This window comes from Acinetobacter sp. 12966 (assembly GCF_031196995.1).
Lineage (GTDB): Bacteria > Pseudomonadota > Gammaproteobacteria > Pseudomonadales > Moraxellaceae > Acinetobacter > Acinetobacter geminorum.
In genome coordinates, this window is sequence record NZ_JAVIMC010000136.1 from 114,023 (window position 1) to 171,693 (window position 57,671).

58 protein-coding genes, 2 tRNA genes and 2 pseudogenes (2 of these 62 running past the window's edge) are annotated in these 57,671 nt (G+C 37.1%); 41 read left to right on the forward strand and 21 right to left on the reverse strand.

The window, feature by feature from the left end:
* The 4 genes from RFW85_RS19420 to RFW85_RS19435 all read left to right on the forward strand — a co-directional run.
* Position 1 (forward strand) — tRNA-Leu (locus tag RFW85_RS19420); it begins 84 nt to the left of the window's first position.
* Positions 2-68: 67 nt separating this feature from the next.
* A tRNA-Trp gene (locus tag RFW85_RS19425) sits at positions 69-142 on the forward strand.
* A 436-nt stretch (positions 143-578) separates the two neighbouring features.
* Entirely contained in the window at positions 579-788 is a 210-nt protein-coding gene (locus RFW85_RS19430; RefSeq protein WP_086265869.1) for a cold-shock protein, read from the forward strand.
* 275 nt (positions 789-1,063) lie between these two features.
* Positions 1,064-1,534, forward strand: a complete 471-nt coding sequence (locus RFW85_RS19435) for an AnBLUF65 family BLUF photoreceptors (protein WP_170248620.1) — start codon at positions 1,064-1,066, stop codon at positions 1,532-1,534.
* Here RFW85_RS19435 and RFW85_RS19440 read toward each other — a convergent pair whose 3' ends face one another.
* Together RFW85_RS19440 and RFW85_RS19445 are read right to left on the reverse strand one after the other, a co-directional pair.
* A complete protein-coding gene (locus RFW85_RS19440) occupies positions 1,535-1,858 on the reverse strand; it encodes a hypothetical protein (protein WP_005073518.1) in 324 nt (107 codons plus the stop codon).
* Positions 1,859-2,563: 705 nt separating this feature from the next.
* A complete protein-coding gene (locus RFW85_RS19445; protein ID WP_170248619.1) occupies positions 2,564-3,715 on the reverse strand; it encodes an alpha/beta fold hydrolase in 1,152 nt (383 codons plus the stop codon).
* Between the two features lie 357 nt (positions 3,716-4,072).
* On the opposite strand from RFW85_RS19445, the gene gltS reads away from it, so the two are divergent.
* Both gltS and RFW85_RS19455 read left to right on the forward strand, forming a co-directional pair.
* The gene (gene gltS, locus RFW85_RS19450) at positions 4,073-5,308 is read left to right on the forward strand and encodes a sodium/glutamate symporter (RefSeq protein WP_170248618.1); all 1,236 of its coding nucleotides are present in this window, start codon (positions 4,073-4,075) and stop codon (positions 5,306-5,308) included.
* A gap of 194 nt (positions 5,309-5,502) precedes the next feature.
* The gene (locus RFW85_RS19455; protein WP_170248617.1) at positions 5,503-7,338 is read left to right on the forward strand and encodes a monovalent cation:proton antiporter-2 (CPA2) family protein; all 1,836 of its coding nucleotides are present in this window, start codon (positions 5,503-5,505) and stop codon (positions 7,336-7,338) included.
* A 148-nt stretch (positions 7,339-7,486) separates the two neighbouring features.
* Here RFW85_RS19455 and RFW85_RS19460 read toward each other — a convergent pair whose 3' ends face one another.
* The 3 genes from RFW85_RS19460 to RFW85_RS19470 form a co-directional block, all read right to left on the reverse strand.
* Positions 7,487-8,320, reverse strand: coding sequence for an SDR family oxidoreductase (locus tag RFW85_RS19460; protein WP_170248616.1), 834 nt, complete (start codon positions 8,318-8,320; stop codon positions 7,487-7,489).
* Between the two features lie 31 nt (positions 8,321-8,351).
* Positions 8,352-8,753, reverse strand: a complete 402-nt coding sequence (locus RFW85_RS19465) for a DoxX-like family protein (protein ID WP_170248615.1) — start codon at positions 8,751-8,753, stop codon at positions 8,352-8,354.
* Positions 8,754-8,950: 197 nt separating this feature from the next.
* A complete protein-coding gene (locus RFW85_RS19470) occupies positions 8,951-9,589 on the reverse strand; it encodes a TetR/AcrR family transcriptional regulator (protein ID WP_017480795.1) in 639 nt (212 codons plus the stop codon).
* Between the two features lie 583 nt (positions 9,590-10,172).
* Here RFW85_RS19470 and csuAB point away from each other — a divergent pair.
* From csuAB to csuE, 6 genes are all read left to right on the forward strand, one after another.
* Entirely contained in the window at positions 10,173-10,709 is a 537-nt protein-coding gene (csuAB, locus tag RFW85_RS19475; protein ID WP_002049140.1) for a Csu fimbrial major subunit CsuAB, read from the forward strand.
* Positions 10,710-10,782: 73 nt separating this feature from the next.
* Positions 10,783-11,331, forward strand: coding sequence for a spore coat protein U domain-containing protein (locus RFW85_RS19480; protein ID WP_171545321.1), 549 nt, complete (start codon positions 10,783-10,785; stop codon positions 11,329-11,331).
* Positions 11,332-11,335: 4 nt separating this feature from the next.
* Positions 11,336-11,854 (forward strand): spore coat U domain-containing protein, encoded by a 519-nt coding sequence (locus RFW85_RS19485; protein ID WP_309171804.1) that lies wholly within the window; start codon positions 11,336-11,338, stop codon positions 11,852-11,854.
* On the forward strand, positions 11,848-12,681 hold the full coding sequence (gene csuC, locus RFW85_RS19490) for a Csu fimbrial biogenesis chaperone CsuC (RefSeq protein WP_170249620.1): 834 nt from the start codon (positions 11,848-11,850) through the stop codon (positions 12,679-12,681). Before RFW85_RS19485 ends, csuC begins: the two co-directional genes overlap by 7 nt.
* The gene (csuD, locus tag RFW85_RS19495; protein ID WP_170249619.1) at positions 12,678-15,176 is read left to right on the forward strand and encodes a Csu fimbrial usher CsuD; all 2,499 of its coding nucleotides are present in this window, start codon (positions 12,678-12,680) and stop codon (positions 15,174-15,176) included. The genes csuC and csuD overlap by 4 nt, the downstream gene beginning before the upstream one ends.
* Positions 15,173-16,192, forward strand: coding sequence for a Csu fimbrial tip adhesin CsuE (gene csuE, locus RFW85_RS19500; RefSeq protein WP_170249618.1), 1,020 nt, complete (start codon positions 15,173-15,175; stop codon positions 16,190-16,192). Before csuD ends, csuE begins: the two co-directional genes overlap by 4 nt.
* A gap of 88 nt (positions 16,193-16,280) precedes the next feature.
* On the opposite strand, the gene RFW85_RS19505 is transcribed toward csuE, so the two are convergent.
* Entirely contained in the window at positions 16,281-16,514 is a 234-nt protein-coding gene (locus tag RFW85_RS19505) for a hypothetical protein (protein ID WP_005803604.1), read from the reverse strand.
* Between the two features lie 412 nt (positions 16,515-16,926).
* On the opposite strand from RFW85_RS19505, the gene RFW85_RS19510 reads away from it, so the two are divergent.
* From RFW85_RS19510 to RFW85_RS19560, 11 genes and pseudogenes are all read left to right on the forward strand, one after another.
* On the forward strand, positions 16,927-18,018 hold the full coding sequence (locus RFW85_RS19510; protein ID WP_170249617.1) for a DUF6670 family protein: 1,092 nt from the start codon (positions 16,927-16,929) through the stop codon (positions 18,016-18,018).
* Between the two features lie 677 nt (positions 18,019-18,695).
* Positions 18,696-19,250: a TetR/AcrR family transcriptional regulator gene (locus RFW85_RS19515; RefSeq protein WP_170249616.1), complete on the forward strand. Its 555-nt coding sequence runs from the start codon at positions 18,696-18,698 to the stop codon at positions 19,248-19,250.
* A 25-nt stretch (positions 19,251-19,275) separates the two neighbouring features.
* Positions 19,276-19,716: pseudogene (locus RFW85_RS19520) on the forward strand (DMT family transporter); the annotation flags it as partial.
* Between the two features lie 78 nt (positions 19,717-19,794).
* Positions 19,795-20,862: a bifunctional DNA-binding transcriptional regulator/O6-methylguanine-DNA methyltransferase Ada gene (gene ada / locus RFW85_RS19525; RefSeq protein ID WP_309171805.1), complete on the forward strand. Its 1,068-nt coding sequence runs from the start codon at positions 19,795-19,797 to the stop codon at positions 20,860-20,862.
* 121 nt (positions 20,863-20,983) lie between these two features.
* Positions 20,984-21,748 carry an SDR family oxidoreductase gene (locus tag RFW85_RS19530; RefSeq protein ID WP_108011128.1) on the forward strand — a complete coding sequence of 255 codons (765 nt, stop codon included), beginning with the start codon at positions 20,984-20,986 and terminating at the stop codon, positions 21,746-21,748.
* 77 nt (positions 21,749-21,825) lie between these two features.
* Positions 21,826-22,758: an IS5 family transposase gene (locus RFW85_RS19535; RefSeq protein WP_170249614.1), complete on the forward strand. Its 933-nt coding sequence runs from the start codon at positions 21,826-21,828 to the stop codon at positions 22,756-22,758.
* A 137-nt stretch (positions 22,759-22,895) separates the two neighbouring features.
* Positions 22,896-23,198 carry a LysR substrate-binding domain-containing protein gene (locus RFW85_RS19540; protein ID WP_309171809.1) on the forward strand — a complete coding sequence of 101 codons (303 nt, stop codon included), beginning with the start codon at positions 22,896-22,898 and terminating at the stop codon, positions 23,196-23,198.
* A gap of 121 nt (positions 23,199-23,319) precedes the next feature.
* Positions 23,320-23,928 carry a paraquat-inducible protein A gene (locus tag RFW85_RS19545; protein WP_005068380.1) on the forward strand — a complete coding sequence of 203 codons (609 nt, stop codon included), beginning with the start codon at positions 23,320-23,322 and terminating at the stop codon, positions 23,926-23,928.
* Positions 23,925-24,734, forward strand: coding sequence for a paraquat-inducible protein A (locus RFW85_RS19550; RefSeq protein WP_032005373.1), 810 nt, complete (start codon positions 23,925-23,927; stop codon positions 24,732-24,734). The genes RFW85_RS19545 and RFW85_RS19550 overlap by 4 nt, the downstream gene beginning before the upstream one ends.
* A 7-nt stretch (positions 24,735-24,741) precedes the next feature.
* Complete coding sequence (locus RFW85_RS19555; RefSeq protein ID WP_170249613.1) at positions 24,742-26,409, forward strand: intermembrane transport protein PqiB; 1,668 nt, start codon at positions 24,742-24,744, stop codon at positions 26,407-26,409.
* Positions 26,399-27,106 (forward strand): membrane integrity-associated transporter subunit PqiC, encoded by a 708-nt coding sequence (locus tag RFW85_RS19560; protein ID WP_025465951.1) that lies wholly within the window; start codon positions 26,399-26,401, stop codon positions 27,104-27,106. Before RFW85_RS19555 ends, RFW85_RS19560 begins: the two co-directional genes overlap by 11 nt.
* A 105-nt stretch (positions 27,107-27,211) precedes the next feature.
* Here the strand turns inward: RFW85_RS19560 and RFW85_RS19565 are convergent, their stop codons facing one another.
* Positions 27,212-27,667 carry an Rrf2 family transcriptional regulator gene (locus RFW85_RS19565; protein ID WP_170249612.1) on the reverse strand — a complete coding sequence of 152 codons (456 nt, stop codon included), beginning with the start codon at positions 27,665-27,667 and terminating at the stop codon, positions 27,212-27,214.
* A 105-nt stretch (positions 27,668-27,772) separates the two neighbouring features.
* Here RFW85_RS19565 and RFW85_RS19570 point away from each other — a divergent pair, with 105 nt between their 5' ends.
* Complete coding sequence (locus RFW85_RS19570; RefSeq protein WP_170249611.1) at positions 27,773-28,678, forward strand: NAD(P)/FAD-dependent oxidoreductase; 906 nt, start codon at positions 27,773-27,775, stop codon at positions 28,676-28,678.
* A gap of 16 nt (positions 28,679-28,694) precedes the next feature.
* Positions 28,695-28,901: pseudogene (locus RFW85_RS19575) on the forward strand (hypothetical protein); the annotation flags it as partial.
* Positions 28,902-28,961: 60 nt separating this feature from the next.
* Here the strand turns inward: RFW85_RS19575 and uraH are convergent.
* Complete coding sequence (gene uraH, locus RFW85_RS19580) at positions 28,962-29,363, reverse strand: hydroxyisourate hydrolase (protein ID WP_000167346.1); 402 nt, start codon at positions 29,361-29,363, stop codon at positions 28,962-28,964.
* 10 nt (positions 29,364-29,373) lie between these two features.
* Positions 29,374-29,841 (reverse strand): heme-binding protein, encoded by a 468-nt coding sequence (locus tag RFW85_RS19585; protein WP_014207181.1) that lies wholly within the window; start codon positions 29,839-29,841, stop codon positions 29,374-29,376.
* Positions 29,842-29,966: 125 nt separating this feature from the next.
* On the opposite strand from RFW85_RS19585, the gene RFW85_RS19590 reads away from it, so the two are divergent.
* The 10 genes from RFW85_RS19590 (at position 29,967) to RFW85_RS19635 (ending at position 40,282) form a co-directional block, all read left to right on the forward strand.
* Complete coding sequence (locus RFW85_RS19590; protein WP_005123675.1) at positions 29,967-30,638, forward strand: heavy metal response regulator transcription factor; 672 nt, start codon at positions 29,967-29,969, stop codon at positions 30,636-30,638.
* Positions 30,635-32,038, forward strand: coding sequence for a heavy metal sensor histidine kinase (locus RFW85_RS19595; protein ID WP_170249610.1), 1,404 nt, complete (start codon positions 30,635-30,637; stop codon positions 32,036-32,038). Before RFW85_RS19590 ends, RFW85_RS19595 begins: the two co-directional genes overlap by 4 nt.
* Before the next feature lie 96 nt (positions 32,039-32,134).
* Positions 32,135-32,698 carry a lipocalin family protein gene (locus RFW85_RS19600; RefSeq protein WP_309171806.1) on the forward strand — a complete coding sequence of 188 codons (564 nt, stop codon included), beginning with the start codon at positions 32,135-32,137 and terminating at the stop codon, positions 32,696-32,698.
* A gap of 119 nt (positions 32,699-32,817) precedes the next feature.
* The gene (locus RFW85_RS19605; RefSeq protein ID WP_170249609.1) at positions 32,818-33,789 is read left to right on the forward strand and encodes an acyl-CoA desaturase; all 972 of its coding nucleotides are present in this window, start codon (positions 32,818-32,820) and stop codon (positions 33,787-33,789) included.
* Positions 33,786-35,048, forward strand: coding sequence for an NAD(P)/FAD-dependent oxidoreductase (locus RFW85_RS19610; RefSeq protein WP_170249608.1), 1,263 nt, complete (start codon positions 33,786-33,788; stop codon positions 35,046-35,048). Before RFW85_RS19605 ends, RFW85_RS19610 begins: the two co-directional genes overlap by 4 nt.
* A gap of 21 nt (positions 35,049-35,069) precedes the next feature.
* Positions 35,070-35,861 carry a DUF1365 domain-containing protein gene (locus RFW85_RS19615; RefSeq protein ID WP_170249607.1) on the forward strand — a complete coding sequence of 264 codons (792 nt, stop codon included), beginning with the start codon at positions 35,070-35,072 and terminating at the stop codon, positions 35,859-35,861.
* Complete coding sequence (locus RFW85_RS19620; protein WP_170249606.1) at positions 35,858-37,057, forward strand: cyclopropane-fatty-acyl-phospholipid synthase family protein; 1,200 nt, start codon at positions 35,858-35,860, stop codon at positions 37,055-37,057. The genes RFW85_RS19615 and RFW85_RS19620 overlap by 4 nt, the downstream gene beginning before the upstream one ends.
* 29 nt (positions 37,058-37,086) lie before the next feature.
* Positions 37,087-37,866, forward strand: a complete 780-nt coding sequence (locus RFW85_RS19625; protein ID WP_170249605.1) for a DUF1295 domain-containing protein — start codon at positions 37,087-37,089, stop codon at positions 37,864-37,866.
* Between the two features lie 8 nt (positions 37,867-37,874).
* Entirely contained in the window at positions 37,875-38,921 is a 1,047-nt protein-coding gene (locus RFW85_RS19630) for a cyclopropane-fatty-acyl-phospholipid synthase family protein (protein WP_170249604.1), read from the forward strand.
* Positions 38,922-38,953: 32 nt separating this feature from the next.
* The gene (locus tag RFW85_RS19635; protein ID WP_170249603.1) at positions 38,954-40,282 is read left to right on the forward strand and encodes a HAMP domain-containing sensor histidine kinase; all 1,329 of its coding nucleotides are present in this window, start codon (positions 38,954-38,956) and stop codon (positions 40,280-40,282) included.
* On the opposite strand, the gene RFW85_RS19640 is transcribed toward RFW85_RS19635, so the two are convergent.
* The 4 genes from RFW85_RS19640 to RFW85_RS19655 all read right to left on the reverse strand — a co-directional run bounded on the left by RFW85_RS19640 (position 40,270) and on the right by RFW85_RS19655 (position 42,684).
* The gene (locus RFW85_RS19640) at positions 40,270-40,974 is read right to left on the reverse strand and encodes a response regulator transcription factor (protein WP_170249602.1); all 705 of its coding nucleotides are present in this window, start codon (positions 40,972-40,974) and stop codon (positions 40,270-40,272) included. The genes RFW85_RS19635 and RFW85_RS19640 overlap by 13 nt on opposite strands.
* Before the next feature lie 17 nt (positions 40,975-40,991).
* The gene (locus RFW85_RS19645) at positions 40,992-41,486 is read right to left on the reverse strand and encodes a chalcone isomerase family protein (protein WP_170249601.1); all 495 of its coding nucleotides are present in this window, start codon (positions 41,484-41,486) and stop codon (positions 40,992-40,994) included.
* Positions 41,453-42,025 carry a nuclear transport factor 2 family protein gene (locus RFW85_RS19650; RefSeq protein ID WP_216076594.1) on the reverse strand — a complete coding sequence of 191 codons (573 nt, stop codon included), beginning with the start codon at positions 42,023-42,025 and terminating at the stop codon, positions 41,453-41,455. Before RFW85_RS19650 ends, RFW85_RS19645 begins: the two co-directional genes overlap by 34 nt.
* Positions 42,026-42,189: 164 nt before the next feature.
* Positions 42,190-42,684, reverse strand: a complete 495-nt coding sequence (locus RFW85_RS19655) for a GNAT family N-acetyltransferase (protein ID WP_170249600.1) — start codon at positions 42,682-42,684, stop codon at positions 42,190-42,192.
* A gap of 137 nt (positions 42,685-42,821) precedes the next feature.
* Between RFW85_RS19655 and RFW85_RS19660 the strand changes: the two genes are divergently transcribed.
* The 4 genes from RFW85_RS19660 (at position 42,822) to RFW85_RS19675 (ending at position 46,782) form a co-directional block, all read left to right on the forward strand.
* Positions 42,822-43,511 (forward strand): aspartate/glutamate racemase family protein, encoded by a 690-nt coding sequence (locus RFW85_RS19660; RefSeq protein ID WP_170249599.1) that lies wholly within the window; start codon positions 42,822-42,824, stop codon positions 43,509-43,511.
* A 67-nt stretch (positions 43,512-43,578) separates the two neighbouring features.
* Entirely contained in the window at positions 43,579-43,989 is a 411-nt protein-coding gene (locus RFW85_RS19665) for a PH domain-containing protein (RefSeq protein WP_170249598.1), read from the forward strand.
* Between the two features lie 69 nt (positions 43,990-44,058).
* Entirely contained in the window at positions 44,059-45,408 is a 1,350-nt protein-coding gene (locus RFW85_RS19670; protein ID WP_170249597.1) for a sorbosone dehydrogenase family protein, read from the forward strand.
* Positions 45,409-45,630: 222 nt separating this feature from the next.
* Positions 45,631-46,782 carry a sterol desaturase family protein gene (locus RFW85_RS19675; protein ID WP_170249596.1) on the forward strand — a complete coding sequence of 384 codons (1,152 nt, stop codon included), beginning with the start codon at positions 45,631-45,633 and terminating at the stop codon, positions 46,780-46,782.
* 39 nt (positions 46,783-46,821) lie between these two features.
* Here RFW85_RS19675 and RFW85_RS19680 read toward each other — a convergent pair whose 3' ends face one another.
* The gene (locus tag RFW85_RS19680; protein ID WP_216076593.1) at positions 46,822-48,024 is read right to left on the reverse strand and encodes an MFS transporter; all 1,203 of its coding nucleotides are present in this window, start codon (positions 48,022-48,024) and stop codon (positions 46,822-46,824) included.
* 137 nt (positions 48,025-48,161) lie between these two features.
* On the opposite strand from RFW85_RS19680, the gene RFW85_RS19685 reads away from it, so the two are divergent.
* Complete coding sequence (locus RFW85_RS19685; protein ID WP_170249595.1) at positions 48,162-48,734, forward strand: TetR/AcrR family transcriptional regulator; 573 nt, start codon at positions 48,162-48,164, stop codon at positions 48,732-48,734.
* A gap of 449 nt (positions 48,735-49,183) precedes the next feature.
* On the forward strand, positions 49,184-50,482 hold the full coding sequence (locus tag RFW85_RS19690; RefSeq protein WP_170249594.1) for a dicarboxylate/amino acid:cation symporter: 1,299 nt from the start codon (positions 49,184-49,186) through the stop codon (positions 50,480-50,482).
* 166 nt (positions 50,483-50,648) lie between these two features.
* On the opposite strand, the gene RFW85_RS19695 is transcribed toward RFW85_RS19690, so the two are convergent.
* The 7 genes from RFW85_RS19695 to purH all read right to left on the reverse strand — a co-directional run.
* A complete protein-coding gene (locus RFW85_RS19695) occupies positions 50,649-50,852 on the reverse strand; it encodes a hypothetical protein (protein ID WP_002119766.1) in 204 nt (67 codons plus the stop codon).
* Positions 50,853-51,210: 358 nt separating this feature from the next.
* Positions 51,211-51,942 carry a hydroxyacylglutathione hydrolase gene (gene gloB / locus RFW85_RS19700; protein WP_170249593.1) on the reverse strand — a complete coding sequence of 244 codons (732 nt, stop codon included), beginning with the start codon at positions 51,940-51,942 and terminating at the stop codon, positions 51,211-51,213.
* Between the two features lie 151 nt (positions 51,943-52,093).
* Complete coding sequence (locus RFW85_RS19705) at positions 52,094-52,789, reverse strand: methionine ABC transporter permease (RefSeq protein WP_170249592.1); 696 nt, start codon at positions 52,787-52,789, stop codon at positions 52,094-52,096.
* Positions 52,786-53,811, reverse strand: coding sequence for a methionine ABC transporter ATP-binding protein (locus tag RFW85_RS19710; RefSeq protein ID WP_002119636.1), 1,026 nt, complete (start codon positions 53,809-53,811; stop codon positions 52,786-52,788). The genes RFW85_RS19705 and RFW85_RS19710 overlap by 4 nt, the downstream gene beginning before the upstream one ends.
* A gap of 75 nt (positions 53,812-53,886) precedes the next feature.
* Positions 53,887-54,759, reverse strand: a complete 873-nt coding sequence (locus tag RFW85_RS19715) for a MetQ/NlpA family ABC transporter substrate-binding protein (protein WP_170249591.1) — start codon at positions 54,757-54,759, stop codon at positions 53,887-53,889.
* 470 nt (positions 54,760-55,229) lie between these two features.
* Positions 55,230-56,516, reverse strand: coding sequence for a phosphoribosylamine--glycine ligase (purD, locus tag RFW85_RS19720; RefSeq protein WP_170249590.1), 1,287 nt, complete (start codon positions 56,514-56,516; stop codon positions 55,230-55,232).
* 123 nt (positions 56,517-56,639) lie between these two features.
* Positions 56,640-57,671, reverse strand: the 3' portion of a protein-coding gene (purH, locus tag RFW85_RS19725) for a bifunctional phosphoribosylaminoimidazolecarboxamide formyltransferase/IMP cyclohydrolase (RefSeq protein ID WP_025465553.1). 543 nt of this gene lie beyond the right edge of the window; 1,032 of the gene's 1,575 nt are visible here — the last part of the coding sequence; the start codon falls outside the window, past its right edge; the stop codon is at positions 56,640-56,642.

Here is a 57,671-nt window from a genome sequence, read left to right on the forward strand (position 1 = left end):
ATTGAAAAAAGCAAGACGATGATCTTGCTTTTTTTATGATTAAATCTTGAGTGTTTAATCATGAATATAGAGGATTGATGTAATGGTAGCATGACGGTCTCCAAAACCGTTCGTCAAGGTTCGAGTCCTTGATCCTCTGCCATAAAATAAGGCTCCTAATCAGGAGTTTTTTATTATCTATATTTTTAAAATAACTTTTCATTCGCACTCAAGCAATTTTCTAAATGATATTTTTATATCTGTTGCTTCTCAATTCAATGTTTTTATCACATCATAGATTGTTTTTTAATTAAGCAATGTACTGAATTTCTTAATCTTTTTTAAGCTATTGTTTTATATTTATTTAACTTAAGTTTTGGAAATTATTTATATAAAAGCCTTGAATACAATTTTATTTCATGTATGATGCTGTTAACTAGAAAAAAGACTTGTTAGTAAATCTTCTTTTAAGTATCGTAGTTTTAGTCATAATCCTTCGTTTTTTAAGATATTAAGCTCAATTTGTTATTCTTTTTTCAAAGTTATGATAGGGTCATTATTTAATGATTCTAAAATATTAGAAATCAGTAGGATATATCATGTCTAATACAGTAAGTGGTACAGTAAAGTGGTTTAACGAAACTAAAGGTTTCGGTTTCATTCAACAAGACAACGGTCCAGATGTGTTTGCTCACTTCAAAGAAATCACAGGTTCTGGTTTCAAAACTTTGCATGAAGGTCAACGCGTAACATTTACCGTTACTCAAGGGCAAAAAGGCCCAAATGCTGTAAATATTATTCCACAATAATATAACAGCAAGTAAAAAAGCACTTTTTAGTGCTTTTTTTATTTTAGCTTTTAAAGAAGTTTATTGTTATTTTAGAGCATTAAAAGCCCTCAATAGGAGGGCTTTTTATTTTCTTGTGAATATAAATCATTAGTTATTAAGCTCTTATAGTTAATAATCGAACGTATTTTTAAAATAAACTTTAGAATATGTGTGAAATATAAATTATTAGTAATAGAGATATGGTAGATTAAAAATCTTTAAATAAAGAAATTTTATATTTCACGGAATTGCTAATGAACGTTCGTCTGTGTTATGCCAGTCAACGAAATGAAAAAAATGAAGATTTGTTGCAAGATTTACGTGATATTTTGACAGAAGCACGAGATTTCAATGATTTGAATCAGATCTGTGGGGTGCTCTATTATGCCGATAATGCTTTCTTTCAATGCTTGGAAGGTGAGCGGGAGGTGGTTGAACGATTATTTGAAAAAATTGCAAATGATGAAAGACACCACAATGTTAAATGGTTGTGTACATATTCCATTGAACAAAACTCGTTTCAACGATGGTCAATGAAATATGTACAACGTAATACAAATATCGAATCTTTCTTTCTAAAAATGGGAGAAAGTACTTTTAATCCTATTCGTCTTGATGAACAAAATTTAAAAGCTTTCATTAATGAATTAGTCATTGCCGAACAAACTAAAATTAACACAGTTAAGAAAGTGGGTATGGTGAATCGTGGGGTGAAACCGTTTTAGCTATTTGGCTATCACGCCAATATGGATGGTCTTGAGTTTAGGTAATATTTTAGTCATGACTAAATATACAATAACTGAACTTGCGAGCATCCATATCACTTCTAAGCTTTGACTAATGACAAACATAGCCCAATAAAAAAAGCTAAATAGGGCGAGACAGAGTCCACTACCTTTAAAATACCAAGTAATAAATATTCCAAACAGTGCAGAAGAGAGAAGAAGATTAATCGTCTCGTTCATTCCTATGTAATTAAAGAAAATAATCAGTAAGCATAAAGCTAACATTGATAGTAAATATACAAATATATTTTTTGCAATAAACATTTTCTATACCCTATCTGATCATTAAAAAAGTATTTTTCCTCTGTTTCCAGAGGAAAAATAGTACATATTAATTTTTGAGATTCTTTTTCTATTATTAAGAGTTTTTATATTAATAAAGATGACTTTATCATTTTCTCTAGATCTCTTTATTAATATTCAGCTTTCTATTTAATAGTAAAGAGTGCTTATATGTATTGAAATTAATTATAAGAAAAACAATCATTTGAGTTGTGGGTTTTGGCTTACATAATTGCGAGAAATTGCTTACATTTGTATAAATAATGATCAAATTTTACAAAATTAAATTTATAAAAAAAATGTTTAACAATAACTTAAGTAACTATATTGTTTAAATAAGCTTTACATAAATAACAAAAAGTAACATCAACTTTAAGAGGTACTTTTCTTAAAATTTATAAATATTAATAAGAGAAAATTGATCTATTTAAAAAATTTTAACATTTGATAAAATATTGTTTTATTAAGTTGTATTTCTAATAAATAAAATTTATGTGTTGAAGGATTTTAATGTGATTAATAGTGAGGAGATTATATTTATATTTTTGAGTTATCTAGTAATGAGCTGCTTTTGAATTATGAGAAAAAACTACTGTAATATAAATGAAACTAGAATATCAGACTTATAAAATTTGAATTATGGCCAGCATAGAACTGGCTACACTGGCTTTACTGCTTTTGAATTAATTATTCTGAACGAGTAGCTAACCAAGTACTCACTTCGGGCCAGACCGTAGTGGGGGCTTGACTACCAGAAACTACGCCCATATGACCACCCGGTACCACCTTAAATGTTTTGTCTTGGCTACTAATTAAATCCATGAGCGGTTTGACAGCATCAGCTGTGACAATAATATCTGTGTTGCCACCAACAGCTAACACAGAGCATTTAATGTCTTTTAGATAGGCGGTAAGTTCACCAAATTTAACTACACCTTTAGACAGTTCATTATCAATCCAGAAACGGAGAATAATGTCGCGCATGACACCGCCCGGATAGGCCAACATATTATCGATAAATGAGCTTGAGGTTGCATGATCGACAATAAACTCTCGGTTATCTAGATTTTTAAAAAGTTCCCAATATGTTTTCAAATTTCCAATCGGATCCGTTAATTTAAAGCCAAGCGTGTTTTGCCAGCCATGAATATGAAATGCTTCACTTGGTACATGATGGCGAATACGAAACGGCGTATGTTTGCGAACCCATTTGGCAGGTTTGGTAAGACTACCGTATAGTTTCCCCATATAACCTGCTTTGTGTGTGTCGATAGGGGAAGCGAGAATAATTAGATTTTTAATATCTTTATCTTTAAACAATGCGGTATAGCAGAGCGAAAGTGCGCCGCCTAAACTCCAACCATGCAAAGAAAGCTGTTGCTGACCACTGTGTAGGCGAACTTGCTTTAACATCTCTGGCATGAAAACTTTAATATAAGTACCGAAGTTGTATTTTGCTTGGTGTCGGGTTGGTACGCCCCAGTCAATTAAGTAAACATCAAACCCTTGGGCTAAAAAGAAACGTACAAAACTACGAGTAGGGAACAAATCGTAAATGAGCATGTTCACTGCTAGCGGTGGAACAATAACTAAAGGTACGCGGTGTTTAGGAGTAGAGGTATCAGTCTCATTTTTATAATGGCGTAAGGTAATGATTTCATGCTTATGAATCATATCAAATGGTGTTTTTCCTGACAAAGCTATTTGAGGCCCTCTGAAAAAGAGATCTGATGCATTGATCAGCATGTGAGGTATTTTTTGACCAGCACGTGTCTGAAGAGATTTTGTAATAGATTGTAGCTGTGGAACGTTCTGACGAACTTTAAGCAATAAACTCATTGAATATAAAACCTATAAAGATGTTGCCCAGAACAGTAAAGAGCTGGTCTTTGAAAGATATTAAAGAGAATGAGGGGGAAGTTCAGTGACCCAAAAGACAGGATTTTCTGTTTAAGATATCAAGGTGGGGTTATTTTTAATTAAGAGTGTATTTACATAAATATATGATATTAAAATAAAAATTCATGTCTAGTCAAAATTATACATTAAATACTCGAATTTAAATTATTCTTAATAATGGTTAAAAAATATTGGTAGAGTATTTTTGTAAAGTTTGTTTATATTTTTTTTACATATTAAAAATAAAAATATAATTATTTTACAATCCAATAGGAATGTAATCAGAAAGTAGTATATATGGAATTTACTTTTAATGCTTTTTATACGCTAATTTCGGCGGTTATTGTTTTGCTTTTAGGCCGATTTCTAGTTAATCGTATTAGTTTTTTACAGCGTTATAACATTCCTGAGCCCGTAGCAGGTGGTTTGGTTGCTGCTCTAGTTTCCTTGCTTATTCACTCTGTATGGGGGTATAGCATTGTTTTTGCTAGTGAATTACAAACCAGTTTTATGCTTGTGTTCTTTGCTTCAATTGGTTTAAGTGCCAATTTTATGAAGCTTAGACAAGGCGGGACTGCTTTAATCATCTTTTTAATTTGTGTTGCCTCCTTTATTGTTGTGCAAGATGCAGTAGGTATGAGTCTTGCGACTTTACTTGGTCTTGACCCACTTATTGGTTTGATTGCTGGTTCAATTACCTTAACAGGTGGTCATGGTACAGCCGGCGCATGGGGTGAAATTTTAGAAACTCAGCATGGTATTCAGGGTGCTTTAGCATTAGGTATGGCAAGTGCGACCTTTGGCTTGATTATTGGTGGTGTGATTGGTGGGCCTTTAGCGAAATTACTCATTAATCGTTACAGTCTTGCTCAACCAAAAACCAATGCTGAAATTCATTATAGAGATACGCATGTTGAGCAACATGCAGATGACCTTGCACCGTTTGAAAATCCTCATCAAGTTCGTTTAATTACTGCCGATAATGCAATTACTACGCTTGGTATGTTTGCAGCGTGTTTAGCGTTTGCTGAATTTATGACTGGCTTTAGTAAGGGAACGTGGTTTGAGTTACCAACTTTCGTTTGGGCACTCGGTGGCGGTGTAATCTTAAGAAACATTTTAGAAAGCGTGTTGAAAATTGATATTTTCGACCGTGCGATTGATGTATTTGGTAACGCGTCTTTGTCGCTTTATTTAGCAATGGCATTGCTTTCATTAAAGCTTTGGCAACTTGCCGACTTAGCTGGTCCGCTTGTAGTGATTTTGGGTGCCCAAACACTGACTATGGCTTTATATGCAGCATTTGTGACTTTCAAAGTAATGGGCAAAAACTACGATGCGGCAGTATTGGCAGCAGGTCATTGTGGTTTCGGTATGGGGGCAACCCCAACAGCCGTGGCAAATATGCAAGCCATTACTAACATGTATGGTCCATCACATAAGGCTTTCTTAATCGTTCCGCTTTGTGGTGCATTCTTTGTTGACTTAATTAATGCGACAGTCATTCAGCTCATGTTGAAATTTATTGCCTAATATAAAAAAAGCCCGTTAGGGCTTTTTTTATGGGTGTTTGTCCATGAATATTTGATTCTTATTTATAGGCTCAATTTTTATTTTCGGATCATTTAAACCATTTTATTTTTAGGAGGCTTTTTCTCAAAACTAATAATCGCCCTTAAACCTCGTTTCACATAGAATAAATTGCAGATAAATAAAATGAGAAATGTATGAGCTCAGAAGCACATTCAATTAGCTTGGTTGCCCCCGTGGTTTTATTGGCGGCTGCTGTGATTGCAGTTCCTATTTTTAAACGTATTGGTTTAGGTTCAGTATTAGGTTATTTAATTGCGGGTCTAATTATTGGCCCATTTGGTTTTGCTTTTTTTCAAGATTCCACCGCAATTTTGCATATTGCCGAGTTGGGAATCGTGATGTACCTCTTTGTGATTGGTTTGGAAATGCAGCCGTCACATTTGTGGAGTCTTAGACGCGAGATTTTTGGCCTTGGTACATTGCAGATCATCATTTGTGCGTTGGCTTTAACTGGTGTCGGGCTTTTATTTGGTTTTACGTGGCAAGTTGCTTTTATTGGTGCCGCAGGGTTTGTATTAACCTCGACTGCAATTGTGATGCAGCTCTTGGGTGATCGGGGTGATCTGACTCAACCCCGAGGACAAAAAATTGTAGCCATCTTACTTTTTGAAGATTTACTCATTGTGCCATTGCTGGCTATGGTTGCTTTTATGGCACCGAATCATGTGGTCGAAAGCACATCGGTACGTCTAGAAAATATAGGGATTGGTTTGCTCGCAATTGCAGGGCTTATTGCGGCAGGGTATTGGTTACTAAACCCATTATTTAGACTGTTGGCCGCTGCCAAGGCCCGAGAGGTCATGACGGCTGCGGCTTTACTGGTTGTGTTGGGTGCGGCGTTACTCATGCAAGTCAGTGGTTTGACTATGGCAATGGGTGCTTTTTTGGCGGGCGTGCTTTTATCTGAATCGACCTTTAGACATCAAATTGAAGCGGATATTGAACCATTCCGAGGAATATTACTGGGCCTGTTTTTCCTTGGGGTCGGTATGTCATTGGACTTATCGGTAGTTGCTCAAAACTGGCAACTGATTGTGAGTGGCGTAATTGCCCTGATGCTTGCCAAAGCGCTCATGATTTATATAGTCGCTCGAATAACGAAAAGCCCTCATACAGAAGCATTAGACCGCGCTTTACTTATGGCTCAAGGTGGAGAGTTTGCCTTTGTACTTTTCTCGGCTGCGCTAAGTGCACAAGTTATTGATAGTATCGTTAAATCTAACTTAACCGCCATTGTCGTGCTTTCAATGGTGTTGACTCCAATTGTCGGTATTATTTTCAAACGTTTTACTCAAGCAAAAACGAAGCTTTCATTAGAAAATATCAATATTGCCGACGGGCTAAGTGGTAGCGTTTTAATGATCGGTTTTGGGCGCTTTGGACAGGTTACTAGTCAATTGTTGTTAGCAAGAGGTGTCGATGTCACCATTATTGATAATAATACCGACATGATTCGAAACGCCGAAAAGTTTGGTTTTAAAATTTATTATGGCGATGGTTGCCGTCTAGATATTCTGCATGCGTCTGGCGCCGCAACAGCACAAGCGATTGTGGTGTGTGTAGATAGCAAGGAAACGACCAATAGAATTGTAGAACTCGTGACCCATGAATTTCCTTTGGCAAAATTATTAGTCCGTTCATATGACCGTGAGCATTCACTGCATTTAGTTAAACAAAAAGTGGACTTTATGATTCGTGAAACATTTGAATCTGCAATTAAGTTTGGCGGTGTGATTTTGCAAGAACTTGGTGTGGATGAAGATGAGGTAGAAAGAATTACCGAGGAAATTCGAGATCTCGATAATGAGCGTTTTGAAACTGAAATCGCTGCAGATGACGTCAATGCGGGAGTAGGTATGCAATATACACATACTCATCATCCAAGACCTACAGCCCCGTTGATTCGACCAAAACAAGAAGGGCGGATTTTAAATAAAGAAGATACTTCAGAGAATGAGGGTGTGGATTAGTCATAAAACTCAGTAAGAGTTTTGTAGAAAAGCTTTTACTGAGCATTTTTATTGGTGGAAGTACCTAAGTTGCTAAATTCCATCCGTTTGCCAATCAAATCATTTGACCTTATTAAAGTTAGATTTTTAGTTATATTTATAAACCCGATTACAAACGCTCTAAAGCCGTACCTTTAACTGGGTTTCTGCACCAATAATAGGGTTGTAAAAATCTAAGGAAAAGCTTCCAAGGCGTCATCCATGCGATGCGTCGATTGGTTTTCTTGTTTTGAATAATTTGTTTTGCTAAATATGAACAAACAACTTCTGGTGGATCAATCACAAAGAAAAATAAGCGCTTCATCTTTTTCCAGTGTTGTACGTTGCCATTGGTCCAAGACGAAACTAACAGATCGGTTGCGACCATACCGGGGCTGAGCGTACCAGTTAAAATAGAAGTCGATTTGGTCTCTTTATAAAGTGCTTTGCTAAAATAACTTACTGCTTGTTTAGTGGTCGCATAGGGGGTCATTCCCGGACTCCATTCGCCGTTGCTTCCCCAACCTTCCATGTTAAAGATTTGACCATACCCTTGTCTGAGCATGCCTTTTAGAGCCACTTGCGAACCAAGCATTGTGCCCAGAATATTAGTTGAAACGGCTGCATTTAATTCATCTGGCTGAAGGTCAATAAACTCTTTCGTTGGGTGGCAGCTGCCTGCGTTATTAATCCACACTTTTACTTGTCCAAAATGCTGAATTGCTCCATCCCATAAGGCTTGTAAATCTGCAATTTGTGTCACATCACAGCATGAACCAATAAATTTTTCTTTACTAAAATGATTTTCTAGGTGAGTGAGAGCATGCTTAAGACGCTCCGCGTCTCGTCCAGCGATGACAACTGAACATCCCAGATCTAAAAAAGCGTGGGCGAGTGCCAAACCTATACCTTTTGTGCTTCCAGTGATGACTACACAGCCAACTTCACGACTAGATAAACTCATTGAAATCTCTAAATTTTTTTAAAACTTAACGCTATTGAGCAGCTTTATGAAAATGAGTTGTTTGCTCTTTTAATAAAAGCAAATAGATAATTGATAAACTTATCATCGAAATATTCATTACGATAGGGTTATAAGGCGAGATAAGTGTAGAAGGTTTTAAAAAACCAATTAAGAATAGTAAACCGAATAAACCTAAAATACTTAAATAGTGAATATATTTATGAGTAGAAAAAAGAAATAATAAACCAAAAATAATTTCAGCTATACCGCTCGCGCGCCCTGCAAGTTTTGCATGCTCAAAAGAAAGTCCGATGGTTTGCCATACAAATATTTCATCAGAGTTAATAAAGATTAGTTTAGGAACCAGTCCTTGATAAAACCACAAGAAAGCGAGCATAAAGCTTATAAATTTTAATGATTTAGCATTATCCATTAAGATTCTCTAAAAGATTGAAATTTCAATTTTGATCATTGCGACTATTATGTTTTGATTTAATTTATTCTTCAATAGCTAATAAGATTAGCTTGTTTTTTTATCATTTCTTATATTTGTTTTTTAACATTAATGTAGGGATATGATAGGAAAATTTTATATTAAAACATAGGAGAAATACTCCTATGTTTTTAATTTTATGGTTCACTAACTAATCTTGATATATTTTTTAAAAGTATATTTCTTAAAAATTGTTTATAGCATTCATCTGTATTTTTGTTTGAATGTTGAACTAGATAACCGTTGAGCTGTGTAATTATAATTATGGCTCTTTCTTTGTATTCTTCTGATGAGATTTTATTATGAATAGGGAGTATAATTTTATATATAAGTTCAAAATTATACTTTTGTATCATTGATAAAGAATCATATACATAGGGTAAGTGATCTGAAATAGAAAACACCTCTTTAAATGTATGCGTAATGACCGGTTGTTCTATTTCATATATTATATTAGTGATAATATTCATAAACCGATGCAAGGGTGGCTCATTTGCATTTAAGTTGATTAAAATTTCTATACGCTGTATGTAGTCGAAAATTAATTTATCGAGTAAAGCTTTTAATAAACTATCTTTATTTTGGAAATAATGCTGTAAGGTACTTAAACTAATATTCGATTGAGCTGCAACTCCTCGCATACTAAAACCAGAATAACCTTTGGTAAGAAAAACTATCTCAGCATTTTTTAAGATTTGCTTTACTCTTTCTTGTCCTTTTAGTGTGGTAAAGGACTTCTTTATTTGCATAGTATCAAAGGTATCAATTTTGATCATTATCCAGCCTGTAAGTACTATTTAAAAAAAGGCATTCTAAACCATGAAATTAGAAAAATATAAATAAAATATTTAAATTCTATTAAACTAATTATAGGTCATGTGACCTATAATTTTTTAATATCGGTCAGATGACCTAATCTAAAATTAAAAAATAGGTCATGTGACTTATTTTTGTCTTTTAAGTAATAGTTAAAATAGGTCGTGTGACCTGTTTGAATAATAATGAGTTTCTTATGATTTTATTGAATCTATAAATTATTGTATTTGAATAAATATTGACTAGTTTTTATTTGATGGATGATATTTATTTTCTCTATTTCTTAGACTTTTTTTTAAAGTAGGGGTGGGTATTTAGTTAGGTGTTTTTTTAACTGTTAAAGAAAGAATTTTAAATAAATAAACATAGTCTTTTTGTAATATGTGTATACAAGTTAAATAATTGTTATTAAATTGTGAAAAGAATCACAAAATAGTAAAAGGTAGTTTGTTTTATATATAAAACAAATTGGACATATTTTATTTATTGAGTTTGATTCATTTTGTTCTACAAAACTAATCATTATATATGTAGGTTATGAATATGAAAAACATTCAGAAATCACTTCTTGCAGCATTAATAGTTGCTGGTTATGCGGTAAATACTCAAGCGGCTGTTACTGGACAGGTTGACGTTAAATTAAATATCTCAACAGGCTGTACTGTAGGTGGTAGTCAAACTGAAGGGAATATGAACAAGTTTGGTACTTTAGATTTTGGTAAAACTTCTGGTACTTGGAACAACGTATTAACAGCTGAAGTCGCTTCAGCAGCAACAGGCGGTAATATTTCTGTGACTTGTGACGGCACGGATCCTGTTGATTTTACAGTTGCAATTGATGGTGGTGAACGTACAGACCGTACTTTAAAAAATACTGCTTCTGCTGATGTAGTTGCATATAACGTTTACCGCGATGCTGCTCGTACAAACCTTTATGTTGTAAACCAGCCACAACAGTTCACTACAGTGAGTGGCCAAGCTACAGCGGTACCAATTTTCGGTGCAATTGCTCCAAACACTGGCACAGCAAAAGCCCAAGGTGATTATAAAGATACTCTATTAGTTACTGTAAATTTCTAAATATAAAAAGAAATAATTAATTGAGTGGCAGGTTTACTTAAAAGCGAGTGAACCTGTTTTAAATGGAGGGGAGATGATATTTAATCGCGGTTCTATATTTATAATTTCTTATTTTTTAATTTCTTCAATAAATGCGGGTGAAATTGGAGCTAAGTTAACAAATCAAATTGAATTATTACCTTCTTGTTCTATTAATAATAAAGTTGTTGAAAATAATGAGACAAATTTAAATTTCGGAACTGTTGATTTTGGTGAAACCTCAACTGGTTTTAATGGGGTGATCGACGCAAGTTTGATAAATAATGGAAACTCTGGTTTACAGATACAGTGTGCTGGTATTTCTACTGTAAAAATAATATTTGGTTCTGGAAATAATGATAGTAAAGTTCCTGCTTCTTTTTCACATAATTATTATCATGCATTAAGTAATGGTAGAGATTTTGTTGCTTATAACTTGCTCTATGGTTTAGATAAACAAGTGATTAGAGCGAATGATGCTTTTATTCTTAATGATATGAATACTAAAAAGAATATCGATATTTTTGGTCAAGCCATACACGATGGTGGTCGTATATCTAAGGGTGAGTATACAGATATAGTTCCAATTACAATTGAGTTTTAAGAAAATGAAATATTTTTATTTTAAAGCAATATTATTGCTATCTGTAAGTCCATTTGTATATGCAGTAGATCCTCAATTAAATTCTAGTTTTAAAATTCAGGCTAAAATTGAAAATGGATGCTCAATAGATAATATCGAACAGAAAATGGATTTTGGTCAGTATTCAGCTTTATCAAAAGATAAAGTCGTTTCTAATATTATAAATAGCAAAGAATCTTGGAATATTCGTTGTACTGAAAGCTTGCCTGTTAGTATTTCTATAGATGGTGGTGAAAATCTACAGAATAATATAAGACGTATGAAAAATGGTTCATCTTCGAATTATTTGCCTTATAAGTTATATAATTCTAGCAGTTTGTCTACTGAATATGTTGTCGGTAATAAATATTTATTACCTGCCACAACGCCTACAAACCGTCTGGCAAGTTTTGAAATATATGGTGTCGTTGATTTAGAAAATAATAATGAACCACATACTGCTGGAATTTATAAAGATACTGTTTCAATAATGATTACATGGTGATTTGTATGAACAATTCTGCATTTATTAAAAATGGCATTTTAAAATCTTTTTTATTTGCAAGTACATTATCACTTGTTACACCTGTGATGGCGCAAGCAACTTTTTTAATTTGGCCTATTTATCCAAAAATTGAAGCCAATGAAAAAGCAACAGCGGTTTGGCTTCAAAATACCGGCAAGACCGATGCGATGGTGCAAATTCGGGTGTTTAAATGGAATCAAGATGGCTTAGAAGATAACTATAATGAGCAATCCGAAATTATACCAAGCCCGCCTGTAGCTAAAATTAAAGCAGGTGAGAAGCATATGCTTCGTTTAACCAAAAGCGTCAATTTGCCAGATGGCAAAGAACAGTCATATCGGTTGATTGTAGATGAGTTACCGATTCGCCTTTCTGATGGAAACGAGCAAGACGCTTCTAAAGTGAGTTTCCAAATGCGTTACTCAATTCCGTTATTTGCCTATGGAAAAGGTATTGGTAGTGGTTTAACTGAAGAGAGCCAAAAAGCGAATGCAAAAAATCCTTTAGCCAAACCCGTTTTACAGTGGTCCGTCCGCAACAATGAGAAAGGCCAGTCTGAGCTATATTTAAAAAATAATGGACAGAAATTTGCTCGTCTTTCGGCACTTAAAACTTCAAAAACTGGCAATGATATTTCTTTAGGGAAAGCTGCTTTTGGCTATGTTTTATCGAATAGTACCGTGAAGTTTACTATTGATAAGTCAACTGCAAATGAATTGTTAAAAACTTCTAAAATTTATGGTGTTGATAGCTCTGGCATAAAACAAGAGTTAATCGAAATCACAAAAATGGAGGATCCAACATGATCCTTCGGCATAATAATTTATGCAAAAGTATTTTGCTAATTTTGTTGTCGGGCGGATGCTTAAATATTCCAAATGTTGCTGTTGCTGGCGATTTGCCTCCACCACCAAAAGATATTAACGAAATTAATCAATTGTTTAAGCTATATCTAGACTTGGTTGTAAACCAATATTCAGTTCAGCAGGTTGTGCCTGTCATTGTTAAAAATGATGAGTACTTCATACAAAAAAACAAGCTGATCGATGAGTTAGAAATTCAAATTCCTCAGGAGCTACTGACAAACAACGAGACCGCTTTAACCAATCAAGATATCTTAACTTTGGGGTTTAGTGGTGATGCAAGTGACTGGATATCTTTAGATAAGTTGAAAGATGTAAGCTATGAATATCAATCATCAAACCAATATTTTAAGCTTAACTTTCCACCTGCTTGGATGCCGACTCAAGTTTTAGGTAAAGACTCATGGTATAAGCCTGTCGTTGCTCAGTCTGGTATAGGGCTGCTCAATAACTATGATTTTTATACTTATAGACCCTATCAAGGTGGTTCAACCAGTAGTTTATTTACTGAGCAGCGTTTTTTCTCTCCGTTAGGGGTTATTAAAAACTCTGGTGTCTATGTCAAAAATCAATATAAAAATGAAGGTAACGCCGAGTCTTTAGACAATGATGGCTATCGTCGTTATGACACATCTTGGCAATTTGATAACCAAAATAACGCTACATCTTTTGTACTAGGTGACATTATTACCGGTAGTAAAACGACTTGGGGAAGTTCTGTCCGTCTAGGTGGTTTTCAGGTACAGAGAAATTATTCAACTCGACCCGATTTAATTACCTATCCATTGCCACAGTTTATTGGGCAAGCCGCGTTGCCAAGTACAGTCGATTTAATTATTAATGGTCAAAAGACCAGTTCAACAGAGGTACAGTCTGGGCCGTTTATTTTAAACAATGTTCCTTTTATTAATGGTAAAGGGGAAGCCGTTGTGGTCACGACCGATGCAGTCGGGCGTCAGGTTACAACAGCGGTCCCATTTTATATTTCTAATACTTTGCTCAAGCCCGGCTTATTTGATTACTCATTGTCTTTAGGGAAAATCCGTGAAGAGTACGGACTTAAGAACTTTTCTTATGGAAAATTTGCAAGTGCAGCCGATGCCCGTTATGGGGTCAATGACTGGTTTACCGTAGAAGGTCGTACAGAACTTTCTTCAGACTTACAGTTATTGGGTGCAGGGTCTGTACTCAAGCTTGCAAACTTAGGTGTGCTGAGTGCTTCTTTTAGCCAAAGTAAGGCCGATAAGTCTATGTCTGAAGATCGAGCTAAAGATTTAGAGGGTAATCAATATACGGTCGGGTACAGCTATAACCGTAATCGGTTTGGTTTTAGTATTAACCATAACCAGCGCGATGATGAATATACCGATCTTTCACGGCTGCAATATAGCAATTTAATTTCGGTCAATAGCAATAAAAGCTTAACGGCCAATACTTACTTTGCGACCAAAAACTCAGGCACATTTGGCGTCGGTTATATTAATACTAAGGCGAATGACTTTAAAAACCGCTTCTTAAACTTGTCATGGGCACCTGTTTTACCGACTTATATGAATGGTGTGACCGTTTCATTAAGTGCCAACCGTGACTTTATCGAAAAAGAGTGGAGTGCTGCATTTCAGCTTTCGATACCACTGTTCCAACGAAACGCGACTGTGAACTCGGGTTATGCATTTAATAAAGAGGGCGATACGGGTTATGTTAATTTCAACCGTTCTGTGCCGTCTGAGGGCGGTGTGGGTGTCGACTTGACCCGACGCTTTAATGAAAATAGTGAAGATTTAAATCAGGCACGTGTCAATTACCGTAATGGTTATATCAATACCGACTTTGGTATGTCTGGAAACCATGACTATAACTATTGGTTTGGTCTATCTGGTTCACTTATTTATATGGGGGGGGAGATATTTGCTTCAAACCGTTTAGGCGATTCTTTTGCATTGGTCGATACCAACCAAGTACCAGATGTTTTGGTTAGATACGAAAACAGTTTAATTGGTCGTAGTAATAAAAAAGGCCATATTTTTGTGCCATCGGTGACGCCTTATTATTCGGGTAAATACAGCGTCGACCCAATCGATTTACCTTCAAACTTCACAATCACGCAAGTTGAACAACGTATTGCTGCTAAACGCGGCTCGGGTGTTGTGATTAAGTTCCCAGTTCATCAGTCTATTGCTGCCAACGTTTATTTAACTCAAGCAGACGGAAAACCGATGCCTGTTGGTTCAGTCGTGCATAGAGCTGACCAAGAGTCGTCTTATGTGGGAATGGATGGCATTGTCTATTTAGAAAACTTGAAACCTAACAATACCGTAACTGTTCAACGTTCAGATCAGAGCGTATGTAAGGCAGATTTTTCTGTAGATGTAGAGCAAGCCAAGCAACAAATTGTGGTGGTTAAGCCTGTTACGTGTCATGAGGTATCTTTACCATGAAAATAAAAACAAAAAAATTACTCAGCCATTTATGTATCTTTTCTGGACTGATGTTGGCTGGAAATTTGGTTCATGCTGCATGTAGTGTGAGTGCTTCTGGTTCATCTACTATTTCGGTTCCGTCTATTTACCTAATGGAAAACGGTGAGAATTCTTCACAGTTTAATTCTGGTTTGTCATGTACGGGTTTTAGTCTGGCTTTAGCAAACATGACATATCTAAAATATCGAGTTGAACAAATGTCGAATTCGTTTACCAACGCTCAAACCGGAGAAAAGCTCAATGCTGTTATTTTAGATAGTAACAATGAAATCATTAGCTTAGGCCAAGAAAAAGACATGAGTAGCTTTACACTGGTCAATCTTTTTAGCGGGCCAGATGGTAATTTGCCTTTTTATATACGCCTTCCGGCTGGGCAAAGCGTATCACCTGGTGTTTATCAGGCTGATTCACCGTTAAAAGTAAAATGGTTCTATTCGGTACCAGGGGTTGCTATTGCCGGAATCGGTATATTCTTTGAAAGTCCAGGGTTTAAACGCGGGGTATTGGGTATCGGTTTTAACTGGGGAACTGGAACAGACTCGCTTGGTTCACTGTCAATTACTGTACTTCCGGACTGTCGAATTTTAGCTCAAGACGTAAACTTTGGTACAGCAGCGTTTGCGTCCAAGCTTGAACCTGTTCAGTCATCTATGGGAATACGATGTTCTGTGAATACGCCGTATTATGTCAGTTTAAACAATGGACTTTCCCCGCAAAATGGCGACCAACGAGCTATGAAGTCGCAAACGGGTAATACATTTTTAAAATACGATATTTTCAAGAACTCATCGAATGATCGATGGGGAAGCGGTAACGAGCGTTGGTCGAGTTTAAATGCAACGATTAACCCAGGCGTACATAATGGAGTAACTCAGCAGAATTATGTGTTTACCACAAAAATTGTTGATGAAAACGCAGATACAGTACCAGCGGGAACTTACCAAGACACGGTCACGGTACAAGTCGAGTTTTAAAGACTATTTGCTTTTTATAAAAGATAAAAGCTCAGTTCATGGGCTTTTATCTTTGAATAAATTATTAGATTTTCAAATTTTATAAAACTTATTCCAGTTCCAATTCATTATCATCTTTTGTAATTTTAATTTTTAACTTCTTATATTTTCGCTTATTGGGATCTAGGGCTGAATTCATCACTTCATCTGCAAAAGGCGGGCACTGCATCAATTTTGCATAAGCCCTATAGCCGATGCGTATTCGAGTAGGCGGGCAATCGGTTCTTTTTGAGTAGTATTCAATGAGTGAGTTCAGTTCTTGTAATAAAGTTTGCTGTTCCATCATACATACTTAACAATTAGATGACTTAAGCATAATAGACTTAGTCGTTTAGCGGAATATGCCTTTAAAATTTACAGCTATATAAATTGTGATGTAGTTCTCTAAAACACATATTTTATGTATGAAGTTTGTTTAGGAGAGATTTTGGATGTTTTTTTAATCGGATTGTCATAAAGAAAGGCTAATTTAGACTCATAACAAAAATGATGAAGATTGTTGCGAACAATAAAATCAAAAGCAATTTTCACAGACGTGGTCGTGAGATAATTAGGGCTAATTCGAAAGAGTTGGCTTTTTTGTTTTAGTGCATTTGCTTAGATCAAGATGTCCTTTATTAACATTCAATTGCAAATTATCAAGTTCTAATATGGAACTTAATTTTTTAAGTAGATAAAAATAAAAGATCTTAAAAATGTTAATCTCAAGTCATAGATTGCCAAAGAGTTTTAAAGACAAAGCCAATCAAAAGTTTGCCAAACTTTCAGGCTCATTGTTGGGAGCTGTTACACCAGAACGACAAGCAACATTGCCAAAAGAGTTTGAACTCAGTCCTCATACGCTTTATAAGCGCTTTGGTAGTACACATTACGGGGTCATGATTCCTGACTTACCTGAACCCTTTCGATATTTATCTTGGGCTTCGGTATTAGGTTATGTTGGATTTACGATTACAGATACCAACTATCAAATGTCTAAAGATGGAAAAGGGGATACAGCTTCTTTGGTACATGGAACAGCATTGTCGACAACGCCTGAGGCCTACAGAACATTTTCAATCAAAAATGATATCAAGTTTAACCAAACTCCTTTCGCTATTAATTTTGACAATCAAAGTGTCATGCATGAGGATGGTGATGGATTTATATTAATTACTAAAAGAGAAGATTTAGAACTAGAACTTCATTTAAAGCCGACTAAAGCTATTTCATGGTTTGCCTATAGTGCTTTTTATAAGCATTTTAGTGTCTTGATGCATTATGACGGCTACATTAAACAAAAAGGCAATAGTGAGAGTATTAAGGGGCTTTGTACGCTTGAGGCTTGGAAAGCTATAGCGACCTCAATGCTCAAAAACAAATGGTTAGTTGAGAATATTCAACTTCCTGTAAAAGTCTTTAGCTATCAAGTTATTAATATTGACCATGAACAGCAGTTATTACTGGCTTTTATTTGCTATGAAGACCAACCCATTTTGACTTCTGTTTACTACCGTCATATTGATGGAACATCAATTCAATACAACGGAGATATACTTTTTGAAGTAACCAGACTTCAAGAAGAACCACAGATTACACCTGATGGTTTTCCAATGAATTTACCAAATACTTTTCGCTGGGCTGCTTATCACAACAATCAAAAGGTTCTAGATATTTCCGCACAAGTAGACACTCCATACTGTTTTGGCTTGGCTGCTGGTTTCGTTTCTTCATATGCATGGCAAGGCGAATTCTATGATCAGCCATTAGTAGGAAGTGGCTATCTGGAATATATTGACCGAAGATAAAATCGTTTTAAAACTTAGTTGTTTATCTACAGCTTTAAGCGAACTAGAAAATATCTGTTTTATAAACTCAATTTAATAATAGATTTTAATTATTTATCCTTACTTTTTAATGATCTATTTTAAAACAGATGTCATTTTGTGTGCTTGACTGAAATAAGGTTGGGCACTATCCTTTGCCTGCTGGCCTACATTGCCAGTCGGTTTTAGCAGACCGTCTACAAAAGGCGCACAACAATGCTGTTTTGGTTTTTGTGCGTTCTCTTAAGTCACGCCTTTATGGTGAGGCTAGGAGGGACACCTTCGGGTGTGCTGGTTTCCTTTTGTACCAGTCTGCTAACCCTTCTAGTCTTGCCACCATTATTTAGCAGTAATTGGTAAGACTCTTCTAAATCAAAAGGAGTCCGCCGTTATGCGTACTATTTCTTCTCTCTCGTTGGCAACCTTTGCCAAATTCTTTCTATCCATACCGTTTAAACAGTCTTTAAAACGATTTAACCGACTTTAGGTTTCTATACCTTAAGAATCTTTACGACTAAAACATAGCAACAATAAACCAGAGATAGGTGAGCACACCATTATTGTGCGGCTTTTGCATGCCTGTATTTAGCACTCATTTTAAGAGTGACGGCATTTCTATCTCTTCTATTTACAACAAAAAATTATTTTAAGCGGTATACATGAAAAATTTAGAAGTTTCATTTAGAGCAACGCGAGCGCCTTATACAGCAGCAGATTTATTTAAACAATACGGCTTTAACAAGGTCGGGGTGGACCGAATTGTTAGTGAAACTAAAATTTCTAAAGCCACTTTTTACAACTACTTTCACTCAAAAGAAAGATTAATTGAAATGTGTTTGTTGGTTCAAAAAGAGCACTTAAAAGAAAAAGTGAGAGCTGTAAGTGAATCTCGTCAATATCCAGATTTGTCTCTTACGCTTAGACAAATTTACCTTTTACATGCTGACTTAAAAGGTGCGTATTATCTGTTGTTTAAAGCGATTTTTGAAATTAAACAGCTTTATCCAAATGCATACCAAACCGCAATTCGCTATAGGCGATGGCTTAAAAATGAAATTTTCTGGGTTCTGCGAGAATCTAAAAAAAGGGCTACGTATGAAGAATCGGATATTTTTGTATTTATGATTGATGGGGCGATTTTGGGGCTTTTGACTTCAGATAGCGTTGAAGAGCAAACCAAATTGTTAAATTACTTTTTGGTGAGGGTTGCCTAAATTTATTTAACTAAAGAATCACTATAATGAGTTAGCAGGTTTAGGCTTGGTTCTTATTGCTACTAGTCTGTATTCGATATCTGTTCTAATGACTAAAAAATTAACTAACACACCACCGTTATTAATTGTGCTTATACAGACTTTAAGTGGGGCCATTGCCATGACCCCGTTTATATCGGTTTTTGTAAACCCACCGATAGGCCAACAATGGTTCTTTGTAATGGGGTTAGGGGTTCTACATACGGCATTTCTTTATTATTTAATGTATTCGGCAATTAAGAAAATACCTTTAAATAACATTGCGATTTTATCTTTTATTTATCCTATATCGACCATCGTAATTGATTATTTATTCTTTGATCATGTGCTGACTAGTACTCAAATTTTAGGTGCAAGTTTAATTTTATTGGGTGTGCTCGGAGTAAAGTTGCATTGGAATGTTTTTGCGTTGAAAAGATTAAAATAGCAATACCAAGAGTTTTGCTTATCAACAAAGTTGCGAAAATAAGTCATTAAATATTAAATTGCAATTGAGGTGAGCAAAATGAAAAATCAGTGGATAACAGACGAAGATAGATGGCAAGCAATTGTTGATCGAAATGCGGAAGCTGATGCATATTTTGTTTATGGCGTGAAATCCTCAGGTATGTACTGTCTGCCATCAAGTACAAAAAGACTGCCTAAAAAAGAAAATGTAGTTTTCTTTGAGAATGCCGTGCAAGCCGAGAAAAATGGTTATCGAGCAAGCCAAAAAATACAAAACAGACTCTCAAATGCACCTGATCCAAAGCTTGTAGAGAAAATCGAGAAAGCGTGTAGATACATCGAACTACATGAAGAAAACTTGTCTCTATCAGTTGTGGCAGAGCATGTAGGAATGAGCGCATATCATTTTCACCGAGTTTTTAAGCAAATTACTGGCCTGACACCCAAAGGCTATGCTGATGCGCATAAAAGTAAAAAGCTAAGAGAAAACCTAGATGAAAATATCAGTGTGACTGATGCAATATTTAATGCAGGTTTTAATTCAAATAGTCAGTTCTATGAAAATTCAAGTTCGCTATTAGGTATGACAGCGAAAGAATGGAAATCTGGCGGTAAGGGTGTGCGTATCTTTTTCGCCATAGGAGCTTGTTCTTTAGGAGATATTTTAGTTGCTCAAAGCCAGAAAGGAATTTGTGCAATTTTGCTAGGCGATGACCCTGAAAAGCTTTTAAATGATTTACAAGATAAATTTCCGGAAGCCGATTTGATCGGGTGTGATGATGAGTTTGAGCAACTGATTGCGCATATTGTCGGGTTTATTGAAGCGCCACAAATCGGATTAGATTTACCTCTAGATATTCAAGGGACTGCATTTCAACAAAGAGTATGGCAGGCCTTAAAAGAAATTCCTGCGGGGCAGACAGCCAGTTATTCCGATATAGCCCAAAAAATAGGTTCACCTAAAGCCGTTCGGGCCGTTGCAGGGGCGTGTGCAGCAAATATGTTAGCTGTTGCTATTCCATGTCATCGTGTCGTTCGAAATGATGGTTTTATTTCTGGTTATCGTTGGGGCGTTGAGCGTAAACGTGCATTATTAGAGAAAGAAGCAGAACTGGCACGGAACTAAAATTGTTTTAGTTGGCTGTTTTATAGAGTTAATTTTTTCAAAATAGCAAGAATCAGAGAGTCTATTTTCTTCGGGTTACTCAAAATATATCCATCAATTTAATGAAGATGGAATTGAGAGTATGAGCAGATTAAAAGACAAAGTGGCTATTATTACGGGTGCAAGTTCAGGTATAGGTTTAAGTGCCGCATCGCTATTTGTAGCGGAAGGCGCGAAAGTTATTCTGGTTGCACGCCGTGAGCGTGTTTTAAAAGAACTTTGCGATAGTTTGAATCAAGATGGCGTCGTTGCGCACTTTATTGCAGGGGATCTTAATGACCCTACAATCATGCAAAAAGCGATTGATATGGCTACGCAATATTATGGAAGGTTAGATATTGCATTTAATAATGCTGGTATGTTGGGAGAATACCAGCTTACTCACGTCACAACCGATGAAAATTGGAATCATGTTATTCAGAGCAATTTAACCAGTGCGTTTCAGTCGGCTAGAGAGCAGCTTAAAGTGATGTTAAAGCAAGGCTATGGCTCAATAGTGTTTACATCCTCTTTTGTTGGTCATCATATAGGGTTCCCTCAAATGGCGGCCTATGCTGCAAGTAAAGCAGGACTCATTGGTTTAACCAAAGTGATGGCGGCAGAATATGCAACTTCAGGCATTCGAGTAAATGCACTTTTACCCGGTGGAACAAATACTTCAATGGGCCAAGAAGCGGCACCTTCTCCAGAAGTTCTAGAGTTTGTAAGAAGCATACATGCGATGAAACGTTTAGCTGAGCCTGATGAAATTGCGAAAGCAGCGCTCTTTTTAGTGAGTGATGATGCAAGCTTTATTACAGGAAGTGCTTTACTCGCTGATGGTGGAGTGACTATTTGTAAAAGCTAGATTGAGAATTAATAGATAGGTAAGGCTTTGTTGCACAAAGCTATTCTTAAGGGCTTCTTCAGCAATATAATTTTCAAATGAAGAAGCCTACACACAAAATCTACCGCACAACCAATTGGTCCGCATATAACCGAGCTCTCATTAATCGTGGGAATATTGCCATTTGGTTCGATCCAAAGACCCAGTGGTATGCACAATCACAAGGCAAGCATGGTCGAAATCAAACCTATTCTGATACTGCCATCCAGTGCTGTCTGATGATCAAATCCCTATTTCGATTGTCTTTACGCATGGTCACAGGTTTTGTTCAAAGTCTGATTAACCTTTGCGGATTAAATTGGGCAGCACCAGATTACAGTACGCTTTGTAGAAGACAAAAGCATATTGATATTCAAATTAGCTATGAAAAGAGTTGCAATGGACTGCATCTACACGTCGATTCCACGGGCTTGAAGTTTTTAGGTGAAGGTGAATGGAAACGTAAGAAACATCAACCTGAATACCGTCGCCAATGGCGTAAACTACATATTGGGATAGATTCTAAAACCCTACAAATACGAGCAGTTCAGCTTACAACCAATAACGTGAGTGATTCGCAAGTCCTTGTGGATTTACTAGATCAAATTCCGTTGAATGAACAAATTGATTCAGTCTATACAGATGGAGCTTATGATACAAAACAATGCCGTCAGGTCATTGCAGATCGACAAGCACATGCAGTGATTCCTCCTAGAAAAAATGCGAAGCCTTGGAAAGATACAAAGACCAGTTCGCTAGAGCGAAATGAATTACTACGAACAGTTAAACGTTTCGGCAGGACACTATGGAAAAAATGGTCAGGCTATCATCGGCGAAGTTTGGTCGAAACCAAGATGCATTGCATCAAGTTATTAGGCGATAAACTCAGTGCGAGAAACTTTCAAAGCCAAGTCAATGAGATTCATGCACGAGTGGCAGTATTAAATAGATTTATCGATTTAGGCAGACCTCACACCCGAGTTGTCACTTAAATTTGAGTAGATATGGGAAATCCTAGTTTTTAAATCTTTGTGCAACAAAGCCACTCAAAAGTATTGAGACAAATTGGTTGTTTTGCGCTCATACTCATATTCAGCAAATCATTGAAAATAAAGTTTCCATTCCACTCGTGGTATTGCAGCAACCGTGTATGCTAAGGCAAATGGCTATTGAGGCATTGGAACAGGTTGGGCAGGCTTGGCATATTGCTTATGAGTGTAATTCTGTTCAAGCGTTATGGCCTGCTGTAAGGGCGGGTATTGGTATAAGCTTGAGATCATGTTTTCAGATTCCTTCAGACATTCATCGCATAGAAAGCGATGTATTGCCGGAACTTAAGCCTTTAAATTTTGGTCTCTATTTCAATTCCACCACACAATCTGTACATATTATTCAGCAGTTTCAACAATATATTGAACAGCACCTACGGTAATTTTCATCTCAAAATTTATGATGACTTGGATAGTTTTTCGATTGATTTATATTTTAATTTATCTTAGTAATAAAAAGAGCTTTGTGTGACACAGTAAAATGATAAACCTTAGAGTATAACTATGAAGCTTAAAGAATTAGCAGGTTGTGAGGAATGCGATACTGTCTATCGTAGAACCCCGCTTGCTTATGGAAAAAGAGCTTATTGCTTATGCTGCGGTGCTGAACTCTATCGGCACACCAAACCTTTTTCGACACTGTTGGCTTTAATCTTAACGGCGTTGATCGTATTTGTTATTGCCAATAGCTTTCCTATTGTAAAAATTGAATTGCAGGGCAACATCTCTGAAACCACTTTACTTGGTGCGGTCTGGGTAATGTTTCATTATGATCGGGCTTTTGTTGGCATTCTTATTTTAATCACCACTTTTATTGTGCCACTTTCCTATCTTTTATTACTCTCCTATGTGTTGGGCACAGTAAGCGTATTGAAGAAAAGACCCACATTTTTAGTATTTGCCTTACGTACACTTTATTTTATGAGAGTGTGGGGAATGGTTGAGGTCTTCTTAATTGGAATCTTGGTCACGCTTGTGAAGTTAATGGGAATGGTGTTGGTGATTCCCGAGATTGCGTTATGGGCATTTGCGATTTTAAGTGTATTGTTGGTCTATATTACTTCCATAAAGGTGAGTGATATATGGAACGAAATTGATAGGTCACTGCCATGAAAACGATAAAAAATGTGACCCAAACACAAATCTCGCAGCAAGGGTCAATGCTTAAGCAATATCCAAGAGCCAAAGATCTCTCATTAATTGTGTGTCATTGCTGTGGGGTTGTAAATTCTGCTCAAAATGAAAAGAGACGACTCAACCAAAGCCATCAGGTGTTACGTTGTATTCGTTGTAATAGCGTGCTGCATTCACGTAAACCAGCGAGTTTAAATCGAACTTTTGCCTTAGTGGTGGCTGCGACCATTCTCTATATTCCCGCCAATGTACTTCCAATGACGGTGACTGACTCACTGTTGGGTAGCCAGCAAGATACCATCATGAGTGGGGTCATTTACTTTTGGCAAAGTGGAGACTATCTGGTTTCAGTGGTCATTTTTATGGCCAGTATTTTTATTCCCATGCTAAAGCTACTGATTTTGTATTTTTTATTGGTGGCGGTATATCTTCAACAATCGTCAGCATGGAAGTTTTTACCTGAGCAATGCGTTAAATTATATCGAGTTGTCGAGTTTATCGGCCGTTGGTCAATGATTGACGTATTTGTGGTGGCACTTTTAACAGCGCTCATTCAGATTCAATCACTTGCTACGATTTTAGCAGGGCCGGGTTCGATCGCTTTTGGTGCGGTTGTCGTGTTAACCATGTTTGCATCTTTAAGTTTTGACCCACGACTTATTTGGGATAACTTCTACGCATCTCAAAATACAAATAAACCTTCTACTTTTGCCTCAAACAAAACCAAGATTATTCAGGCTGAACACCCGCCGTTGAATAATGATTCCATTAATCCCAGTCAATAAAAGAACAATGAGTATGTCTGAAAATGAAATAACCCCTGGTAACTCAGATCGTCGTGATCCAGATGTTGAACTGGATAGCGTGAATGATTTGCCAGAACCCCAAGAAAAGAAAAGTCGGTGGAAGCCTCTTTTAATTTGGCTCATTCCATTGGTTGCTCTTTTAATCGCGCTTTCATTAGCGATAAAAGCGCTCTTGTCTCACGGCCCGACCATTGACGTATCTTTTAGGACGGCTGAGGGATTGGTCGCGGGTAAAACAACGGTCCGTTATAAACAGGTCGATATTGGCGTAGTACGGCAGATTGATCTTTCAGAAGACCGTTCACACGTGATTGCCAGAATTGATTTGCGTAAAGATGCCAGTAACTTTGCCGCAAAAGATTCACGGTTTTGGGTTGTGCGACCACGTATTGGGACGAGTGGGGTTTCAGGAATAGACACATTATTGTCAGGTTCATATATTGAAGTGGATGGTGGTAAGTCGGAAGAGAAAAAGCTCGAATTTACTGGCTTAGAGGTACCGCCAGTGATTACTGCTGATGTACCGGGCAAAGAATTTTTCTTAAATGCAGATGACTTGGGGTCTTTAGATGTCGGTTCTCCAATTTATTATCGTCGAATTAATGTGGGCCAAATTACAGCATATAAATTGTCTAACGATGGTAAAACTGTAGAGCTACAAACTTTTATCCGTGCACCATATGATAAGTTTGTCACCACCGACGCACGGTTTTGGCAGGCGAGTGGCATTGATGTGAGCTTGAATGCCTCAGGATTTAGTTTAGATACTCAATCGCTGGCAAGTATTGTCGCGGGCGGTATTGCTTTTGGAATTCCTGAAAGTTCGCGTGCTACCACAGCGGCAAATCATAGTCGCTTTAATCTGTGGGATTCGAAAACTGAGGCATTAAAAGAACCGGATGGGCAACCTCGTGGTGTGATCATGTACTTTGATCATTCATTACGTGGACTGTCTGTTGGCGCACCAATTGATTTCATGGGCATTGAAATTGGTAATGTTAAATCGATTAATGCAGAGTTTTATAACAACTATAAGCAGATTCGTATGCGTGTTGAGGCGGTTATTTATCCGTCACGCGTTGAGAATGGACAGGCACTCAATCCAAACAGCAATATTTTCAAAGATTTTGTTGAACATGGATGGCGTGCTCAAATGAGAACAGGCAACCTTCTCACGGGCCAAAACTATATTGCCCTAGATAAGTTCCCTAAAGCTAAGCCAGCCACATTACAAATTTTGAGTGATGACCGTGTAGTGATTCCAACTACACCAACTGAATTGAGTGGCTTACAAGCACAAGTTTCTCAGATTGCTGACAAGTTAACTAAATTCCCGTTAGTTGAGATTGGGCAAGATGTACGTAAAACGCTCAACAATATGAACACAGCCATTGAGTCTACCGACAAACTGGTTAAACAGTTAGATGGAAAAGTTGCCCCTGGTTTACAAGCAACCTTGGACGATGTTCGTAAAACTGTAAGATCGTCAGAGTCTATTTTGTCGAGCGATGCGCCGTTACAACAAGACGTACGCAAAGCATTACAGCAAATGACACGTGCGGCTGCTTCATTACAGTTAATGGCAGACTATATTGAGCAACATCCTGAATCAATTATTCGTGGTAAGACACCAGAGACCGATGATGAAAAATAAAAACACTCTATCTTTTCAACATCCTAAAGCAGCCAACTGGCTGCTTGGGAGCGGCCTGTTTTTAACGGCTGTTGCCATGACGGCATGTTCGAGTTCGCCAACGCCAAATTATTATACGATGTCCCCTAAAATTACTGCGGCTACAAAATCAACTGTGCAGGTGATTGAGGTATTACCTGTCGGGATTCCAGACCGATTGGACCGTGCGCCTTTGGTACTCCAAGACAGTAGTGGTAAGTCTACGGTGTTAAACAATGAACGCTGGACATCGACCATGGGTACGCAATTACGCGATACCTTGTCGGCGGGTTTACAGCAAAAATTAGGGGCAATTGACAGTTATAGCAGTGGGCTAGCTGGAAACAATCAGCCTTTATATCGAGTTTCTACAGACTTTTCTCATTTTGATATTGTAGATAAAAGCTATATTAATATTGCAGTGTCTTGGGTAGTGAAGCGTCAAATACCGCCCACTCAATTAGAGTCAAATAATGCAAAAGTCATCACGAATGCAGGATCTCAGCTCAATTGTCGAATTGCTTTTAAGCAGCCGATTGATCAGAAAGCTAAAAAGATGGAAGGTATTGTGAATGCTTCAAGTGAAGCAATGACTCAAATCATTAATACGGTTTCTTCTTCAATTGTGGCGCTAGATTCAAACAAAAAATCGGTTATTAGCAATGGTGTCTGTTCTTAATATTAAATCTATACACGTTTTATCCGGTTAAATGCCGGATAAAATTTGATAATTCCATCCGGTTTTGAGTTCTTTAGTTGTTGGTTAAAAGCTGTGAGGAAAAATTTACTCATGTGAGTGTTTTAAATCCCATCCTTTTTCAATACAAATTTGATCAAATGATCTTGCAAGATCGGCTAGGGTAGTTTCTTTTAAACGTTGAATCAAAATCGCCTGTGCAGCTTGAATACTTGTATCTAGAGCTGCATTGACGACTTGTTCTACAGCACATTCCGGATTTTTTCTTTCATTGCCGATTGCAAAAATTGTAGGTTCACCAACAGCCTTATAAATATCAAGAAGCGTAATTTTTTCTATATCTCCTATTAAGTGCCAACCACCGCCAGGCCCTTTCTCTGATTGTACAAAGTTAGCCTGTTTTAACCCAGTCATGGTACGACGAATAACTACAGGATTAGTTGATAACATTTTGGCAATTTCTTCAGAAGTAAAACTGCGATTTTGCCTCGCCATGTGTAAAAGCACATGAAGTATTCGGGAAAGTTTATTGTCTGTACGCATAAGCACAAAAAACAGCGCGATCAATAGAATGTATAAAATGTAACATGAAAAGTTGCAAATTAAAATAAAAGGCATTAATGTAACTTCATAAGTTACTTATTAAGGGTGAATAAAATGCTGTATGACGTTGCGATTATTGGTGGCAGTTATGCGGGTTTATCAGCAGCAATGCCGTTGGCCCGTGCACGTAGAAACATTGCAATAATTGATGCAGGGCAAAGAAGAAATCGTTTTGCTGAATATTCTCATGGATTCCTTACCCAAGATGGAACTCAAGCTAATGAAATTGTTGAAATTGCAAAAAAACAATTAGAAGTTTATAGCACTGTTGAATGGCAAAATGGGAGAGTTAAAAAAATTGCAAAAATAGATGAAGGTTTTTGTATTTGTATTGATGGAGTGTATTCCATTCAAACTAAAAAAATTATTATTGCGGCAGGAGTTAGTGATCAGTTGCCAGAAATAGCGGGTTTGGCTGAAAGATGGGGGAAAACGGTTTTTCATTGTCCATATTGCCATGGATACGAGTTAGAAAAAGGAAAAATCGGTATTTTGGCCACGTCAGAACACAGCTTACAATTGGCGATGATGCTGCCTGATTGGGGCCCAACCACGTTTTTACTTAATGGAAATGATCAACTCATTCATACAGAATGGCATATTTCCTTACAAAAACGTGGAGTGATTGTAGAGCCATGTCTTATTCAGGAAATCAGAGGTGAGGCAGAGATTGTGTTTACCGATGGAAAGGTTATTGCTCTGGATGGACTGTTTATTCCAACACGTACATATATTACTCAACCTTGGCTGGCCGAGCTTGGATGTGAAGTCGAAGACACGCCGTTTGGACAAATAATCAAAACAAGCGCGACAAAAGACACCACGGTAAAAGGGGTTTTTGCTTGCGGTGATATTGCACGTTTAGGTGGTTCGGTACCATTCGCAGTTGCAGATGGAATGATGGCAGGGGTAAGCGCTCACCGTTCGCTTATTCTTAATGGTTCATCGTAAATTAGGAAAACTGCATTCTACTAAGATCATCACGAATGCAGGATCTCAGCTCAATTGTCGAATTGCTTTTAAGCAGCCAATTGATCAGAAAACTAAAAAGATGGAAGGTATTGTGAATGCTTCAAGTGAAGCAATGACTCAAATCATTAATACGGTTTCTTCTTCAATTGTGGCGCTAGATTCAAACAAAAAATCCGTTATTAGCAATGGTGTTTGTTCGTAAAACGCATCGTTTTTAATCAACCCCTTTACTTGTGCACAACAGATAAAGGGGTTTTTTATTTTAGTTGCCTCTATAGGTTGAATAACCGTAAGGGCTAAGTAGTAATGGAATATGGTAGTGATTTACGCTTCCATCGACTTTAAAAATTACTGGAACCTCGGCAAAAAAAGTTTGTTGTTTGTTCTTCTTAAACCAGTCTTCTGTTTTAAAAGTAACTTTATAAATACCTTGCTCTAGTTTTTTATTTTCTGGATAGAGCGCAGTAATACGACCATTTGAATCGGTCACTTGCTGGTTGAGTTTAACCCATTGGTTATTGGTGTTTTTCTCTAAAACGACTTCAACCTGAGAAGAGGGTAAACCCGTTTCTAGATTTAACACGTGCACACTTAGCGGATTAGTTTGTGCAAATGTAGCCGAAGCTATAAATAACGAAGATAAAGCAATAAATGATTTAGTCATGATGAACTCCTTATGAATGAAAAACGGTTTCAATGGCTTTGCTTGCACATTGATTGTCATTTTGTGCGCCGCCAGCACCCGCAACCCCAATGGCTCCGATCACTTGGTTCTCAAAACGAACAGGTACGCCACCGCCTAACAAAAGTAAATTTGCTACGGTAGTTAAATTTTTTGCATCGGGGTTTTGATTACTGTTTTGGCTTAAAACTAAGGTCGATGTTTTGGTAGATAACGCGGTATAGGCTTTTTTCTCGGCAGCCATTAAATTATGCGGACCCACCAGCTCATGCCGTTCGGCAGTTAATGGATTACCGCCACGATCTACAACAACAACCGCAATATTTTGGTTTAGTTTTTTACATGCCTCTTTCGCACTGTCGGCTAACAGGTGGGCAGTTTTGAGATCTAATGAATAAACTTGATTCAAAGCAGGGGGCTGTGCAAAAGTACTATTACCAAATAGCACGGCTGCTAACATCAGCCAGTTCAATTTTTTCATAATGATTGCCTCTAAGTCGCTTTGAAAATCTTAAACAAATTGCTTAATTTCAAGCATGACAATCACATTACAAAGTTGTCATCTTTCAAATGAGTCTCTACAAAATGCGTATCCTTATTATTGAAGACGAGATCAAGATCGCCACTTATTTGGTCAAAGGATTAAAAGAGTCTGGATATCAAGCGGAGTGCGTTCACTTAGGGCTGCAAGGTTTGGAAATGCTAAAGAGAGATCAATATGACTTGCTTATTCTTGACGTCATGTTGCCGGACATAGACGGCTGGAGCGTATTACAGGTCCTACGCCAGTTTTCAAAAATTCCGGTGATTTTCTTAACGGCGAAAGATCAGGTTATGGATAGAGTGAAAGGGTTAGAGTTGGGTGCAGATGATTACTTGGCTAAGCCTTTTTCCTATATTGAACTATTGGCACGCATTAAAAGCCTGTTAAGACGACAGCAATATCTGCAAGAAAACGAGCTGTCTATTAGTGATTTAAAGATGGATGTGGTTAGCCATAAAGTTTGGCGTAGTGGCAACTTAATTGAGCTGAGTAAAACCGAATTTAATTTGTTGCGTTATCTTTTGCTCAACAAAGAACAAATCGTGACACGCAGACAAATTGGTTCCGAAGTTTGGAACATTAACTTTGACACTGATACTAACTTTATTGACGTTGCAGTACGCCGTTTACGAAGCAAAATTGATGAGGGATATGAGCTAAAACTCATTCATACCATACGTGGCTTGGGCTATAAAATTTCGGTTAGCTTATGAACTTTAAACTTCTACGTTCTCTTGAAGTCCGTATTACATTACTGGTCACGCTTTGTTCTGCCTTAATTTTATGTTCCGTCGGCTTTATGACCTATTTAGGCATTAATCAAATTTTATTGAAGCAGCAAGATAAAGCTTTAGCAGACAGAATTAATCGTTTGGAAATTTTGCTGCAAGATAGCGAAAATGTAGAGCAAATTATTGCGCGGCCTAAGCTGTATCAAAACATGCTTGGCAATCAAGACAACTTATTTCTGCTTATTCATAAAGGCAAAAGTTTAATTAATATCAATCCGCTCCACATTCAACTGCCTGAACTTGCAAAGCGCGATAGTCTTCAATTTCAAGATTTAGTGAACAACTCATATCCAACGCGAATTGCTTGGAAAACCATAAAAATTAATGACGAGCCTTATCTACTCATTGCGGGTAAACAGTGGTCAGAACGTATCAATATTCTTTTACCTTTTCAAGAAAGTCTCTTGATGTATGTGGTCGGGGGCGTGTTTGCGATCTTTGTGCTTTGCATTTTAGTGTGTCATTTAGGTTTAAAGTCGCTACAACAGCTTCGCAAGCAAACTCATTCTATTAACGTAAATCAGCTACAGAAACGGTTAAACCTCCCCAATTCACCTTTAGAAGTTGATCTGCTTTCAAAAGATATAAACCACATGCTTGAGCGTATCGAAAAAGGCTATACACAGCTCAACCGTTTTTCTGAAGATATCGCACATGAGTTCCGCACACCTTTAAATAATCTGATTGGGCAAACCGAGATTGCTTTAACTGGCGAACGTTCGGTTGAGCAATATGAAGATTTGCTGGTGTCTCATTTAGATGACTACCACAGATTAAAACGCATGATTGATAGCATGCTTTTCTTGGCAAGAGCCGATCAGAAAATGGTGCTTGTAAATAAACAAGAAATAAATATCCAAGATGTTATTGATAGGTTATGCCAGATTTTTGAATATCAGGCCGAGGAACAAGACTGTCATTTTAGTTTTAACTTAGAAGCTCAAACATTATTTGCAGATCCTGAGCTTTTTCAAAGAGCCGTTTACAACCTGATTTTAAATGCGTTGGTTCACGGTGGTGACAAGCGAACTATTTATATCGCAACAAAACATAAGATGATTGAGCATAAGCAATGGGTGAGTTTGACTGTGGTAACTGGTGGGGTTTCAATTGCTGAACATCAACTTGAGCATCTTTTTGAAAGATTTTACCAATGCCATTCAAGTCGAAGTGATGAGAATCAAACAGGTGGATTAGGTTTGTCGATTGTTGCTTCAATTATGGATCTACATCATGGCCGCTATCGAGTTTATAACACGGTTGAGGGTGTGTGCTTTGAGCTTGATTTTCCAGTTGCAGATGCTCTAAAGAAATACAATTAAATCCTTATTAATGTTGCTTAATTTTTAGAATTCACACTTTGTTCACAGCCCTCTGACGTATGTTTAAACGTATGAAATAAACAGAAGAGGGCAATCATGAAATTATTATTTAAGTCACTCATCATCAGCAGTAGCCTTGCAGCGGTCAGTTTAATGCTTCCTTTGAGCACCTTTGCAGACACCAATACTAAACCTGTCGCTGTTGATTCTATTGATATTAATAAATACGCAGGTAAGTGGTATGAAATTGCGCATTTACCGATGTTTTTTCAGCGTGATTGTGTAGCCAATACAACTGCAAACTATTCTATTAACGCGGACAAAACCGTTGGTGTTTTAAATAGCTGTACGACAAAAAAAGGCGAAATGATCTCATCTGAAGGAGTTGCTTATCCGCAAAATGAAGGCAACAGTAAATTGAAGGTGAGCTTTTTACCTTCTGGTCTTAGATGGATTCCTTTTACAAAAGGCGATTACTGGGTTTTAAGAGTTGACCCAAATTATCAGGTCGCTTTAGTGGGTGGCCCAAGCCATAAATATTTATGGATTCTTTCTCGTAGCCCTCAACTTGATGAGGCGACATATCAATCTTATCTGCAAACCGCAAAAAGCTATGGCTACGACGTTTCTAAACTCGTTAAAACAACACAGTCTAAATAGTGAAATGCTGGTTGCGTAGATGCTTATATTTATCTCGTAACCGAGTGAACTTCACATAAAATTCATTGCGCATTTTCTAAATTAGAACCAAAAGAAATGCTTTAGATCAGGAAGAATCAATGTCTAAATTTTTTCTGCGCTGGATCGATAGCTGGTCAGATTCAGAAAATGCGCAAGTGGGTGCTTCTAGCGAATATGTCATTGAAAAGAAAATTCAATGGTTAAGAATTATTCCTTTTATTTTATTACATATCGCTTGTTTAGCTGCATTTTGGGTGGGCGTATCTTGGTTTGCTGTGATCTTCATGCTGGGGTTTTATTTTCTTCGCATGTTTGCAATTACTGCTTTTTTCCACCGCTATCTTTCGCATAAAACTTTTCAGACATCACGTATTGTTCAATTCATTTTTGTACTGATCGGAACCATGAGTGCGCAGCGCGGACCTTTATGGTGGGCAGCCCATCACCGTTATCACCATCACTTTACCGACACCGATCAGGACCCGCATTCAGCAAAAGCAGGCTTTTGGTATTCGCATGTAGGCTGGTTTTTAAATGAGCAAAATTTTGCTACTCGAAAAAAAGTCATTAAAGACTGGTTGAAATATCCAGAGCTAATTTGGCTAGATCGATTTAGTTTGCCTATTGTGATTTTGACGGCCTTAGCAATTTATGGTTTAGGTTCGTGGCTTGCACAACATTTCCCTGAGTTGGGCACCAATGGCTTACAACTTTTAGTGTGGGGATTTGTGATTTCCACTGTTCTATTAACACATGCAACCTTGTGTATTAATTCACTCGCTCATCGTTATGGTTCACGTGAGTTTAACACCCCAGATGATAGCCGTAATAACTTCCTACTTTCTTTAATTACCTTGGGTGAAGGATGGCACAACAACCATCATTTTTACGCAGGCAGTGTGCGACAAGGTTTTTATTGGTGGCAGATTGATATCACTTTTTATGTGCTCAAACTGATGTCTTTATTTGGTTTGGTGTGGGGGCTAAAGCCAGTACCAGACAAGGTTTATCAATATAAAAAGATTAAAAACCTATCGGTAGAAAAAATTGAAAACGGTGAAGTGTTATGAAAATTGCCATTATTGGTTCGGGTATATCTGGACTTTACGCAGCTTGGAGATTGTCAGAACAACATCAAGTCACTGTGTATGAAAAAAATAATTATTTTGGCGGTCATACTGACACTCACGAGCTAGAGATAGAAGGCACTAAAGTCGCGGTAGATAGTGGTTTTATTGTGTTTAATGACTATAACTATCCGTTATTTACCAACATGCTTAAAAAATTAGGCGTAGAAACTCAAAGCAGCGATATGAGTTTTTCTGTGAATAATCTGGTCAGTGGACTTCAATATAACCCTTCAAAAAAATGGTCGCTCTTTGCCCGTCCGCAAAACTTTTTAAACCGAAAATTTCTGCAAATGCTCTCAGATTTGCTGCGTTTTTATGATGACAATAAAGATATAGATGTGGCAGATATTGATCCTAATTTATCGATTGAAGAGTATTTGGACTTTCACAAATATAGTCATGAGTTCCGTTATGAACATCTTTATCCGATGTGCGGTGCCTTATGGTCGGCACCTGTTGAGAAAGTAGGACAAATTCCATATCGATTTGTGGTGAGCTTTTTTCAACATCACCGCATGTTGCAGTTAAAAGACCGCCCACAATGGCAAACAGTTAAACATGGTTCGGCAAGCTATATTCGTGCTATTCAAAAGAAATGCCGATCCATTGAGTGGAAATTTGCAGAAGTAAAAGCTGTGAGTCGTTCACCAGAAACTGTGTTGATCGAAACCGTTGAAGGGCAAGCCCAATATGACTGGGTGATTCTTGCAAGCCACGCTGACGATAGCCTAAATTTAATTAAAGATGCGTCAGAACTTGAACAAGAAATATTAAGCCAATTTGGTTATCAAGATAATCGAATGGTCGTCCATCGTGATCTTTCAATTATGCCTAAAAGCCGTTTGCAGTGGGCAAGCTGGCATGTACATGTAACACCAATTTCTCAAGTTCAAAACGATGAGTCCGACATACATTATGGTTTTACCTACTGGATGAACAATTTGCAGAATTTATCCTGCGCTACGCAAATTTTTTCTACTTTAAATCCGAATATGAAAATCAAAGCCGAAGACATCTTGGTTGAGCGGCAATACCGGCATCCCGTATTTGATGCAAAAGCGATTCAAGCTCAATCTCGTTGGCACGAAATTAATGGGCAAAATCGTACTTCATTTTGTGGAGCATATTGGGGCTGGGGCTTTCATGAAGACGGTGCCCGCAGTGCAGCACGAGTTGTTGAGCAACTCTTAGCGTTATAAGAATAAATAAGGAGCTTTCAAATGTTATTAAATAAACTTGCTATCGCTCCTGCGCTTATTCGTCATCGGCGTTATAGCCCTAAACCGCATGAGTTTACATCGACCTTAAATTATTTATGGTTCGATCCAGATCAATTAGTTGATATCACAAAAGATTGTTCACTCTGGTCGACGGATCATTGGAATGTATTAAAGCTATCTAAAAATGATTTTTTAAACATGTATCACGGTTCTATAAGAGACAGAGTAGAGAAAGCGATACTGCAAAATAATCACTTACATCTTCGGCCAGACTGGGAAATCCGAGTCTTGGCTTTGCCTCGTTGTTTAGGTTTTCGGTTTAATTCGGTCGTATTTTATTTTGTTTTAAATAAAGCCGGAAAACCGTTATTTATTCTTAGTGAAATCACCAATACCCCGTGGAATGAACGAAAAGTCTATATACATGACTGTATAAAACAACAAAGTCAGGTGGGTGATTATCAGAGTTTTGATTTTAACTTTGAAAAATCATTTCATGTTTCGCCGTTCATGCCCATGCAGTTGACTTACCATTGGCGATTTAGTTTTTCAGATCAGCAGAATGTCATTCACATGCAGCTTTTTGAAGAGCAAAAACAAGTCTTTGATGCCACTATGCGCTTTGAACTTGTGCCCATCACATTTCCTTCACAGCAATATCGATATGCTCTTATAAACAGCCTAGCGCCTTTTAAAATGTTGTTTTCAATATATTTAGAGGCATTTAAGTTGTGGCGAAAAAAAGTTCCATTTTATCGTCATCCTAAAAAGATCAAGGTAGATAAGACATGATAAAAACATTTCTTTATGGTGAAGATGACTCACTACCGTTACTGCTCAAGAGTCTTCTCAAACTACGTCATGGACAGATCACTTTTCAGGGCGCGTGGAATGGGACGGTCGGTGAAGTTTCAGACTTACATGCTGTGATTGAAGTTCGCAATCCTTTATTGATGGATCTTATTTTAAAAAATGGTGTTTTGGGAGCAGCAGAAGGCTACATTCGTGGTGACTGGAGCAGCGAGCACCTTGTCGAGTTGATTCAGATCTTGGCACGTAACCGAGCTGTATTGGACAAAATCAACCAGAATGTTATTGCCCAAGCGAGCCAGTTTTTTCTTAAAGCTTGGTATCAAAATCGAAAGAATTCTATAACTGGTAGCCGTAAAAATATTGCCGAGCACTACGACTTAAGCAACGACTTTTTTAAATTATTTTTAGATCCGTCTTTAATGTATTCGAGCGCCGTTTTTGAAAATGAAAACATGACCCTCGAAGAAGCATCTGATTTAAAAAAAGAGATCATTTGTAAAAAGTTAGATTTAAAACCACTAGATCATTTGGTTGAAATTGGAAGTGGGTGGGGTGGTTTTGCAATTTATGCAGCTCAACATTATGGCTGTAGAGTAACCACCATTACCATTTCACAAGCTCAATATGATGAAGCCGTTACTCGTGTAAATGAAGCTGGCTTGGCACATCGAATTGATGTGCAACTTAAAGACTACCGTTTGCTCGAAGGTAAATTCGATAAGCTGGTTTCAATTGAAATGGTTGAGGCGGTTGGGGCGCAATATTTATCGACATACTTTGATCAATGTAAAGCACTATTAAAACCGAAAGGGTTGGCATTTATTCAAGCCATTACTATTGAAGATTTCCGGTATAAAAAAGCATTAAATACAGTTGATTATATTAAGCGCTATATTTTCCCTGGTAGCTTTATTCCTAGCATAAGTGTATTAACTCAAACCGCCTCTGAGAGTGGTTTAAGGTTAAAAAATTTAAATGATATTGGTTTAAGTTATGCACAAACACTTCATCACTGGCGAGCGCGTTTTTTAGCAGCGCGGGAACAAGTATTGGCTCTAGGTTTCGATGAAAACTTCATTCGGATGTGGGATTTCTATTTATGTTATTGCGAAGGCGGTTTTAAAGAAGGCGTGATAAGCAATGTTCACTTGTTGTTTGAAAGTACCAGTTACTAAATCAAACAGCTCAAGTAAGGAGACTGCTCATGTTTTGGAATTTACTGATTCTAGATTTAATGATCATGTTGCTGAGCTGGCTACTTGCCACTATAAATGGCCGAGTTGGAATTGTAGATGCTGCATGGAGTTTCTGTCTGGCAGTAAACATTATTGTGTCTTCTTTACTCATTTCAGTTGCCCCAGTTGAAGTGCGTCTTTTTATCGGTATTTTTAGCGGCTTATGGTTTTTAAGATTATTTTGGCATCTGTTAAGACGTTATCAATCTGAACAAAAAGAAGATGGCCGTTACGCGAGCATGCGTAAAGCGATGGGTAAGTTTCAGCATATTGGCTTTTTATTATTTTTTATCTTTCAAACACTTTTAGTGCTTTTGTTCTTTTTGCCGATGTGGACGCTACTCAATGTAGAGGCAACTGAATGGAATAGTGGATATAAAGTCGCTTTAGTAATTGCAGCTGTCATCATGGCAATTGCTTTCATTGGAGAACAACTCGCTGATCAGCAATTATACCGATTTAAATTAAATCCAGATCATCATGGCAAAACGATGGATCAGGGTTTATGGCGTTATTCACGTCACCCCAATTATTTTTTTGAATGGTTACACTGGTTTGCCTATCCAATTATTGGTTTAGCGGCAGGCCAATATGTATTGTGGATTTATCCGTTACTGATGTGGCTATTTTTATATTACGTCACGGGTATTCCATTTAGTGAAAAACAAGCAATTAAAAGTCGCGGTCAAAATTATCTTGATTATCAACAAAAAACATCAATGTTTATTCCGCGAAAACCCAAAAAATAGGTGCGCATATGGATTTTATTGTTCATCAGTCTTTGAAAATTGTTGAAAGTGGTGTGATTCCAGATCATGCCATTCGAGCTGCAATTCGTGCTTTAAGTAAAAAGCGCTTAATTCAAGAAGGGCGTTATGACCCTGAACAATGGGCACAGCGCTATATGGATGTGCTTAATATGCTGAAACGGAGCGAAATCGCCGTTGAAACGGACAAGGCAAATGAGCAGCACTATGAATTGCCGACCGAGTTTTTTCAGGCAGTGCTTGGAAAAAGACTCAAATACAGTGCTTGCTATTTTCCAACTAAAACAACAACTTTAGATCAGGCAGAGGAGCTCGCACTTCAGCTTTACTGTGAAAGAGCACAACTTAAAAACGGCCAACATATTTTAGAGTTAGGCTGTGGCTGGGGTTCTTTAACTTTGTGGATGGCAGAAAACTATCCACGCTCACAGATTACTGCTGTTTCAAACTCTGCAACCCAGAAAAAGCATATTCTTGGGCAAGCAAAGTTGAAGGGTTTAACGAATCTTGAAGTGGTCACATGTGATGTGAATGTGCTCGAATTAGACCAAGATCAGTTTGATCGGGTTGTATCGGTTGAAATGTTTGAACACGTTCGTAACTATCAACGTCTTTTTGAGAAAATTCAGGGATGGTTGAAGGCAGATGGTCTACTTTGGTGTCATATTTTTTGCCATCGCTTTTTACATTATCCTTTTGAAGTAAAATCAGATTATGATTGGATGTCCAAGTATTTCTTTACTGGCGGTTTAATGCCTGCGACGTCAACTTTTTTGCATTTTCAAGAGCATTTAGAATTGGCTCAACAGTGGCAGTGGTCGGGTGAGCACTATATGAGAACGGCAAATGCTTGGCTTGATAACATGGATAACCAAGAAGTCGAACTGAAGCCACTGTTTAAAAAAATCTATGGAAAAGATGCCAATATTTGGTGGCAACGCTGGCGTATTTTCTTCATGGCTTGTGCTGAGTTATTTGGTTTTGAGCAAGGTCAAGAATGGGTCATTGGTCACTTTTTATTTAAAAAGCGATCATAGTAATTTCTATAGCCTATCCCGGCGATAAAGATATGATAAAAACTCGACATGATGGCAAAGCGAGTCATCCATTAGCCCAAATGTTCAACCGATATTACTGGTTGCAGATTGGTCTGATTGCATTATCGATCGTGGTCGGGTTGGCTTGTAGTGCTTGGGTAATTAAAGGCTCTTTACTTAAAACCGCTTTAGAACAGGAAATGGAGCATTACTGGTTACGCATAGAACGTAATCCAAATGCTGATTTACCAGATACTAAAAATTTATATGGATATCGGTGGAATACACAGGTCGCGCCTCAACCTTTTCGGGGCATGCATTTAGAAAGTGGCGTGCACCGAGTATTCGTTGATGGTAAAGAGCGAATGACGGTCTATGGTGAGCGTAATGGTCAGCATGTTCTATTGGTATTTGGCGAAAGTAATGTTAATAAACTGATCTGGTTATTTGGTCTTGCTCCCCTCATGTTCAGCTTATCTGTTCTATATAGCTTTTTGTGGTGGTCAAACCGAAGAGCAAGACGCTATTTTTCTCCAATTACACGTTTGGCGAATGCTTTAGAAAATATCGATTGGGCACATCAAGATACTCAGGCATCTCCTTTTAGAGATATTAATACCAATGGCAACATGGAAGCCGAATATCTCAAACAAGCTTTAGAAAAATATCATCAGGTTTTAAGTGATTTTATTCGACGCGAAAGAGAATTTACTGGAGATGTGAGTCATGAGTTACGCACTCCACTCACCATTTTGAAAGGTAATGTGCAACTGTGTCAGGCGAAATATGGAGACGATAAATCTTTAGTCCGTCTTCATAACACAATTGAAGATATGCAGCTGCTCGTTGATACCTTACTTGCGATTGCACGTAATACGGTACAGAGCTTGCCATCTGAGAAAAATTTATTATCCAAAACAGTAAGGGATTTAGTTGAAAGTTTAGAAGTGATGAGTGTGAGTAAAGGAATACATATTAGTATTCATCCAAACTCAGCTGAACAGCCACGCTGGTTATATCCTTCTATGACTCAAATGGTTTTAAGCAATATTTTACGTAATGCGCTTAACTATTCTCAAGGTTCACAAATCGACATTATTCAACAAAAAAACAGCCTGATTATTGCAGATAACGGAATTGGAATTTCTTTACCTAACGATGTAAAGGTGCAAGAGCTCAGCGACACACAACTTTCCATAAAGGCTAAAGGTCATGGCATTGGTTTGCAATTGGTACAAAAGCTTTGCAAGCAATTAGGATGGCGAGTTGAGCTGTTTGATCGGCAGTACTATTTAACCACTCATCCTGAACTCGATTTGGAGCCAACCACAGGCTTAATTGTTGTAGTCTATTTAAGTTGAGTCGCGGAATCTTCCAAAGCAATTTTTAAACCGACACCTGCTACTGTATGTAATAGTTTAGGATCAAAAGGTTTATCAACCATTTTTCTTAGGTTATAGATGTGACTGCGTAACGCATCGCTTTCAGGTTCTTCGTCTCCCCATAATTCCATCATCAGTTCTTGCTTAGTCACTACTTTTGGAGACTGGCGCATCAAAATTTTTAATAATTTAAATTGAATAGGCGGCAATTCGATATTATTTCCGGCACGAATAACTGTTTGGGTTGCGCTATCAAGAATTAAGTCATGAATCTGAATTTTATGATGAGTAACTTCGCCAGCTGCTCTTTTAATTAATGCACGAATCCGCATCACTAGTTCGTTAAAATCAAAGGGTTTTACTAAATAATCATCTGTTCCAGCGGTAAAACCTTTAAGTTTGTCATCTAAAGTATCTCTTGCTGTCAGCATAAGGACTGGAATATCAACGCCTTGTTCGGTGCGTAGCCAGTTACATAGGTCATAACCTGAGCCGTCGGGTAAGTTTATATCGAGCAGCAAAAGATGATAATGCTGCGATTTGAGAAAAGTCCGTGCAGCATCTAAATTACGCGCATGATCGATGATATAACCATGCACTTCAAGAAATTCGCAGACGGTTGCTGCAAGTTCAAAATGGTCCTCAACCATGAGGATAAAATGATTACCCATAAGATTTTATTAAGCCATTAATTTAATAATTGTTGTTTTAATTTAGCATTAAATGGTTCACTACCAAACCAGATTTTAAAATATTGATTTGCATTCGGATTGTTTAAAGAACCGAGTAGCTTCTGGTTTAATTTTAGTTCTAGTTTTTGATTTTCATGTTGGTAATACAAACTATATAAGTCTCCATTTTTGATGGGTCTATAAAGTTCATTAATATGATTAAGCGGAGATTTTGCATCAAATCCACTAATATTCTTTTTCAAATAATGGGTTGCTGCACGTTTAAAAGCCCACTCGGGAATATCGCGGTTATAGCTAAAGTCCATTTTGATGCTTTGACTCTGCCAATTTTTTAAGCAATCTTCAGCAAAGTAACTGACATTTCCCACTTTCTTACTCGTGACCATCAAAGGTGCTGAACTACATTTTTTCAGTTCAGCCGCGTTAGCTTGAGATACGATTAAGATTCCTAAAAATATCAAGATTCGACTTTTTTGAACGGCAATATCCATTTATATACTCCTCCAAATATGGGTAAAGAACGGTAAAGGCCATTCGCTGGATCCCAATAATCTTGCTGGAAAATAATTTTTTGTTGTTCATTAATCTTAATCTGACTAATTCCATAAGAAGTCATGGTTTTTGAACGACCTAGCATTTTAAAGTCATAGGTCATGTACCAATGGATATAGGCTGTATCTTGGTGATGAGTTGCACTAATGAGTTTTACCGTGACATTATTCACTCGGGCATTCATGCCTTCAAAATGCTTAATCAGATCTTTTTTCTGAGAGAACTGCGAAAGTGTATCGTTAATATAAAGCTGATCAGCGTAGAGATTGCCAGCATTGCTTATAAAGGAAGGGGTACCAAGCGTATTAAAGGCAGCAACAAAACGATTGCCGATATCTAACGCCTGTTGGTCATTTAATTCTATTCCAGTAATTTTTTGCTCGGCTTTACCGTAGTCATCAGAGTAGCTAGGCACACTTTTACACGCTGTTAAACCTATCAAGGTAATCAGCCCTAGGGCTGTAGTTATAATTTTCATGTCTATATCCGAGCCAACTTTATAAGATTAAATTAAAGAGCTGGTCGTGAAGTTTGCGTGAATTCTTATATTTATGATTTGGATTTAATGCTGGTTTCTTTGAGGCAAATAGATCTTCACTAACTTAAAGTTTTTTATAGTAATTTTATTTTTTATCAAAGAAATTACAGATCTTTTTTGAAAAAGATAACATCCATATTCATGTAACTAGATGAGTTTGTTTTTTCAAAACCAAGTTTATTTAATAAGTTGTGGGCAGGTAAATTATCTTTTTCTGAAAAAGCGATCACATGCTTGAAGTTTCGATTTTGCATGTCTTCTAGTAATTTAAGTGAAGCTTCAACAACATAGCCTTTATTTCGTTCACTTTTAATAAGTCTAAAACCTAGTTCAGCTTCTGCTTTGCCATCAACCTCACAAGTTTCAAAACCACAATAACCAATAATTTTATAGGTATCTTTTAAGACGATAGCCATTTTGCCAAAATTATGATTTTTATAGTGCTCCAAAATTTCTAAAAAACGATCAGTTGCTGCCTCAGTTGATAAGGCACCATGAGGTGAAAAAGCCATAAAATCTTTGTCTTGAAACATCTCCAACATAATAGGTAAGTTTTCTTCAAGGAATGGCCGTAAAATTAAACGTTCTGTTTCTAACATAGAGGTCTTATTAAATAGTTTAAAAAATTATAGCTTATAAGATGAATAATAATTCAATAAAGAAAGCAATTTTATTCTAGCTGCGCTTTACCGATAAGATATATAGATAAGTTTTGCATAAATAGAAGGATTCAATAATGAAAACAATCGGTTTATTAGGCGGAATGAGTTGGGAATCTACAGCGCTTTATTATCAACAAATCAATAAAATGGTTCATCGTAAATTAGGGAAATTGCACTCAGCTAAGGTCATTATTAATAGTGTTGATTTTGAAGAAATAGCAGCCTTGCAAGCAAAAGGCCTATGGCAAGAAGCAGGTGCATATTTAGCGGAGCAAGCACTAAATTTAGAAAAAGCAGGGGCAGAGTGTATTTTAGTGTGTACCAACACCATGCATAAAGTTGCTGCACAGATTGAAGATTCAATTACCGTTCCTTTCTTACACATTGCCGATGCAACAGCAAAAGAAATTTTGAGTCAAAACATTGGTAAAGTTGCACTGTTAGGGACAGCTTTTACAATGGAGCAAGATTTTTATAAAGCTCGATTGCAGGATTATGGAATTGATGTGGTTATTCCAAATGAAGCCGACCGAAAAATAGTCCATAGCATCATTTATGAAGAACTTTGTTTAGGTGTGATTAACCCCAATTCTCAGCAAAAGTACATCGCTATTGTAGAGAGGCTCATTGCTGAAGGAGCTCAAGGAATTATCCTAGGTTGTACCGAAATTTGTATGTTAATTGGTGAGCTTAAATTCTCGGTTCCTTTATTTGATACCACCACTATTCACGCAAAAGAGGCGGTAAGTTTTAGCTTAACTTGAGAAAATAAACTAAGTAAATGAGAATGAATAAATTATTAGAATTTAATATAGAAATGGAGGATAACTTTTGAAATTTAGATCAAAAATTGATTGGTGGCTTTTATTAATATTTGTTGTGATCACTGCCAATATCGTTATGAAAATTTATGAAGCAAATTATCATTATTCTTTAGCTTCAAATTTTCCTCACCTCGTCATTTATAGTTTAGTCATTTTGGTTATTTGGCTTCCCATCTTTAATACCTATTATCTAGTAGAAAACAATACCTTAATTATTAGGAGTTTAGTGTTTCGATGGAAAATTAATATTAATGATATTACTCGCATAGAACCTACTCATAATCCACTTTCCTCTCCAGCATTATCGCTAGATCGACTCAAAATTTATTATATAAAAAATGAAAAAATCGCAACGGTTATGATTTCACCAAAAAATAAAGAAGTTTTTTTGCAAGCGATAAACAAAAGACTCCATTAAAGTTGCTTGTTTAATTGCAGACATAAATTACGCTATTTCCATGACGACAAAAATAAATGGTGATAAATCATGACTAAACGTTTTTTACTGCCAATTTTTGGCACTACAGTTGTAGTTCTTGTTGCAGGATGTGCTTCATCCTCTCAATATCCAATTATCGACAGTTATGGGCCAGACCCAAAACTTCCTGAACCAAAAACAAGCCTATTACCAACCGTTAATATAGCCCCAGCAGAAGGTTGGCCAAATGGCGCTATGCCAACTCCAGCAGAAGGTTTAAAGGTCAAAGCATTTGCCAAAGGACTTGAACACCCGCGTTGGCTTTATGTGTTACCAAATGGCGATGTATTGGTTGCCGAAACAGATGCTCCGCCTAAACCAGAAGACAGCAAAGGTATTAAAGGTAAAATCATGTCTTTTGTGATGAGACGTGCAGGCTCATCTCACCCAAGTGCAAACCGTATTAGCTTACTTCGTGACACCAATGGAGATGGCGTCGCTGATAAGAAAACGGTATTCCTTCAAAACTTAAATTCTCCATTTGGTATGGCATTGGTTGGTAATAACTTATATATCGCCAATACAGATGCACTGGTGCGTTTTCCTTATCAGGAAGGTGAAACTCAAATTACGGCCAGTGGAACTAAAGTGTTGGACTTACCGGGTGGCCCTTTAAATCACCATTGGACCAAAAATGTAATTGCCAATCGCGAAGGTACAAAGCTGTACATTACTGTCGGTTCTAACAGTAATGTTGCTGAAAATGGTCTAGATCAAGAAAAAGGTCGCGCACAAATTACAGAGTTTGATATTGCAAGTGGTCAGTCACGCCCATTTGCAACGGGGCTACGTAATCCAAATGGTATGGCTTGGCAACCTCAGAGTGGAAAACTCTGGACGGTGGTTAATGAGCGCGATGAAATTGGTAGTGACTTAGTACCCGATTATATGACATCGGTTCAAGACGGTGCTTTTTATGGTTGGCCTTACAGCTATTATGGTCAACATGTTGATGTGCGAGTAAAACCACAAAATCCGGAAATGGTTGCTCGTGCAATTAAGCCCGACTATGCACTAGGCAACCATACAGCTTCTTTAGGCCTCACATTTTATACAGCCGAACTGATGCCACAATTTAGAGGAGGGGCATTTATTGGTCAGCATGGTTCTTGGAACCGTAAGCCTCACAGTGGTTATAAAGTCATTTTTGTACCATTTAGAAGTGGACAACCCTCAGGTCCACCGCAAGATATTTTGACTGGATTCCTCAGCGACAAAGGTAAAGCCTATGGTCGTCCGGTAGGTGTGGCAATTGATTTCTCAGGTGCTGTGTTAGTTGCAGATGATGTGGGCAATACGATTTGGCGTGTTTCACCAGTTGCTGAAACAACGTATGAGACTCCATATAAAAATAAATAGTTAGAATCTCATTTTACGACTTCATTATTTTTATCTTATTTAAACAGTATGAGATAAATAAATATTTTAAAATAACTAACTAATTTTCCCGAACTTTGGTGAATTAGTTAGTTTTCTTTATCTATCTATTTTTTAGTCTGAGTTAAATCTGTTTCTTTTTACAATTAATAATTAAATTTTGATAGCATTCGCGTTATACACAATAAGAATTGTATATGAATTATGACCGATCAATTAAGAGCAAAATTTGAAAATTTAGAACTTAACGCAGGTTTAGGGAAAATTAGCGCCTTTATTTCAATGTCACTCAGCTTACTTTGCTTATTTGGTGCATTATGTTTTTTATTTCCCAGTATATTAACCACTCCAGAACTCCGTCCTCTTTACGCAAAACACTATCACCTTTTTTATTATGGCCTGATCACAGGCATTGTTATTAGTGCTGGTTTCGGTGCTTTTAGTGCCATTATCCGTCAAAACAGATATGGGTTTTACGGGCTGTGTTTTTCACTTGTGGCAGCGGTTTTGGGTTGTGGTGTAATTGAAGCACCCGTTTTGCCAAGTGTACCGTTTTATGCAGGTATCGATTATTTTGTACTAACTTTATTTATTTTAGCGTTCATTTTTATTCCACTTGAAGGCTTTTTTGCTAAGAATCCTGAACAAAAAATATTAAGAGTAGGATGGGTGACCGATATGAAATATTTCATGGTCAGTCATATTGGGATTCAATTATTCAGCTTTTTAACGGTTATGCCAATTCAATATTGGATTACACATTTGCCCGATAATCCAATTGTACCTTACGTACAATCTCAGCCAATTTGGCTGCAATTTATTGAATTACTTATTGTGGTCGATTTTACGGTGTATTGGTTACATCGTGCCATGCATGAGGTTAATTTCTTATGGCGCTTTCACGCGATTCATCATTCGACTGAATATATGGATTGGTTAGCATCTTCTCGTTTGCATGTCATTGAAGTGCTCATGACTCGTTTTATTGCGACTTTACCGATTTTCCTGTTAGGTTTTCATACTTCAGCTGTTTTTGCTTATTTAATCTTTATTTCATTTCACGCTATTTTTATTCATTCCAATGTGCGTTTTCGTTTTCCATATTTGCGCTGGATTATCGCTACACCAGAATTCCACCATTGGCATCACTCTTCAGAAAAACCTGCGATTGATAAAAATTACGCTGCTTTTATTCCTCTATATGATGTCATCTTCAAAAGTGTATATATGCCAAATCATCTGGCAAGCGTGTATGGCACGGTAGGTTATAAAATTCCAAATAGTTTTATAAAACAATTTACCTGGCCATTTAAAAAGTATGTAAAGCGGTTTTTAAAACCTTGGCGTGAACAATGAAATAAAAAATAGCCTCAATAGAGGCTATTTTTTATAGGCTTATTTACTTTTAAAGTTTTTAAAAATCAGAAGAAGGGCAACAAGCGATAGTAAGATAATAAAACAAATATAACTATTTGCTGTATGCATGAGCCCAACTTTTCCAACAAAATAGCCAGCTAAAATTGCAGGAATACTAAATGCCAAGTAACTTTCAACAAAAAATGCAGCCATAAGACCTGCACGTTCTTCTGGTAAAGCTAGAGGCATTACTGTGCGGATTGCGCCCATAAAAGCTGTACCAAAACCAACTCCGGTAATAATAGAACCGAGAAATAAAACTACTGCACTTGTAAGATTAATTGCTAAAAATAAAACAGTTGAACCAATAGCAATTGAAAGAGTACCTGTTAATAAAATACGGTAATTTGTTGACTTTCTAAGCGTTAATATACCGGCTGCACCTGAGAGTGCTAGCGCCATGAAGGTGATTCCGTTTAACCACGCTGAAGATGTCTCGAAAATTTTTGCCAGTAAAGAGGGCATAAGTGATAAGAAGAAACCACTGACCATCCAAAGAGCAATATTAATCGGACTAATACTCAATAAAGCGCTTTTTGTTTGTGGCGGAATAGCCATATTGGGTTTTAAAGAGGCAAGTGCACCAGATCTTTTCTGGACTGTCTCTGGAGTAAAAAAACTTAAAATGAGTTCACAAATAAGAAGAAGGCACAAGAATTCAAAAACAAGCTGTAATGGTTGGGCAGAGAATTGCAAAATAGAACAAGTTAGAAATATACCAACAGCCATGCCGACCATTGGTGCGATACTATTAATAAGCGAACCCTGAAGCTTACTAAAATCTAAAATTGCTGCGCCTATAGCCGAGACAGCAAGCCCTGTTGCAATTCCTTGTAAGCCCCGTGCAATAAATAACATCGAAACATCTGAAGCAAATAAGAAAAAGCTCATCGAAATAATTTGCAGAAAAATGGCTGCAATAATGACAGGACGGCGTCCAATATAGTCAGACAAAGAACCAATAATCAGTAATGAACCCAGCAGAGTAAAAGCATAAGTTGCAAAAATTAAAGTCAAAGTGACAGGTGAAAATTGCCAAAGCTGTTGATATAGACGATAAAGTGGAGTCGGTGCACTAGACGCCGCCATAAAGGTCATGAGCGTGATTGTATTGAGTGTCAATGCACTTGCACTATCTAACTGAAAAACTGATCCAGACCGTTTTGAACTTGAATTGTTCATATAAGATGAATAACATAAAAGCGAATATTTAGCTTTTATACATTATTTTTACACTAAAGCAAATCCTTAGCTTTAGTGTGTTTTGTATATAAATATAAATATTTATAAATTTTTTGATCCCTTTACAGAGTTTATAAATGGCAAAAGTTGTTACTGGCTTACGTCCTGGTGGTCGTAGTGAAAGAATTCAAACTGCGGTGCATCAAGCGGTAAAAGAGCTTCAAAAAACCTTAGAACAGAGCCAAATTACCATACCGATGATTGCTCATGAGGCAGGAGTAACACCTTCAACAATTTACCGCCGTTGGGGGGATATTAATCAGCTATTTTCAGATGTAGCCCTAAATGAACTTAAACCCGATATGGAACCAAAAGATTTAGGTTCATTTCAGCTGGATATCACTGCATGGATTGAACAATATTTTGAGGAGTATTCTTCTGAAGTAGGGCAAACATTACTACGAGATGTACTATATACAACTGATTCTTCAAATGCTCGAAAATGTGAAACTCTAATTATTCAGCAACTCGATATTATTCAAGAAAGAGCTAAATCGCGTAATGAACCCACTATAAATAATGAAGAAATTATCGAGGCTGTTATTGCACCTATGCTATTTCGAATTTTATTCACTGATCGAGCTTTAAGCCTAGACTATGTTCATACTTTATTAGTACAGTTATTTAAAGCACATTCTGATTTTATTTAACAGAAAGCAGCATGTGAATCTAACTGTTTTTTAAAATATTTAAAATCTTATGTTGATTATAAAGTCATATATCAATTTTACTTATTATTTTTAAATTAAATCCCCATAATTTATAATTCATATGTTTTTTATAAAATCATTTATTTAATAAATGATGTTGCTATAAGGCATAATTAAGTATCTATAGCTGTTTTTGTGCCTAATTTTAATTAAAATATTTAATTTAAATAATAACTTATTGATAATTTATGTTGGATTTTTAATTTAAAAAAGGGGAGGGTGAGCATGATATTTATATGATTTATTACATGATTATTGAATTTTACATTTTTTAAATTTATAACACAGCCTGTTTTTTATTCTTTACAATGGCTTTTCCTTGATAAGGCGGCTTGTGGTGCGCGCTTTATATTTTATTTTTTTATCCCCATCGAAAAGGTATTTAGATAATGGATTTCAATACCCTTGACCAAGAAACGGTACAGAAAAAGCAGAAGTTTCACCAAATTTTGTATGTACAGGTCATCTTTGCAATTATTTTGGGCATTTTAATTGGTCATTTTTACCCAGAACTTGGCGAAAGTTTAAAACCGCTTGGTGATGCATTCATCAAGATCGTTAAAATGATTATTGCTCCCGTCATCTTTTTAACTGTTGTTACAGGCATTGCCAGTATGACAAACATGAGCCGAGTTGGCCGTGTAACTGGTAAAGCTATGCTTTATTTTCTTACCTTCTCAAGCTTGGCGCTTGTGGTTGGTATGGTTGTGGCAAATATTATTCAACCGGGTAAAGGTCTCAATATTGACCCAGCTACTTTAGTCAACGATAAAGTCAATACTTACGTTGAAAAAGCGCATGCGACAAATATTACCGACTTTTTTATGAATATTATCCCGCAAACGTTAGTCAGCCCTCTGGCTGGTGGCGAGATTTTGCAGGTTCTATTTGTAGCGGTGTTATTCGGTATTTCGTTAGCTGCATTGGGCGACCGTGCACGTCCGATTACTGATTTCTTAAATAACTTAACAGCGCCTGTTTTCTACCTTGTTGGTATGTTAATGAAGCTTGCTCCAATTGGGGCTTTTGGTGCAATGGCTTTTACTATTGGTGCATATGGAATCGAATCGATTGGTAATTTATTACTGTTAATTATGACGTTCTATATTACTGCTGTGTTGTTTGTCATCGTGATCTTAGGAGCTGTAGCTCGTTATAACGGCTTCTCAATTATTCATTTAATCCGTTATATCAAAGATGAACTTTGGCTGGTTTTAGGGACAAGTTCTTCTGAAGCAGCTTTACCATCTTTAATGGATAAAATGCAAAAAGCAGGTTGTGAAAAATCGGTGGTAGGTTTGGTGATTCCAACAGGGTATTCATTTAACCTTGATGGTACAAATATCTATATGACTATGGCTGCTCTGTTTATTGCCCAAGCGTGTAACGTAGACTTATCCATTAGTGAACAAATTGCCTTACTTCTTGTGGCAATGGTAAGTTCTAAAGGTGCAGCAGGGGTGACGGGTGCAGGCTTTATTACTCTGGCTGCAACTCTATCGGTTGTACCAGCGGTTCCTGTAGCAGGTATGGCTTTAATTCTTGGTATTGACCGTTTTATGTCTGAGTGCCGTGCATTAACAAATTTAGTTGGTAATGCTTGCGCAACAATTGTTGTAGCACGATGGGATAAAGCTTTAGATAAAGATCTCTTAGACAAAGCTTTAAAGAACCCTAAAGCACAATAATCTTATAAAAAAATCTGTAGCAGAGGGCAATTTGGGAGAGTAGCCCCGCTACAGATTTTTTGTTTAATATCTAACAATATATTTTAATTAAACCATTCTAAAGTTCTGCAATATTACTTATCTTTCAAAAAAGACAATACTGTAATTAAAATCGAGTCGTAAAAAATTATGCTTTTAAGTGATCCTCAAATTCTTCACCTAATTGCATCGCTAATGAATTACCTGCTAAATCACAGGTCACTAAACCATATTCTTTTTTAAAACTAAAAGTAAAACCTTTTCCATCAGCAAGATTTTTAACTGAATACCCTAACTTTTCTAACCAAATACGAAACGCAATCAAATTTTTAGCTTTAACAACCTTTTTCACGTGAGAACTCCTTCTATCCGTGGCATTACATCTCATTTATTAATAGGGTTTTAATTAGATTTTTTAAAGGGGGAAAACTTTGTTTTATTTTGCAACTTGTAAAAAAAGTAAAATAGAGAAAGAAATATTTTTAATTTTATAAAAATATGAGGGTGTTATGTAACTAAAAAATAATAATTTTTTAGTTAAGGTGTTGTTTGTTTGAGCATTGTTTAGAAAATATGGAATGAATAATATTTTTTAAATAAGGACGAAATTAAAATAAAGTAAATGTAAAAAATAATTACGATCAACAACCCTATGCAAAAAAGATACAGTTTTTTAAATGAAACTGTATCTTTGTATAAGAAGCTTAATTTTAAAAATTATCTTTAAGTGACCGTAGGTAAGCAAAGTCTTCAGCGCTTTCTGCACGAAGAAAAGGATTGGTTGCTAATTCGAGTTCAATGGTACTTGGTAGAGTGATTGATCCTTTATTACGTAGCTCACGGACTTCTTCAACTCGTTCAGATAAGGCGTGGTTATGTGGCTCTACCGTTAAGGCAAATTCGGCATTTGAAAGGGTGTATTCATGCGTACAATAAACTTTGGTTTGTGTTGGTAATGCTGCTAGACGGCTCAGTGAGTGATACATTTGTTCAGCCGTACCTTCAAATAATCGACCACATCCCATTGCAAACAAAGTGTCACCGCAGAATACAGCTTCTAACTCTTCAATAAAATACACAATGTGCCCTAAGGTGTGACCTGGGGTCGCAATAACCTCTACTTTTAATTCATTAAACTTTAGATGGTCATTGTGCCGTAAGGGGTGAGTAATTCCCGGAATCTTTGTGAGCTCATCACGTGGACCATAGACAGTAATATTTTGGGCAGCCGATAAATCCGCAACACCACCGATATGGTCTTTATGCCAATGAGTAAGCCAGATTTGCTTTAAAGTGAGTTGATGATTTTGACAAAATTGAGTAACAAGTTCAGCTTCTGTTGGATCAACTGCAACAGCCTCTTGGGTTTCAGTATCTTCTAAAATCCAGATATAGTTTTGGAGGGCATTCTGTACATCAATAAAATGAATTCTATAACGCATTGTTTTATCCTAAAACCAAATCCAAAGAGTAAATAATCACTGTTTTTGATAATAACAGAAAATGGTATTAAGCCACTCACTCAACCTTTTAATGAAAATGACTTATATAAAACAAAAAAGCCCCCATTTAGGGAGCTTTTTATATGAGTAATTAACGGATCTTAGAGAGCCAGTTACCTAGCGTCTGTACAATCTGTACTAAGAGCAATAGGACGATCACTGTTAAAATTACAACGCTTGTATCAAAACGTTGATAACCATAAGAGATTGCTAAGTCACCAATACCACCTGCGCCAACTGCACCAGCCATTGCTGTTGCACCAATCAAACTGATTGCCGCTGTCGTTAGGTTTAAAATGAGTGAACTGCGTGCTTCTGGCAAAATAAAGCGATAAATAATTTGCCAAGGTGTAGCACCCATCGCCTGAGCAGATTCAATAATTCCTTCATTTACTTCGAGTAGGGAAGTTTCAATCAAACGTCCCATATATGGACCAACGTAAATTGTTAAAGGAACAATCGCTGCCCATGTACCAATTGAAGTACCTACCAACAACTTGGTAAGAGGAATCACTGCAATAAGTAAAATAATAAATGGGAGAGAGCGTAACGCATTTACAATTGGGTTGAGTAAATGATAGACGAATCTATTTGGCAAAATACCTTCTGGGCGAGTTACAAGCAGGATAACCCCTTGAATGAAACCCCAAATACCACCAAATAAAAGCGCAAAAAACACCATGTGAAATGTTTCTTGTAGAGCTGTTACAAACTGGTCAATTGAAAGAGAACTGTGCCAGAAAGGTTGAGTAAGTTCAGTTAACCACTGTACGATTAAGTCTCTCATACTTGATCTCCTGATTGAACTACACTCACTTCATTTTTCTCTAAAAACTCGATAGCCTGCTTAATCAACTGAGGCTCACCTAGAAGCTGTACAAACATTTGACCAATGACAGTACCATTAATTTCAGTCATGTTAGCGAATAAGATATTTAAACTAATATCAAATTGTTTAATCAGTGACTGAATCACAGGTTCCTGAGCAGAACGGCCCAAAAACTGTAAACAGTAGATGCTATGGTGATGCTGATTTTCGAGTTGATTTAAAATATTCACAGGCAACTGTTGATGTAAAACAGTTTGTATAAAGTTTTTAGTCGTCGGATGTTGGGGATTACTAAAAATATCAATAGTTGAACCTTGTTCAATGACTTTTCCAGCTTCCATCACAGCTACATGGTCACAAACAGTTTCAATGACATCCATTTCATGGGTCACCATAACGATTGTGATTTTTTGCTCTTGATTGATTTTCTTGAGTAACTCTAAAACAGACTTGGTTGTTTGCGGGTCTAGGGCAGAGGTTGCTTCATCACACAAAAGAATTTTTGGATGATTTGCCAAAGCACGAGCAATACCAACACGTTGCTTTTGGCCGCCAGAAAGTTCATCAGGATAAGCATCTTTTTTATGCTTAAGATCAATGAACTCCAATAATTCATTTAAGCGCTTTTCACGTTCTGCTTTATTGTAATTCAGCAGACGCATTGGCATTTCGATATTTTCAGCAACCGTTTTGGTTTGTAGCAAATTGAAGTGCTGAAAAATCATACCAATATTTGCACGTTCCTGACGTAATGAACGCGCATCCAAAGCAGTGAAGTCCTTTTGATTAATGATAACCTGACCTTCATTTGGTCGTTCAAGTAAGTTAATCAGGCGGATTAAAGTACTTTTACCTGCACCACTATAGCCAATAATACCAAAAATACTCCCTTCAGGAATTTCCAAATTAATTTGGTCCAGAGCTCGTATGGTTTGGCCTTTAAGCTGATAGTGCTTTGAAATGTTTTTAAATTGAATCATGTCGTCAAAAACTATGCTGAAAAGAAAAAACAGGCAAAGAGTTTTTGCCTGTTTCGCGTTGCAGCTATTATATTACTATTTAGCTTCTGAGAGATAGCTGATTGGTTTATCTACATCAACTTTTGTTCCACCAAAGTGTTCTTCAACGTATTTTTTAACAGCTGGAGTGTGATAAAGCTTACCAACTTTTTGCAAGACAGGATCATTTTTACGTGATTCAGCAGTTGCCAGAACGTTGATACTAAGTTTTGTGGTTTGATCCACAGGTTCAAAGAAAATAGAATCTTTGAGTACGTTTAAACCGCCTTCGATTGCTAAGCTGTTACCTAATGCAACAGCATCAACTTCATTTTTAAGACGTAATACAGTTTCCATTTTGATTGGTTTGATATCGACCTTTTTAGGATTTTCGATAACATCAATCGGACTGCCCTGAATAGGATTAAAGTCAGATTTAAGCTTGATTAAGCCAGCAGTTTGTAACAAGAGTAAAGCACGGGCTTCGTTGGCAGCATCATCTGGGATTGCAATAATTGCACCTTCAGGAAGCTCTTCAATTTTCTTGTACTTACTTGAATAAATACCCATTGGCTCAAGATAAGTGGTAGAGACAGCTGCAATCTTATCCGGGTTTGAATTATTAAATGCAGTAAGATAAGAATAAGATTGGAAAGCGTTCAAATCTACTTCTTTATTTGCAATTGCTGTATTCATTGAAACATAGTCTGAGAAGTTTTTTACTTCTAACTTCAGTCCTGCAGCTTGGGTTTCAGGTAAAGATGCAATGTAACGCCATATGTCAGCATCTGAGCCGGTAGAGGCAATTACTACCTTTTGTACTTTAGAACTATCATTGTTTTGTTCGGCTTGTTGAGCATTTTCTTCTTTACTGCATGCTGTCAATAATACTACTGACATACTTAAAAAAAGGCTGATCAGCTTTTTCATTTAAAAAAGTCCTGATTAAGATATAGAACAATAACGATTGATCTATATCAATATGAAAAGAGAGGAGTTGGAATTACAACTAGTCTAAACTCTGTGATCTTTTTCTGGGGTTCCATAATTTGCTTGCATTTTGGCTATAACAGAGGGTAATTGTTTAATAAACAAAAACTGTTTCCCCAAACAGTTCATCCCCAACAGTAGCCAAACGAGCATTCATAAATTTAGAATATTAAAAAACTCTCTACAGGCATAATTTGTAGAGCAAGTCTTTATGGAAATTATTAAAACAGCAGTGTCTGATGACAGTTACAACTTTGCCTTAATGATAGCAATAAAAATGTAGTTGATATAGAGGGCTTTTTTCTATTTGTAGATATCTTAATTAATCTTATAAAAAAATTTATATCATTTTCTTATAGTGTGGCAAAAAATAAAAAAGCTCCCTAAATAGGAAGCTTTTTTATTAACTTTTATTCAGCTTTTTCTCGTGCAATTGCGCGATAGCCAATGTCACTACGATATTGCATACCTGTAAAGGTCACTTGTCCGCATACTTCAAGTGCATTAATTTGTGCTTCAAGTACGCTGTCACCTAGTGCAGTTACACAAAGAACTCGACCACCAGAAGTCACGATGTGACCATCTTCACGAGTTGCAGTGCCTGCATGGAAGATTTTAGTATCTTCTGGTGATTGTCCAATACCAGAAATTACATCGCCTTTACGTACACTATCAGGATAACCTTCGGCTGCAAGTACGATACCGATTGACTTACGTTCATCCCATTCAGCTTCTTTTGGTAAGTTGCCGGCAATACCAGCTTCTACCAATTCAACAAGAGATGACTTTAAGCGCATCATGATTGGCTGAGTTTCAGGATCACCAAAACGACAGTTGAACTCGATCACACGTGGTTGACCTTGTTCATCAATCATTAAGCCAGCATATAAGAAACCAGTGTAGACATGTCCGTCAGCAGCCATACCTTCAACAGTTGGACGCATGATTTCAGTCATAACACGTTCGAAAATTTCAGAAGTTACCACCGGAGCAGGAGAGTAAGCACCCATACCGCCAGTGTTAGGACCTTGATCGCCTTCAAAAATACGTTTGTGATCTTGTGAAGTTGCCATTGGTAAAATGTTTTTACCATCAATCATACAAATGAAAGAAGCTTCTTCACCTGCTAGGAACTGTTCAATTACAACACGTGAACCAGCATCACCAAATTTGTTGCCTGCAAGCATGTCATCAATTGCTGCAAAAGCTTCTTCGTTGGTCATTGCAACGATTACACCTTTACCAGCAGCAAGACCATCTGCCTTAATTACAATTGGTGCACCATTTTTTTCAACATAAGCTTTAGCTGCATCAACTTCCGTAAATACTTCGTAAAAAGCAGTTGGAATGTTATGACGCTTTAAAAAATGTTTAGCAAATGCTTTTGAGCCTTCAAGCTGCGCAGCATATTGAGTTGGTCCCCAAATTTTTAGACCTGCTTCGCGAGCAGCATCTACCACACCATTAACTAAAGGTGCTTCTGGGCCAACAATAATAAGTTCAACATTATTTTCTTTAGCAAAAGCGATAATTGCAGGGTTGTCTAAAATATCAAGCTGAACATTAACGCATTTGTCTTCAGTTGCAGTTCCCGCATTTCCTGGTGCAACGAAAACTTCAGTAACTTTGGTATCTTGCGCGATTTTCCATGCCAAAGCATGTTCACGACCACCACTACCTAAAACTAAAATATTCATTTTTAATTTGTTCCTTAACTTTAATCCTTGTCATCCCCCTCTATTCCTCAAGGTGGAGTTTAGCTCCATTATTGTGGAAAACCCTCCTGAATAAAAGGAGGGTTAGGGAGGACTAAATTTAAATTAGTGGCGGAAATGGCGCATACCAGTGAACACCATTGCAATACCAGCTTCGTCTGCTGCAGCGATTACTTCTTCATCACGCATAGAACCACCTGGTTGAATGATGCATTTAATGCCAGCTTTAGCAGCATTATCAATACCGTCACGGAACGGGAAGAATGCATCAGAAGCCATTACAGCACCTTCAACAACCAAACCAGCATGTTCAGCTTTAATGGCAGCAATACGCGCTGAGTTGACGCGACTCATTTGACCTGCACCTACACCAATAGTTTGGCGGTTTTTAGCATAAACAATTGCGTTTGATTTTACATATTTTGCTACTTTCCAAGCAAAGATAAGATCATCAATTTCTTGTTCAGTTGGCGCACGCTTCGTAACTACTTTAAGATCATCTTTAGTGATCATGCCCAAGTCTTGATCTTGAACAAGTAAGCCACCATTTACGCGTTTATAGTCAAGTTGCGGTGCACGTGCATCAATTGCAGGTAACTCACCACATACTAAAACACGTACATTTTTCTTCGCGCCAGTTACTTCAAGTACGCCATCAGCGATACTTGGAGCAATAATCACTTCAACGAATTGACGCTCTACAATTGCTTGAGCAGTTGCAACATCTAATTCACGGTTGAATGCAATAATACCGCCAAAAGCAGATTCTGGATCAGTTGCATAAGCTAAATCATAAGCAGCTTTAATGCCGTCTAAAGAAACCGCAACACCACAAGGGTTAGCATGTTTTACAATTACACAAGCAGGTTTTGCAAATGATTTCACACATTCAAGCGCAGCATCTGTATCTGCAATGTTGTTATAAGACAATTCTTTGCCTTGTAACTGTTTTGCAGTAGAAACTGACGCTTCTTTTGCATTGGCTTCGACATAGAAAGCAGCCGATTGATGTGGGTTTTCACCGTAACGTAAATCTTGTGCTTTATTCAATTGAGTATTGAATGTTCGAGGGAATAAGTCAGCTTCACCTTCGGTCTTACCAACGCGAGCGCCTAAGTAAGAAGCGATCATGCCGTC

Bases quoted from the DNA above. Each gene is read 5' to 3' on its own strand.
- RFW85_RS19430 (WP_086265869.1), top strand. From the start codon at position 579: ATGTCTAATACAGTAAGTGGTACAGTAAAGTGGTTTAACGAAACTAAA.
- RFW85_RS19435 (WP_170248620.1), top strand. From the start codon at position 1,064: ATGAACGTTCGTCTGTGTTATGCCAGTCAACGAAATGAAAAAAATGAA.
- RFW85_RS19440 (WP_005073518.1), bottom strand. From the start codon at position 1,858: ATGTTTATTGCAAAAAATATATTTGTATATTTACTATCAATGTTAGCT.
- RFW85_RS19445 (WP_170248619.1), bottom strand. From the start codon at position 3,715: ATGAGTTTATTGCTTAAAGTTCGTCAGAACGTTCCACAGCTACAATCT.
- gltS (WP_170248618.1), top strand. From the start codon at position 4,073: ATGGAATTTACTTTTAATGCTTTTTATACGCTAATTTCGGCGGTTATT.
- RFW85_RS19455 (WP_170248617.1), top strand. From the start codon at position 5,503: ATGAGCTCAGAAGCACATTCAATTAGCTTGGTTGCCCCCGTGGTTTTA.
- RFW85_RS19460 (WP_170248616.1), bottom strand. From the start codon at position 8,320: ATGAGTTTATCTAGTCGTGAAGTTGGCTGTGTAGTCATCACTGGAAGC.
- RFW85_RS19465 (WP_170248615.1), bottom strand. From the start codon at position 8,753: ATGGATAATGCTAAATCATTAAAATTTATAAGCTTTATGCTCGCTTTC.
- RFW85_RS19470 (WP_017480795.1), bottom strand. From the start codon at position 9,589: ATGATCAAAATTGATACCTTTGATACTATGCAAATAAAGAAGTCCTTT.
- csuAB (WP_002049140.1), top strand. From the start codon at position 10,173: ATGAAAAACATTCAGAAATCACTTCTTGCAGCATTAATAGTTGCTGGT.
- RFW85_RS19480 (WP_171545321.1), top strand. From the start codon at position 10,783: ATGATATTTAATCGCGGTTCTATATTTATAATTTCTTATTTTTTAATT.
- RFW85_RS19485 (WP_309171804.1), top strand. From the start codon at position 11,336: ATGAAATATTTTTATTTTAAAGCAATATTATTGCTATCTGTAAGTCCA.
- csuC (WP_170249620.1), top strand. From the start codon at position 11,848: ATGGTGATTTGTATGAACAATTCTGCATTTATTAAAAATGGCATTTTA.
- csuD (WP_170249619.1), top strand. From the start codon at position 12,678: ATGATCCTTCGGCATAATAATTTATGCAAAAGTATTTTGCTAATTTTG.
- csuE (WP_170249618.1), top strand. From the start codon at position 15,173: ATGAAAATAAAAACAAAAAAATTACTCAGCCATTTATGTATCTTTTCT.
- RFW85_RS19505 (WP_005803604.1), bottom strand. From the start codon at position 16,514: ATGGAACAGCAAACTTTATTACAAGAACTGAACTCACTCATTGAATAC.
- RFW85_RS19510 (WP_170249617.1), top strand. From the start codon at position 16,927: ATGTTAATCTCAAGTCATAGATTGCCAAAGAGTTTTAAAGACAAAGCC.
- RFW85_RS19515 (WP_170249616.1), top strand. From the start codon at position 18,696: ATGAAAAATTTAGAAGTTTCATTTAGAGCAACGCGAGCGCCTTATACA.
- ada (WP_309171805.1), top strand. From the start codon at position 19,795: ATGAAAAATCAGTGGATAACAGACGAAGATAGATGGCAAGCAATTGTT.
- RFW85_RS19530 (WP_108011128.1), top strand. From the start codon at position 20,984: ATGAGCAGATTAAAAGACAAAGTGGCTATTATTACGGGTGCAAGTTCA.
- RFW85_RS19535 (WP_170249614.1), top strand. From the start codon at position 21,826: ATGAAGAAGCCTACACACAAAATCTACCGCACAACCAATTGGTCCGCA.
- RFW85_RS19545 (WP_005068380.1), top strand. From the start codon at position 23,320: ATGAAGCTTAAAGAATTAGCAGGTTGTGAGGAATGCGATACTGTCTAT.
- RFW85_RS19550 (WP_032005373.1), top strand. From the start codon at position 23,925: ATGAAAACGATAAAAAATGTGACCCAAACACAAATCTCGCAGCAAGGG.
- RFW85_RS19555 (WP_170249613.1), top strand. From the start codon at position 24,742: ATGAGTATGTCTGAAAATGAAATAACCCCTGGTAACTCAGATCGTCGT.
- RFW85_RS19560 (WP_025465951.1), top strand. From the start codon at position 26,399: ATGAAAAATAAAAACACTCTATCTTTTCAACATCCTAAAGCAGCCAAC.
- RFW85_RS19565 (WP_170249612.1), bottom strand. From the start codon at position 27,667: ATGCGTACAGACAATAAACTTTCCCGAATACTTCATGTGCTTTTACAC.
- uraH (WP_000167346.1), bottom strand. From the start codon at position 29,363: ATGACTAAATCATTTATTGCTTTATCTTCGTTATTTATAGCTTCGGCT.
- RFW85_RS19585 (WP_014207181.1), bottom strand. From the start codon at position 29,841: ATGTTAGCAGCCGTGCTATTTGGTAATAGTACTTTTGCACAGCCCCCT.
- RFW85_RS19590 (WP_005123675.1), top strand. From the start codon at position 29,967: ATGCGTATCCTTATTATTGAAGACGAGATCAAGATCGCCACTTATTTG.
- RFW85_RS19595 (WP_170249610.1), top strand. From the start codon at position 30,635: ATGAACTTTAAACTTCTACGTTCTCTTGAAGTCCGTATTACATTACTG.
- RFW85_RS19600 (WP_309171806.1), top strand. From the start codon at position 32,135: ATGAAATTATTATTTAAGTCACTCATCATCAGCAGTAGCCTTGCAGCG.
- RFW85_RS19605 (WP_170249609.1), top strand. From the start codon at position 32,818: ATGTCTAAATTTTTTCTGCGCTGGATCGATAGCTGGTCAGATTCAGAA.
- RFW85_RS19610 (WP_170249608.1), top strand. From the start codon at position 33,786: ATGAAAATTGCCATTATTGGTTCGGGTATATCTGGACTTTACGCAGCT.
- RFW85_RS19615 (WP_170249607.1), top strand. From the start codon at position 35,070: ATGTTATTAAATAAACTTGCTATCGCTCCTGCGCTTATTCGTCATCGG.
- RFW85_RS19620 (WP_170249606.1), top strand. From the start codon at position 35,858: ATGATAAAAACATTTCTTTATGGTGAAGATGACTCACTACCGTTACTG.
- RFW85_RS19625 (WP_170249605.1), top strand. From the start codon at position 37,087: ATGTTTTGGAATTTACTGATTCTAGATTTAATGATCATGTTGCTGAGC.
- RFW85_RS19630 (WP_170249604.1), top strand. From the start codon at position 37,875: ATGGATTTTATTGTTCATCAGTCTTTGAAAATTGTTGAAAGTGGTGTG.
- RFW85_RS19635 (WP_170249603.1), top strand. From the start codon at position 38,954: ATGATAAAAACTCGACATGATGGCAAAGCGAGTCATCCATTAGCCCAA.
- RFW85_RS19640 (WP_170249602.1), bottom strand. From the start codon at position 40,974: ATGGGTAATCATTTTATCCTCATGGTTGAGGACCATTTTGAACTTGCA.
- RFW85_RS19645 (WP_170249601.1), bottom strand. From the start codon at position 41,486: ATGGATATTGCCGTTCAAAAAAGTCGAATCTTGATATTTTTAGGAATC.
- RFW85_RS19650 (WP_216076594.1), bottom strand. From the start codon at position 42,025: ATGAAAATTATAACTACAGCCCTAGGGCTGATTACCTTGATAGGTTTA.
- RFW85_RS19655 (WP_170249600.1), bottom strand. From the start codon at position 42,684: ATGTTAGAAACAGAACGTTTAATTTTACGGCCATTCCTTGAAGAAAAC.
- RFW85_RS19660 (WP_170249599.1), top strand. From the start codon at position 42,822: ATGAAAACAATCGGTTTATTAGGCGGAATGAGTTGGGAATCTACAGCG.
- RFW85_RS19670 (WP_170249597.1), top strand. From the start codon at position 44,059: ATGACTAAACGTTTTTTACTGCCAATTTTTGGCACTACAGTTGTAGTT.
- RFW85_RS19675 (WP_170249596.1), top strand. From the start codon at position 45,631: ATGACCGATCAATTAAGAGCAAAATTTGAAAATTTAGAACTTAACGCA.
- RFW85_RS19680 (WP_216076593.1), bottom strand. From the start codon at position 48,024: ATGAACAATTCAAGTTCAAAACGGTCTGGATCAGTTTTTCAGTTAGAT.
- RFW85_RS19685 (WP_170249595.1), top strand. From the start codon at position 48,162: ATGGCAAAAGTTGTTACTGGCTTACGTCCTGGTGGTCGTAGTGAAAGA.
- RFW85_RS19690 (WP_170249594.1), top strand. From the start codon at position 49,184: ATGGATTTCAATACCCTTGACCAAGAAACGGTACAGAAAAAGCAGAAG.
- gloB (WP_170249593.1), bottom strand. From the start codon at position 51,942: ATGCGTTATAGAATTCATTTTATTGATGTACAGAATGCCCTCCAAAAC.
- RFW85_RS19705 (WP_170249592.1), bottom strand. From the start codon at position 52,789: ATGAGAGACTTAATCGTACAGTGGTTAACTGAACTTACTCAACCTTTC.
- RFW85_RS19710 (WP_002119636.1), bottom strand. From the start codon at position 53,811: ATGATTCAATTTAAAAACATTTCAAAGCACTATCAGCTTAAAGGCCAA.
- RFW85_RS19715 (WP_170249591.1), bottom strand. From the start codon at position 54,759: ATGAAAAAGCTGATCAGCCTTTTTTTAAGTATGTCAGTAGTATTATTG.
- purD (WP_170249590.1), bottom strand. From the start codon at position 56,516: ATGAATATTTTAGTTTTAGGTAGTGGTGGTCGTGAACATGCTTTGGCA.